53 protein-coding genes and 1 other annotated feature (1 of these 54 only partly in view) are annotated in these 57671 nt (G+C 47.4%); of the genes, 12 read left to right on the top strand and 41 right to left on the bottom strand.

Features of this window, described 5'->3' with window-relative positions; genetic code table 11:
* The 8 genes from FAY32_RS05530 to FAY32_RS05495 form a co-directional block, all read right to left on the bottom strand.
* A protein-coding gene (locus FAY32_RS05530; RefSeq protein ID WP_143462463.1) for a DUF1129 domain-containing protein crosses the window boundary here: on the bottom strand, positions 1-286 show its 5' portion. Its footprint begins 542 nt before the window's first position; the window shows 286 of its 828 coding nt (coding positions 1-286); it begins with the start codon at positions 284-286; its stop codon lies beyond the left edge, outside the window.
* Between the two features lie 69 nt (positions 287-355).
* A complete protein-coding gene (crcB, locus tag FAY32_RS05525) occupies positions 356-724 on the bottom strand; it encodes a fluoride efflux transporter CrcB (protein ID WP_225428291.1) in 369 nt (122 codons plus the stop codon).
* Positions 721-1113: a fluoride efflux transporter FluC gene (locus FAY32_RS05520; RefSeq protein ID WP_143462462.1), complete on the bottom strand. Its 393-nt coding sequence runs from the start codon at positions 1111-1113 to the stop codon at positions 721-723. The genes crcB and FAY32_RS05520 overlap by 4 nt, the downstream gene beginning before the upstream one ends.
* Before the next feature lie 74 nt (positions 1114-1187).
* Positions 1188-1451, bottom strand: a complete 264-nt coding sequence (locus tag FAY32_RS05515) for a metal-sensitive transcriptional regulator (RefSeq protein WP_143462461.1) — start codon at positions 1449-1451, stop codon at positions 1188-1190.
* Positions 1451-1777: a thioredoxin gene (gene trxA / locus FAY32_RS05510; RefSeq protein WP_048734622.1), complete on the bottom strand. Its 327-nt coding sequence runs from the start codon at positions 1775-1777 to the stop codon at positions 1451-1453. The genes FAY32_RS05515 and trxA overlap by 1 nt, the downstream gene beginning before the upstream one ends.
* Before the next feature lie 232 nt (positions 1778-2009).
* Positions 2010-3410 (bottom strand): FAD-dependent oxidoreductase, encoded by a 1401-nt coding sequence (locus FAY32_RS05505; protein WP_143462460.1) that lies wholly within the window; start codon positions 3408-3410, stop codon positions 2010-2012.
* Positions 3411-4234: 824 nt separating this feature from the next.
* Positions 4235-4870, bottom strand: a complete 636-nt coding sequence (locus tag FAY32_RS05500; protein ID WP_143462459.1) for a VTT domain-containing protein — start codon at positions 4868-4870, stop codon at positions 4235-4237.
* Positions 4871-5726: 856 nt separating this feature from the next.
* Positions 5727-6581 (bottom strand): DegV family protein, encoded by an 855-nt coding sequence (locus tag FAY32_RS05495; RefSeq protein ID WP_143462458.1) that lies wholly within the window; start codon positions 6579-6581, stop codon positions 5727-5729.
* 680 nt (positions 6582-7261) lie between these two features.
* On the opposite strand from FAY32_RS05495, the gene FAY32_RS05490 reads away from it, so the two are divergent.
* Together FAY32_RS05490 and FAY32_RS05485 are read left to right on the top strand one after the other, a co-directional pair.
* On the top strand, positions 7262-8638 hold the full coding sequence (locus FAY32_RS05490) for an Nramp family divalent metal transporter (RefSeq protein ID WP_143462457.1): 1377 nt from the start codon (positions 7262-7264) through the stop codon (positions 8636-8638).
* Between the two features lie 91 nt (positions 8639-8729).
* Complete coding sequence (locus tag FAY32_RS05485) at positions 8730-9245, top strand: GNAT family N-acetyltransferase (RefSeq protein ID WP_158727546.1); 516 nt, start codon at positions 8730-8732, stop codon at positions 9243-9245.
* Positions 9246-9323: 78 nt separating this feature from the next.
* On the opposite strand, the gene FAY32_RS05480 is transcribed toward FAY32_RS05485, so the two are convergent.
* The 6 genes from FAY32_RS05480 to kduI form a co-directional block, all read right to left on the bottom strand.
* Positions 9324-10073 (bottom strand): glucose 1-dehydrogenase, encoded by a 750-nt coding sequence (locus FAY32_RS05480; RefSeq protein WP_143462455.1) that lies wholly within the window; start codon positions 10071-10073, stop codon positions 9324-9326.
* Positions 10074-10228: 155 nt separating this feature from the next.
* Complete coding sequence (locus FAY32_RS05475) at positions 10229-10882, bottom strand: bifunctional 2-keto-4-hydroxyglutarate aldolase/2-keto-3-deoxy-6-phosphogluconate aldolase (protein WP_143462454.1); 654 nt, start codon at positions 10880-10882, stop codon at positions 10229-10231.
* Between the two features lie 23 nt (positions 10883-10905).
* Complete coding sequence (locus FAY32_RS05470) at positions 10906-11868, bottom strand: sugar kinase (RefSeq protein ID WP_143462453.1); 963 nt, start codon at positions 11866-11868, stop codon at positions 10906-10908.
* 62 nt (positions 11869-11930) lie between these two features.
* On the bottom strand, positions 11931-12950 hold the full coding sequence (locus FAY32_RS05465) for a 2-keto-3-deoxygluconate permease (protein WP_143462452.1): 1020 nt from the start codon (positions 12948-12950) through the stop codon (positions 11931-11933).
* Between the two features lie 96 nt (positions 12951-13046).
* On the bottom strand, positions 13047-13862 hold the full coding sequence (gene kduD / locus FAY32_RS05460; RefSeq protein WP_143462451.1) for a 2-dehydro-3-deoxy-D-gluconate 5-dehydrogenase KduD: 816 nt from the start codon (positions 13860-13862) through the stop codon (positions 13047-13049).
* 29 nt (positions 13863-13891) lie between these two features.
* On the bottom strand, positions 13892-14737 hold the full coding sequence (gene kduI, locus FAY32_RS05455; protein ID WP_143462450.1) for a 5-dehydro-4-deoxy-D-glucuronate isomerase: 846 nt from the start codon (positions 14735-14737) through the stop codon (positions 13892-13894).
* Positions 14738-15149: 412 nt separating this feature from the next.
* Here kduI and FAY32_RS05450 point away from each other — a divergent pair, with 412 nt between their 5' ends.
* The 3 genes from FAY32_RS05450 (at position 15150) to FAY32_RS05440 (ending at position 17265) form a co-directional block, all read left to right on the top strand.
* On the top strand, positions 15150-15425 hold the full coding sequence (locus FAY32_RS05450) for a hypothetical protein (protein WP_048734590.1): 276 nt from the start codon (positions 15150-15152) through the stop codon (positions 15423-15425).
* 141 nt (positions 15426-15566) lie between these two features.
* Positions 15567-16310, top strand: a complete 744-nt coding sequence (locus FAY32_RS05445; protein WP_143462449.1) for a sugar phosphate isomerase/epimerase family protein — start codon at positions 15567-15569, stop codon at positions 16308-16310.
* Between the two features lie 196 nt (positions 16311-16506).
* The gene (locus FAY32_RS05440) at positions 16507-17265 is read left to right on the top strand and encodes an IclR family transcriptional regulator (protein ID WP_143462448.1); all 759 of its coding nucleotides are present in this window, start codon (positions 16507-16509) and stop codon (positions 17263-17265) included.
* Between the two features lie 78 nt (positions 17266-17343).
* Here FAY32_RS05440 and FAY32_RS05435 read toward each other — a convergent pair whose 3' ends face one another.
* The 4 genes from FAY32_RS05435 to FAY32_RS05420 form a co-directional block, all read right to left on the bottom strand.
* Complete coding sequence (locus FAY32_RS05435) at positions 17344-18759, bottom strand: NAD-dependent succinate-semialdehyde dehydrogenase (RefSeq protein WP_143462447.1); 1416 nt, start codon at positions 18757-18759, stop codon at positions 17344-17346.
* 339 nt (positions 18760-19098) lie between these two features.
* Positions 19099-19665 (bottom strand): TetR/AcrR family transcriptional regulator, encoded by a 567-nt coding sequence (locus tag FAY32_RS05430; RefSeq protein WP_143462446.1) that lies wholly within the window; start codon positions 19663-19665, stop codon positions 19099-19101.
* Positions 19666-19960: 295 nt separating this feature from the next.
* Positions 19961-20485 (bottom strand): methylated-DNA--[protein]-cysteine S-methyltransferase, encoded by a 525-nt coding sequence (locus FAY32_RS05425; protein ID WP_143462445.1) that lies wholly within the window; start codon positions 20483-20485, stop codon positions 19961-19963.
* Between the two features lie 396 nt (positions 20486-20881).
* Positions 20882-22084, bottom strand: coding sequence for an NAD(P)/FAD-dependent oxidoreductase (locus FAY32_RS05420; protein ID WP_143462444.1), 1203 nt, complete (start codon positions 22082-22084; stop codon positions 20882-20884).
* Positions 22085-22402: 318 nt separating this feature from the next.
* On the opposite strand from FAY32_RS05420, the gene FAY32_RS05415 reads away from it, so the two are divergent.
* Positions 22403-23050, top strand: coding sequence for an SDR family oxidoreductase (locus tag FAY32_RS05415; protein WP_143462443.1), 648 nt, complete (start codon positions 22403-22405; stop codon positions 23048-23050).
* A gap of 431 nt (positions 23051-23481) precedes the next feature.
* On the opposite strand, the gene FAY32_RS05410 is transcribed toward FAY32_RS05415, so the two are convergent.
* Positions 23482-23781, bottom strand: coding sequence for a hypothetical protein (locus FAY32_RS05410; RefSeq protein ID WP_143462442.1), 300 nt, complete (start codon positions 23779-23781; stop codon positions 23482-23484).
* A 261-nt stretch (positions 23782-24042) separates the two neighbouring features.
* On the opposite strand from FAY32_RS05410, the gene FAY32_RS05405 reads away from it, so the two are divergent.
* From FAY32_RS05405 to FAY32_RS05395, 3 genes are all read left to right on the top strand, one after another.
* Positions 24043-24744, top strand: coding sequence for a response regulator transcription factor (locus FAY32_RS05405; protein ID WP_143462441.1), 702 nt, complete (start codon positions 24043-24045; stop codon positions 24742-24744).
* Positions 24734-26128 carry a sensor histidine kinase gene (locus FAY32_RS05400; RefSeq protein ID WP_143462440.1) on the top strand — a complete coding sequence of 465 codons (1395 nt, stop codon included), beginning with the start codon at positions 24734-24736 and terminating at the stop codon, positions 26126-26128. The genes FAY32_RS05405 and FAY32_RS05400 overlap by 11 nt, the downstream gene beginning before the upstream one ends.
* A gap of 373 nt (positions 26129-26501) precedes the next feature.
* The gene (locus FAY32_RS05395; protein ID WP_143462439.1) at positions 26502-26753 is read left to right on the top strand and encodes a hypothetical protein; all 252 of its coding nucleotides are present in this window, start codon (positions 26502-26504) and stop codon (positions 26751-26753) included.
* 334 nt (positions 26754-27087) lie between these two features.
* Here FAY32_RS05395 and FAY32_RS05390 read toward each other — a convergent pair whose 3' ends face one another.
* From FAY32_RS05390 to FAY32_RS05335, 12 genes are all read right to left on the bottom strand, one after another.
* Positions 27088-27510: a hypothetical protein gene (locus FAY32_RS05390; protein ID WP_143462572.1), complete on the bottom strand. Its 423-nt coding sequence runs from the start codon at positions 27508-27510 to the stop codon at positions 27088-27090.
* A 211-nt stretch (positions 27511-27721) separates the two neighbouring features.
* Positions 27722-29116: an MFS transporter gene (locus FAY32_RS05385; protein WP_143462438.1), complete on the bottom strand. Its 1395-nt coding sequence runs from the start codon at positions 29114-29116 to the stop codon at positions 27722-27724.
* Positions 29117-29119: 3 nt separating this feature from the next.
* Positions 29120-29551, bottom strand: a complete 432-nt coding sequence (locus FAY32_RS05380) for a MarR family winged helix-turn-helix transcriptional regulator (RefSeq protein ID WP_143462437.1) — start codon at positions 29549-29551, stop codon at positions 29120-29122.
* A gap of 369 nt (positions 29552-29920) precedes the next feature.
* The gene (gene spxB, locus FAY32_RS05375; RefSeq protein WP_143462436.1) at positions 29921-31681 is read right to left on the bottom strand and encodes a pyruvate oxidase; all 1761 of its coding nucleotides are present in this window, start codon (positions 31679-31681) and stop codon (positions 29921-29923) included.
* Between the two features lie 313 nt (positions 31682-31994).
* Positions 31995-32912 (bottom strand): magnesium transporter CorA family protein, encoded by a 918-nt coding sequence (locus FAY32_RS05370; RefSeq protein ID WP_143462435.1) that lies wholly within the window; start codon positions 32910-32912, stop codon positions 31995-31997.
* A gap of 442 nt (positions 32913-33354) precedes the next feature.
* On the bottom strand, positions 33355-33825 hold the full coding sequence (locus tag FAY32_RS05365; protein ID WP_225428290.1) for a MarR family winged helix-turn-helix transcriptional regulator: 471 nt from the start codon (positions 33823-33825) through the stop codon (positions 33355-33357).
* Between the two features lie 216 nt (positions 33826-34041).
* On the bottom strand, positions 34042-35679 hold the full coding sequence (locus tag FAY32_RS05360) for a glycoside hydrolase family 13 protein (RefSeq protein WP_143462434.1): 1638 nt from the start codon (positions 35677-35679) through the stop codon (positions 34042-34044).
* Between the two features lie 696 nt (positions 35680-36375).
* Entirely contained in the window at positions 36376-37770 is a 1395-nt protein-coding gene (locus FAY32_RS05355) for an FAD-binding oxidoreductase (protein ID WP_143462433.1), read from the bottom strand.
* Between the two features lie 919 nt (positions 37771-38689).
* The gene (locus FAY32_RS05350; protein ID WP_143462432.1) at positions 38690-39349 is read right to left on the bottom strand and encodes an ABC transporter ATP-binding protein; all 660 of its coding nucleotides are present in this window, start codon (positions 39347-39349) and stop codon (positions 38690-38692) included.
* 13 nt (positions 39350-39362) lie between these two features.
* On the bottom strand, positions 39363-40820 hold the full coding sequence (locus FAY32_RS05345; protein ID WP_143462431.1) for an ABC transporter permease: 1458 nt from the start codon (positions 40818-40820) through the stop codon (positions 39363-39365).
* A gap of 181 nt (positions 40821-41001) precedes the next feature.
* Positions 41002-42171: an AI-2E family transporter gene (locus FAY32_RS05340; protein ID WP_143462430.1), complete on the bottom strand. Its 1170-nt coding sequence runs from the start codon at positions 42169-42171 to the stop codon at positions 41002-41004.
* A gap of 1059 nt (positions 42172-43230) precedes the next feature.
* Entirely contained in the window at positions 43231-43950 is a 720-nt protein-coding gene (locus tag FAY32_RS05335; RefSeq protein ID WP_143462429.1) for a VIT1/CCC1 transporter family protein, read from the bottom strand.
* Between the two features lie 143 nt (positions 43951-44093).
* On the opposite strand from FAY32_RS05335, the gene FAY32_RS05330 reads away from it, so the two are divergent.
* Positions 44094-44702: a response regulator transcription factor gene (locus FAY32_RS05330; protein ID WP_143462428.1), complete on the top strand. Its 609-nt coding sequence runs from the start codon at positions 44094-44096 to the stop codon at positions 44700-44702.
* A 212-nt stretch (positions 44703-44914) separates the two neighbouring features.
* On the opposite strand, the gene FAY32_RS05325 is transcribed toward FAY32_RS05330, so the two are convergent.
* Together FAY32_RS05325 and FAY32_RS05320 are read right to left on the bottom strand one after the other, a co-directional pair.
* Positions 44915-45235 (bottom strand): metal-sulfur cluster assembly factor, encoded by a 321-nt coding sequence (locus tag FAY32_RS05325; RefSeq protein ID WP_143462427.1) that lies wholly within the window; start codon positions 45233-45235, stop codon positions 44915-44917.
* A 329-nt stretch (positions 45236-45564) separates the two neighbouring features.
* A complete protein-coding gene (locus FAY32_RS05320) occupies positions 45565-45759 on the bottom strand; it encodes a hypothetical protein (RefSeq protein ID WP_143462426.1) in 195 nt (64 codons plus the stop codon).
* Between the two features lie 377 nt (positions 45760-46136).
* Between FAY32_RS05320 and FAY32_RS05315 the strand changes: the two genes are divergently transcribed.
* On the top strand, positions 46137-46463 hold the full coding sequence (locus tag FAY32_RS05315) for a hypothetical protein (protein WP_143462425.1): 327 nt from the start codon (positions 46137-46139) through the stop codon (positions 46461-46463).
* A gap of 237 nt (positions 46464-46700) precedes the next feature.
* On the opposite strand, the gene FAY32_RS05310 is transcribed toward FAY32_RS05315, so the two are convergent.
* The 7 genes from FAY32_RS05310 to FAY32_RS05280 form a co-directional block, all read right to left on the bottom strand.
* Positions 46701-47432 carry a helix-turn-helix transcriptional regulator gene (locus FAY32_RS05310; protein ID WP_143462424.1) on the bottom strand — a complete coding sequence of 244 codons (732 nt, stop codon included), beginning with the start codon at positions 47430-47432 and terminating at the stop codon, positions 46701-46703.
* 446 nt (positions 47433-47878) lie between these two features.
* The gene (gene sdaAA, locus FAY32_RS05305) at positions 47879-48769 is read right to left on the bottom strand and encodes an L-serine ammonia-lyase, iron-sulfur-dependent, subunit alpha (protein WP_143462423.1); all 891 of its coding nucleotides are present in this window, start codon (positions 48767-48769) and stop codon (positions 47879-47881) included.
* Positions 48770-48781: 12 nt separating this feature from the next.
* Complete coding sequence (sdaAB, locus tag FAY32_RS05300; RefSeq protein WP_143462422.1) at positions 48782-49435, bottom strand: L-serine ammonia-lyase, iron-sulfur-dependent subunit beta; 654 nt, start codon at positions 49433-49435, stop codon at positions 48782-48784.
* A 56-nt stretch (positions 49436-49491) separates the two neighbouring features.
* The gene (locus tag FAY32_RS05295; RefSeq protein ID WP_143462421.1) at positions 49492-50541 is read right to left on the bottom strand and encodes a PTS sugar transporter subunit IIC; all 1050 of its coding nucleotides are present in this window, start codon (positions 50539-50541) and stop codon (positions 49492-49494) included.
* Between the two features lie 319 nt (positions 50542-50860).
* Positions 50861-52132 carry a serine--tRNA ligase gene (serS, locus tag FAY32_RS05290; protein ID WP_143462420.1) on the bottom strand — a complete coding sequence of 424 codons (1272 nt, stop codon included), beginning with the start codon at positions 52130-52132 and terminating at the stop codon, positions 50861-50863.
* 73 nt (positions 52133-52205) lie between these two features.
* Positions 52206-52412, bottom strand: a binding site (T-box leader).
* A gap of 373 nt (positions 52413-52785) precedes the next feature.
* Entirely contained in the window at positions 52786-53427 is a 642-nt protein-coding gene (locus tag FAY32_RS05285) for a hypothetical protein (protein WP_143462419.1), read from the bottom strand.
* Between the two features lie 23 nt (positions 53428-53450).
* Positions 53451-54803: a GH25 family lysozyme gene (locus FAY32_RS05280; protein WP_143462418.1), complete on the bottom strand. Its 1353-nt coding sequence runs from the start codon at positions 54801-54803 to the stop codon at positions 53451-53453.
* Positions 54804-55274: 471 nt separating this feature from the next.
* Here FAY32_RS05280 and purH point away from each other — a divergent pair, with 471 nt between their 5' ends.
* The gene (gene purH / locus FAY32_RS05275; RefSeq protein WP_143462417.1) at positions 55275-56804 is read left to right on the top strand and encodes a bifunctional phosphoribosylaminoimidazolecarboxamide formyltransferase/IMP cyclohydrolase; all 1530 of its coding nucleotides are present in this window, start codon (positions 55275-55277) and stop codon (positions 56802-56804) included.
* A 76-nt stretch (positions 56805-56880) separates the two neighbouring features.
* Here purH and FAY32_RS05270 read toward each other — a convergent pair whose 3' ends face one another.
* Complete coding sequence (locus FAY32_RS05270; RefSeq protein WP_143462416.1) at positions 56881-57615, bottom strand: glucose 1-dehydrogenase; 735 nt, start codon at positions 57613-57615, stop codon at positions 56881-56883.
* Between the last annotated feature and the right edge of the window lie 56 nt (positions 57616-57671).

Raw genomic sequence — 57671 nt, 5'->3', positions numbered from 1 at the left:
GATCCCAGGTCAGCCAGCTCGGCTTGGCGCGTGCGACCCGCCCCATCTTTACAGCAACCGTTGCGGGATCTGCGCCGTAAAATTGTTGTGCCGTCTGTTGCGCTGATTGGGCAACTAGTAAACTCGGAAGTAACTCCCGTAAATACTTTTGTAGCACCGCCTCGTCAGCGAACTTGGGCTGTTGTCGTAACTTGCTGACCAGCTCGTCCCAGTACGCCTGATTTTGCGGCGATAATTGTTGCCGTAGCGCTGCATTTTGTTCCGTAATCGTTGTGCGTTCCGCCAAAGCCGCCACTCCCTTCGTAATTTCTTATTATTTCTATGATAGGGAACTTAGCCACAAAACACCACTGATTTATCGCCCCGTGCTGAATCTCATCCCTAAATAAACGCCTAGACCAGCCAATACCAGCCCACCAATGACGCTCACCAATAGATAGCTTAACGCCATTCCCCACCGTCGCTGGTCGGTTAACATAACGACTTCGTGGCTAAAGGTCGAATAAGTGGTAAACCCACCCAGAACGCCCGTCCCCAATAAGACCATCATCGCATGCGCTACCTGCCAACCAGTCAGCATGCCCAATAACAGGGATCCTAGCCAGTTTATCAGTAACGTGGCTACCGGCCAGCGCGTTCCCAGCAGTTTTGTTACAAGCTGACTGCTTACATATCGTCCCAGGGCACCCAGCGCTGCACCAACACCCGCTAGTCCCGCCATCATTTCTCAATCACCGGGAAGGTCGCCCATTTCCGCGCGCTCCAGACACCCAAGGCACTACACAGGATGCCACCGATCAGGGTCACGGCTAAATAACTACCAACCGCCCCCCACTGCTGTTGCGTCATCATCCGTACTGTCTCCACACTAAAGGTCGAAAATGTCGTGAATGCTCCAATGCCACCTATTCCCATCCCCACGGTTACCGCACTAGGCCAATGAGCCGTGAGCCGTTTGGCATGCGACAGCCAGGCTAACGCAAAACACCCGAGCAGGTTCACGATGACCGTTGCCCAGGGAAATCCCATCGTTGCTGGCAGGGATTGGCCGATCCAGTACCGACCGCTTCCACCGATAAATGCGAAAATCAAAATTGATAGCTTATTTGCCACAACCAAGTCCTCCTCGAAAAGCATCTTCTCATTATAGCAAAAAAAGACTGCCACTAGGACAGTCCCCCTGCTAATCAATGTGTTTTCACGACGAGATCCAAAGCAGCCTGCAGCTCAGCCTGCTGGTCATCACTCAATTGATCTTGTGCCACGCACTGCTTGACGTTTTCCGCAACCACCACGCCCATCATGCGCTCAACACCTGAACGAACGGCTGCTAGCTGCGTTAAGATATCCTGGCAGTCACGCCCTTCATCGACCATTTTTAAGATACCTTGCAGTTGCCCGTCAGCCCGTCGCAGCCGGTTCTTTAATTGACTGGCTGTCGTTTGTACCATTAGGCAGTCACCTCACCCAACTTCTCATCGAGATACTTCTTGAGAGCGGCCTTAGGATGGAAGCCCACGACTTTTTCCGTTGGCATACCGTTCTTGAACACCACCATGGATGGAATACTCATAATTCCCAAAGACTGGGCTAACTCTTGATTCTGGTCGACGTCGAGAGAAGCAAACTTCACTTGATCACCATATTCCTGGTCTAAAGCCTCCAGTACTGGCGTTTGCATCTTACAAGGACCACACCAGTCCGCCCAAAAATCAACCACTGTGACGGCGGTGTCATCGCCAATATGTTCAAATTCCTTACTCGTAATTGCCTGCATGTTAAAATTCCTCCTACGTCATTGTCGTAACGCTAATAGCAGCTCTAATTTCATCGGGACTTAGTCTTGATTATTGCTGGTAGTCCTAATGCACTAATTAGTATACCCCCAGGGGCATCTTTTGGCTAGGTTTTTGCTTACGCCACCTTTTTGAACCACCTTTCCCCAGTGCGTACCAAAAAAACGGCCGCTTCCCGACTTGGGTAAACGACCGCCATGACTACAGTTAGATTTAGTTGGCTTTCTGTTCTGGTTTCATTCCAGCAGTTAACCGTGGTTTATCATTTCCCCGCTTAACTTCCTTTTCAACGGCCATCTGTGCGACCAAGTTCAGGTAGTTAAAGGGATCATCGAAGTTCGGATTGAAGAGCATGTCCACGAAGGCTAAGTCATCAATGGTATTGCGGTTTTGAATCGCAATCGAGATGGCATTTGCAGATTGGGCAACCTCATGTTTGCTTAACAATTGGGCACCTAAGATCCGCCGGTCACTCCGATCATAAACTAAGTTGATGACCAAGTGATCCGTGGTTGGCATATATTCTGGACGCCAAGTGCCTTCAAAGGTGACCATATCAGCATCCAGGCCTGAATGCAACGCATGATCGATGGTCAATCCGGTTGACGCCAAGGTGTGACCAAAGATCTGCATGGCAGAGGTCGCTTGTGTCCCCATGTAACGTTGAATGTTCCCAAAGATATTGATACCGGCTAACATCCCTTGACGCACCGCGTTTGTCGCCAATGGGGTGTAGGCTGGTTTGCCGGTTGGGTTGAAATTAACCACACTGGCATCCCCGCAAGCATAAATATCTGGATTGGATGTTTGCACGTAATCGTTAATGATGATTGCGCCGTGCCGGTCCATTTCAACTTGGCCCCGTAAGAGCTCGGTGTTCGGAACAAATCCGGTACAAACAATGGCCAAGTCGGCTGTGAAGTCGCCATCCGTCGTTTCGATGACCAGTTCACCGTCTTCATTCCCTGTGAAGGACGTGACCCGCCGCTTCAATTGAACGTCGACTCCATTGTCGCTCAATAACTTCACAATTCGATCAGACAACCCCTGGTCAACGTAGTGGTTCAAAATGATGTCACGTGATTGGAACAATTGAACGTCGTGACCCGTCCGGGCATAGCTTTCGGCTAGTTCCGTGCCAATGTACCCTGCCCCCACGATAGCAATTCGTTTATTTCCTTGAGCTGCTTTATCGATGGCCTTGGCTTGGTCATAGTTCTTGCACAACATCACTTTATCTTCATCGATACCAAAGATAGGTGGTACCGTCACAGTCGAGCCCGTTGCCATGATTAATTTGTCATAGGTATCTGTGGTCATTTTACCCGTATCCATGTCCACGATATCGACCGTCTTATTTTCTGAGTCAATCTTCAAGACATTGTGTCGAGTCTTAATCTTGGCCCCCATATCGGTCAGTTGTTCTGGCGAAGAATAAAACATGTCTTCGAGATGCTTAACTTGACCGTCCAAGGACAAAGAAATTCCACAGGACAAGAAAGAAACATTGGTGTGGCGTTCATAAATAGTCACATCTGTATCCGGATGATCCCGTAAAATTTGAATAGCTGCATTTGTCCCAGCATGTGTACTACCAACAATGATGACTTTCATGTTTACCCTCCTACATGAAAAACGATTCTAAAGGTAGTCTACTAGAAAGTTAGCGAAAGATAAATGACTTCGCCTCGAAAAAGGGAGGAAAGCGGGACAAATCCTCACACTTTTAGAGAAATGACGGGTTAATGTGCAAACTGCACGTTTTATAATAATTTTAATATATAATATTTAATTTTATTTATCGTGACATAAGTAGCGCTATTATGGTGGATGAAACGCTACCATTGCAAGGGATTCGCCGACTTGATTTATTCAATCGTCCTGCTAATATCATACCGTAACCCGTATACCCCGATTGTAATTTAGCCTTTTTTGTACCGTTTTCATTAAACTTCCAGCAATAAATCACCGAAATGGCTTGGTAGTTCACAGGTCATTCAGTCTCATTTATAAGGTTTGAACCTAACCATTCAAGGGGTGTTTCCTTTTTTCTACCCAATGTTTTTAAAGAGTCACAGTTTGCTTGCGAACGACCTGTTGAGCCGCTATGATAACCATAGTTAGTTCGTGATACGTTCTGACCTTAAGCACTGTGATAGATGATAGGAATCACTGTCTATAGATGCACTCCCCCCAAAACAAGTGATTTATTTACAGATTCCTAAATAAGGCCTCGAGTAATCCGCATGTTACTCGAGGCCCTTTCTTTAGACACAAAACCGCTAATCCCCATCTTCACGGGAAAATTAGCGGCTCTTTTTCTTTTAAAAAACGAAAATTGACCTACCTGCCTCATCCCAGGATTGATCTGCATTCGCGCTGTTCCAACCCAGATCTGCCGACCAGTTTCACCAAGCTGCCTAGTTTAAGTCCCACGTCTAACCGCGCCGCTGAATCGCATGGCGTACCTGGCCAAACAAGAATGGAACGGCCAAGAGAACTAAGAATAACCAGGTGAAATTGCTACGGATAAAGGGGGTATTTCCAAAGAAATAGCCTACGGCACAGCAACTGCTAACCCAGATCAAGCTACCCAGAAAATTATAGTAGCGAAACTGTCGCCAATTCATGTCGGTCGTCCCCGCAATAATCGGTAAGAAAAGCCCCACAAATGGGATAAACCGGCCAATCAACAGGGTTTGGTCTTGATTTCGGTTAAACACTGCCGTCGCCTTAGCAACTTTGTCATCCGGCAGTTTTCGAATCAAGCGCTCTTGATGCTTTCCCCACCGCAACGTGGTCAGGTACTTGACCGCTGAACCCACAGTAGCCGCCAACGTAAACATCAAAACGAGTAGCCAGATGTTCAGCTGTGAGTGCGGGTTCGCCGCAATTGATCCCACCATAAATAGCAGCGATTGCCCCGGGATAAAGGAGAAGATCAGCATCCCCGATTCCAGGAAAATCAAGGCAAAAAGGAGCGGATAGATGCCTGTCCCCAATTGATTCGTCAGCGGTACTAATACTGCTAACGGGTGCCAAATAATATTCCAAATCATTACGAATAAAGTCACACTAATTATTCCTCCACGGTATTTTTTTCTAAATTTGAATTGGCATTACGCCTGAAATTTGATGAGAATACGATAATTTCCCACTTCATTTCACTTAATTCATGACGGCAAATCGCCCATGATGACTAGCTTTTATAGTGGAATCAGTATGAATAATTAACGGGTAATCACACTAGTTTTTGACGATTAATCAGCGGCCTTTAATCCCAATTTTAATCATCACCCACCATCGTTTTAGGTAACTCTGCTATTTTTCACCGACCATCAGTTCACCACCAAAGTCTACTTTCGTGAGATATTCGGTCGCAAACTTGCTCAGCCATTACCCCAAAAGTATCGGCATTACGCTCACCGCCCGTCATTATCCAGAAAGTGTCGTCAATAGCCGTCCCTACACTGTTTCTCCTTCTATTATACGATTTAAAAATGAGTTGTCAGTCATTTTGTTCAACTAAAAAGACGCCACCGTATCCCCTACAGTGACGTCAAATCGTATTCTATCACGCTTTTAACGACTTACAGAGTTGGCGAATTTTAAAGCTTACCTGACTGGTAGCCGATTACTTTTAGTTCGTAAAATGAGTTAATTTAGTAGACTATCAAGGGGTTTCGCCGTTATTAGTAAATTTATGAAACCAATCAATTGCACCTAATCGCATCAGGCGTTACACTACAATCAAGTTAGTAACCAGAGACGTTGCTAACCCGGTTGTACCAAATTCTTATTACTCTTTCTACGAGCAGAACTTAGCACTCCCCCAAAGTATCTATTCCTGCTCGTATCCCCCCTCAAGCCGCGATGTGAATCGTGGCTTTTTGTTTTCCTTCATGTCTGAGCTGGCCAATCACTCGGCCTTTAGTCCAGCACCTGCACCCCAACCCCAATCAGTCCTGGTCCGGTGTGGACACCTAAAGCAGGTGAAACATCGCCAGCATACCAATTTTCAACCTGTGGGTGAGTTGCTTTTAACTGTTCGAGCACGTGTTCCCGCAACTCCGGTGCCACGCCGTCACAGACCGCCACATTGACATGTTTAGCATCTCCAATGGCATCATTAACGAGTGCTAACAACTTATGAATCGTCCGTTTTTCGCCGCGAACCTTCGCAATCGGGTAGTAGATACCTTCAGGATCACAAGAAATAATTGGCTTAACGTTCAGTAAAGTCCCAGCCATGCCGGCCACTTTACCGATTCGACCGCCCGCTTGAAGGTACTTTAATGAAGGGACGTAGAAAAAAACCTTGGTCTGCGCAGTCACCCGTTCAACTTCACTAACAATATCTGCGAAGGACTTCCCTGCTGCCCGCAGTGAGGCCGCATAAATGGCCGCAAAACCACTGCCAATTCCCACACTGCAAGTGTTGACCACGTGGACCGTCAACGGCGTGTCAGCGGCTAATAATTGGGTTTCTTGGTAGGTGCCAGAAAGGGCCGCCGAAATACAGATAGCAATGACGTGGGTGTACCCGGAAGCCTGGATTCGCTCCAACGCTTCAACGATTCGTTTCCCCGTTGGGCTAGCTGTGGTAGCTTTTTCAGTGGCTTGGCGACGATAAAACTCAGTCGGCGTAATCGTGACGCGGTCTTCGTAGACCCGATCACGAAAGATGACGTTCATTGGCATTAAAGCCATGTCAGCCGCCTCAAGCACGGCTGCCGGGACATCCGAACAGGAGTCCACTAAGATGGCAATTTTTTCTGATTGCATGGCGGTTACCTCGTTTCTCCTAGTATCTGTTATTGACGATAAGAATCATTATAACGCAATCATCTAGTTTTTAAAACTAGGTTATCTACTGTTTGCCATGGATAATGACTAATCATCTAAAAGATTCCGTCCGTAATATGCCCTTCAAACTCGCCAAATTTAAAGGAATTGCACCCAACATATCCACATTTTCTATCCAAAGCGGACACTCATTTTTTCCGGCTTAGCCGTATCGCTGTTCGCAATTACAATTGAAAAAATATTTTGACCACCCTTAGATTAAGTCCAAACTAATCTAGACATTAGGTAACAACATCAGTAAGTTAGTTGCCCTAACCGCCCACTTATTTTGTACGAAGGTTCACACGAGCACTCCTACCCGGAATGAAAACGGCACCACGAAGTGAAACGGTTGACCAGCGTCTCCCGGTGATAAATTAAAATTTATCGCTTCCACTATATAAAAAACTTTTTTGGCCCACCAAAAATTAGCCGTAACACGGTTGACATTACGGCAAAATGGCCTATACTTACGTTTGGAATTGAAGCGCGTCATTAGAGTTAGTTTGATAAGTTTTGCCATTATTCGCACCATTCGCTGACGCTGACTCGCGTTTACCAGGAAAGGCAGAAGTCAATCGACTACCTGAATTTCTAAGCCAATAGAAAAGAGGGATTTTATGAATAATCATGAAACCGACGAGAAAAAGCACCATATGATTCAGTCAACCGGGAGTAACCAAAAGAGTCTGGATGAGGTCAATGGGACGGTGGAAGTGCCGCAAAATGCGGGCTTCTGGCGGACACTGATGGCTTATACAGGACCTGGTGCACTGATTGCTGTGGGGTATATGGACCCCGGAAACTGGATCACGTCAATCGCCGGTGGTGCCCAGTACAAGTACACGTTACTCACCGTGGTCTTACTTTCCAGTTTGGTCGCCATGCTACTTCAAGCCATGTCGGCACGGCTCGGAATTGTCACGGGAAAAGATTTAGCTCAGTTGACTCGCGAGCATACCGGTAAACGAACCGGATTCGTCCTATGGATTATTACTGAATTAGCCATTATGGCGACCGATATCGCTGAAATTATTGGATCAGCGATTGCCTTGAAGCTGTTATTTGGTTTCCCACTGTTGGTCGGTATCATCATTACCGCAATGGACGTCTTGGTTTTGCTGGTCTTGATGAAGTTAGGGTTTAGAAAGATTGAAGCCATCGTTGCAACGTTGGTGGCCGTCATCTTATTCGTCTTCCTATATGAAGTTATCTTGGCCCAACCACACATGAATGAAGTCCTCGAAGGTTACTTGCCTTCCAGTACGGTCATCACGAATCACGGGATGCTCTACTTGTCCTTAGGAATCGTTGGGGCGACCGTGATGCCCCATGACTTGTACTTGGGGTCATCAATTTCACAGACGCGAAGTTTTGACCGCAAGGACCGCAAGAGTGTGGCCCAAGCCATTAAATTTACAACCATTGATTCTAATATCCAATTAACGTTGGCGTTCGTTGTCAACAGTCTCCTCTTGATTTTGGGTGCCGCCTTATTCTTCGGAACAAACAGTGATCTGGGTCGGTTCGTTGACCTGTTCAATGCTTTGAGCGATAGCCAAATCGTTGGCGCCATTGCCAGTCCAATTCTGAGTATGCTGTTTGCTTTAGCCCTCTTATCATCTGGGCAGAGTTCAACCATTACTGGGACCCTGGCTGGACAGATCATCATGGAAGGATTTATCAACTTAAAGATGCCACTTTGGGCACAACGGTTGATTACCCGGCTACTCTCCGTGACGCCAGTGATCATCTTCGCCATTATCTATCATGGTAATGAAGCGAAAATCGAAAACCTCCTGACGTTCTCACAAGTCTTCCTGAGTATCGCGTTACCATTCGCCATGATTCCACTGGTCATCTTTACCAGTAGTAAGAAGCTGATGGGTGAATTCGCCAACCGGACTTGGAGTCGTGTATTGGGCTGGGTCATCGCGGTAATTCTGATTATCCTGAATGTCTACTTGATTTTAAATACCTTACAAATCGTTAAATAGTTCAAAAAACGTCTGGTCAATTGACCGGACGTTTTTTTGACGAAATTTCCCATTTGTTGTATAACTGGGGAATAATAATGGGGTGAGTACTGTGACAGATTTTCTTCAACTAAAAGAGCCAGCGGTGACCGATGCCACCGCCCTATATAATTTAATCGAACAGGATCGTGCGTACCTTGAGCAGTGGCTTCCTTGGGCTGACAGTATGCAATCGGCAGCCGACGAAGCCGCCTTTCTTCAATACAGTCAGCAACGTAACGCCGACCGCAAGCTATGGCTACGCATCATCTGGGTCGCCGACCAACCAGCCGGCATGATCGATATTCACGAGATGAAAGACGGTCACGGCGAAATCGGCTATTGGCTAGGCCGCGATTTCAGGAAACGTGGTGTGGTCAGTCACTGCCTGGCATTGACTGAGCAAGCGGCCTTCACCGCCCTGCACCTCAATAAACTAATCATCTTGGCAGCCACGGCAAACACCGCGAGCCGCCATGTGGCCGAGCGGAACCACTACCACCTCGATGGTATTTTACGGCAACACATTCCGTCGGGAAATGATTATCACGATGCGGCAATTTACTCAAAATTAAAAACAGAACAGTAGATACCTGCAAGGGTATTAAAAACGGTAGTCTCTCGAAGTGAGCGGCCACCGTTTTTTTCAATCATATTTAAAATTTGACTAAGCGCGTTGGCCACCATCGACCGTGAACTCAGCCCCGTTGGCGAACTCAGATTCGTCACTCCCCAAGTAGACACAGACTTCGCCAATATCCTTTGGCTTGCCCAGGTGACCTACTGGAATCGTCTTAATAATTTGTTCCCGTGCAGCGTCAGGAATAATGGCCGTGTCAATCCAGCCAGGATGAACAGAGTTGACCCGGATGTCGATGCCCCGTTGTGCCAGGTTCAAGGCTGTGGCGTGCGTCAATAGGCGACTACCACCTTTGCTGGCAGAGTAAGCTGGTGCCATTGGCAAACCAACTAAGCCGGCAACGGAGGAAACGTTGACGATGGATCCCTTAGCGTTGTTGGTCTTCTTCATGGCGTTAATGGCTGCCTTTTCACCTAAGAAATTAGCGGTCAAATTAATGTCAATTACGGATTGCCAATCAGCTAAATCAAGATCTTCGATGGCAGCGTTCACGCCACCAACCCCAGCATTGTTGACCAAGATATCTAGCTTACCAAATTTTTCAATCGTGGCATCAATAACTTTTTGCCAATCAGCTTCACTAGCAACGTCTTGTTGAACGAACAAGCTCACATCGTCACCAAATTTGGCAACGGCGGCATGACCACCATCAACATTATGGTTAGCGGTCATAACGACCTTAGCACCTTCACGAACGTAACATTCAGCGATACCAAGCCCGATACCAGCGACTCCCCCGGTAATGATGGCAACTTTTCCCTTTAAACGATCTGACATCATAAATCACCCTTTCACTTTTTCTACTGTTCAGCGTATCACAATAGTCTCAATAAATGAAATTATTTTATACCCATACATAGTTTTTGAACAAAATTTATCATCCATTAAAAAAAGTCCATCGAAATTGATCGACAGACTTTTTCAAGTTAAACTTAAACGAGTTCTGCATTCTTGATGCGGTTGTATTCGTCCATATATTCCTTGGCATTACGCGTAACACCAGCGAAGTCATCATCTGCTGCTGGGGCGGTCAAACCACCACCGGCACCGACAACTACGGCACCCGCTGCAAACCAATCACTCATATTTTGAACATTAACACCACCAGATGGCATGACGTTCAAGTATGGGAATGGCCCATGGTATTCCTTGATGGCAACAGTTCCGGCCATCGCACCTGGGAACAACTTAACAACTTCAGAACCGTACTTCAAAGCAGTTTGGGCTTCAGTAACGGTAAAGGTACCAGGAACGTAAGGTACTTGATACAAGTTGCACATTAAAGCAACGTCTTTGTCGAAAGTTGGGCTAACAATAAATTGGGCACCCGCGATAATGGCTAACCGTGCGGAAGTTGCGTCCAAGACAGTACCAGCACCGACAACAACATCAGTATCAGCATATTTACCAACTAATTCACTAATAACCGTATCAGCATGCGGTACACTGTAAGTTAATTCCAAACCAGTAACGCCACCGGCGATAACAGCATCGGCGACTTTAACCGCTTTTTCTGGAGTTTCTGCACGGATAACGGCAATAACCCCAGTGTTGATCATTTTGGTTAATAATTCTGCTCTCTTCATAGTCAATTGACCCCTTATTTAATCTAGCTTAATGCTGCTTGTTGCTTGTAAAAATCTGCTAATTGCGTTGGCGTTGGATAGCCATCGTTGTCACCAGGTGACATAACGGCCAAGGCTCCAATCGCGCACCCCCGCTTAACGGATTCCCGCAACGTTTTTCCTTCAAGTAATCCGGAGATGAAGCCGACAGCAAAGCCATCACCAGCTCCAACAGTATCTACAACATGGTCAACTCGGAAACCTGAAACGACCTCTTGGGAACCATCCTTCTGCTTAATCAAAGCGCCATCCGGTCCTAATTTAACGATAACCGTCTGTGTTAATTCACTCTGCTGTAAGTAGAAGTCCGCAATCTTTTCGGGATCACGTGATCCCATTAAGATTTCACCTTCATTAATACCAGGCATGACCACATTCGCTTGTTTAGCTAATTCATTGGTTACAGCAACCATTCGTTCCTGACTGGACCAGAGTGCTGGCCGCAGGTTCGGATCAAAAGTTACCGTGACATTGTGTTGAATCAGCCGTTGATTTAAGTCTTTTAAGACTGCTAAATCATTATCGGACAATGCGGCGAATATCCCTGATAAATGGGCAATCTTCAAGCCATCAAAATCAATCTTATCGAGACTACTACTGTCAAAGTTAGCAGCCGCTGAATTCTTACGGAAATAGTAAGTCTGCGGATCGCCATGGCTCACGCGTTGCTTTAGATAAAATCCCGTCCAAAAGTCAGGGTTACTATCCAGGTATTGGGTGCCAACACCAGCATCAGAAACAGCCTTAATGATGTACTTGCCAAAGGGATCTGTCCCAACAGATGAGACATACTCCGTTGAATGCCCTAATCGTGAAATCCCAATTGCGACATTTAATTCTGCTCCAGCCAGATACTTCTGGAAATTTGCGGCATCAACTAAGGTAGCATCAACGTTTTCCGCTGCAAATACCGCCATAGGTTCACCGATTGTTAAAAATTCAGCCACTGTTCATCACTTTCCTAACCACTCAAGAAATTCTTGTACAAAAATCTTTTTCTTCTATATTATTAAGCTTGTTTTGTCGTTGCTTTTGTTTCAACGTTCTTGTCAGCATCTTCAACTGGCGCAATCTTACCCTTTTTAACCAAACGACGGTAATACCACATCGTCACGATTGGAGTTAAGATAGCGGAAACCAGTACACTAGTAGCAACAATGGCAGTTGCTGAACCAGCGGTTGACTTAAATGCTGGGTTCATTTGTGCAATAACGATTGGCACAGAAACGGCAGCACCGGCAGTTGATGAAGCAGCCCAACCGGCTAAACCATCGGAACGAACCAAGTAACGGTCGAGTAAGTATAAGAAGTAACCAGATACAAAGACAACCAAGACACCAACTAAGATACCAACCAAACCGGATTGTAAGATCATGTCCAAGTTCAAGCTGTAACCAATGGTAAAGGCGAAGAATGGCACTAATCCACCTTGTAATGGTGTAAACATGTCACGCATTTCGTGGTCTAAGCCACCAATGATCATCCCTAAGATGAATGGTACTAAAGTTGAAACCAGTGCTGGCCATGGAAAGGCGCCAATACCGGCAAGACCCAAAGTAATCATCGTAAAGAATGGCCCGGATTGAATACTGAAGAATGGATAGGCAGCGACATCGACATCCCGATTAGGAATCGTCGTCATCAAGTCAACGTACAACCCACCGTTAGATGCGTTGAATGCAGCCAAAACCGCCAGAACAGATAATCCAGTGAAGACCCCGGTCGTAACCCCTTCTTTAGGAAGGAACATGTTCAGGATGACAGCAATAATAGCCGCGAGAATAACTTTACCTAATAATAGACTTAACCCTTTAGCAGCAATCTTACCTGAAGACTTCAAATTGATGTTGGTCCCAACGGCAAAGAAGAAGATGAACAAGATAACTGAAGTCCCAACCATGTAAGACCCAGTAACCCCTGTCAACGCAACGTCAAGTTTCGGCCAGATAGTATGAATAACGGCACCCAAGACTAGGGGTACAACCATCATGCCACCAGGTATTTTTTCAATATTTTTTTTGATTTTCATAATATCTACCTGCGCATTTCGTTTTTTTGAAATATTTTCACAATTTTTCCAAAAAATAAATACAGAGAATAAACTCTGTATCCATTTTTTGTATGATTAACGAACTAAGTAGCCACCATCAACTGGGATGATTGCACCGTTAATATAGTTAGCGGCATTACTTGCCAAGTAAACTGAGATACCCATCAGTTCATAAGGTTCACCCCAGTGTCCAGCAGGAATTCGGCCGAGGATTTCATCATTCCGTGACTTGTCAGCACGAATAGGTGCCGTATTAGCCGTCTTGATGTATCCTGGTGCGATCGCGTTAACCTGAACATTGTAAGCAGCCATTTCACTAGCAAAGGCCTTGGTTAAACCGGCAACACCATGCTTTGCAGCGGTGTAAGATGGAATAAACTTTCCACCTTGGAAGGACAACATTGAACCAATGTTGATGATCTTCCCTGACTTTTGCTTAGCAAATTCCTTAGAAGCAGCTAAGGACATGTGATAAACAGCGGACAAGTTGATTGCGATGACTTGATCCCAATCCTTATCCTTAGATTCAAGGATAGGGTTCCGCTTGATCATCCCAGCGTTGTTAACCACGATATCAATGTGCCCAAAGGTTTCTACAGCCTTAGCAACAACTTTTTCAGCGATGCCTTGTTCAGTTAAATCCACATCCATGAATTCAACCTTACGGCCACGTTTTTCAATCAATGCGCGGGTGTCGTCCCAACCTTCAGTCCCAAATGTTGGGATGAAGATGTCGGCACCGGCTTCTGCCATGGCTACAGCGTAACCTTGACCAAGTCCAGTGTTACCACCGGAAATGATTGCAACTTTACCAGCCAAGCTAAACCAGTTCATCTTGAATTGGTTCAATGAATCTTGGTTGTGCTCAATCTCTTCTCTGGATTGTGCCATATTAATATTACCTCCGAAAAATTAAGTGATTACCGTAATTGATGCATTTCAACAGCGTCCATGTCATCGTAGGTTTGGTTTTCACCACACATAGCCCAGATGAATGAGTAGTTGGTTGTCCCAACACCACAGTGGATGGAGTAACTTGGGTTAACAACAGCTTGGTCAGGTTCCAACCAGATGTGCTTCGTGTTTTCAGGAGTTCCCATGAAGTGAGCAACACGGGTGTCCTTTGAACCGAATTCAGTGTAAAGGTAAGTTTCCATCCGACGTGCATGGGTGTGAGCTGGCATCGTGTTCCATGAGTTACCTGGTTCAAGAACGGTGTAACCCATTTGTAATTGACAAGTATCCATAATAGAAGCATCAATGTACTTGTGGATAGTCCGCTTGTTCATGTGTTCTTGGTCACCCATAGGCATTGCAATAGCATCCTTGTAAGACAACTTCTTAGTTGGGTATGCCCGGTGAGCAGGCGTAGAAACAACGTAGAACTTAGCTGGCTTCTTTGGGTCAACAGATTCGAACTGAACATCTTTAGTTCCCATGCTGATGTAGTAACCATCATGAGGTGCAATCTTGTCTTCCTTGCCATCGATCGTAACTTTACCTTCACCACCAATGTTGATGAAACCAAGTTCACGACGTTGTAAGAAGTATTCAACACCCAATTCCTTACTCAAAGCAATTGAAAGTGGCTTGTCAACTGGCGTAACACCACCGAAGATCATTCGGTCGTTGTATGTATAAGTCAACAAAACGTCGCCTGGGTTAAAAATCTTTTCCATTAAGAACTGGTCACGTAACTCATCAGTGTTGTAGTGGTCAATATCCTTAGGACTATGTGCGTACTTCGTTACCATGCTAAATGCCATGTTTGTTTCCTCCAATTTTCTTATTTGGAAATTGCATTTCCTTTTTGACAAACACAGCATATCTCCGATTCAGATAAAAAGCAAGTGTTATTTTGAGCATGCAGACGTGATAAAGACGAAAACGCTTTCAAGAAGCTTGGCGTGGCGGGATTGAACACGAATCGTTTTTTTTAAACTTTTTTTCCCCGATTCTTTTTTCCTATACTGCTCTAGCTATGATTTCCAAATTGGAAACGCTTTTTCTGAAAGTTCAGCCATTTTCAATCAAAAAAAGTTTTACTCCTCATGTAAAAGCAAATCGCGATAGACCGGTACCCCTCAGCAGTATCTGAATTGTGCATAAACTGTCAATGTTGACCTGACATTTTAAAGCTGTAACATGAGTCGTGTTAACTGATTAGGAGGCTATCACATGAGCACAAAACAAATTCATATTGATCCCAAGGAATTCGCCTATCACTTCGTCGATTCCATTTCTAAGACTGACGTTGCTAAAGCAAATATGCAGGATAAGGCCAAGGAACAGCTCTTTGCCTACTTAACCGCATACGTTTTGATTGAACAATTCAACTCTTCCGAGGCCAGCGAATTCTTGGAAGATACCACTAAGAAGATCGAAGATTTATCTATGCCTGAATTTTTACGATTAGTTTCGCAAAAAGCAGATTTCAGCGCCGTTCAAAAATAAATTTTCAACCCACAAAAAATACCGATGTAATCAGGATTCTTAATGAATTTTGATTATTAATCGGTATTTTTTTAGTTGACAGAGTTATTTGTAAGCGATTACTATAAGCGTGCTTTTAATAATAAATTTGGAGGCTCAATCATGGATAAACAAAACATCGTACTCAACACGTTAGTTTTTGACCAACAACACAACGATGGCGAAGCTCAACTTAGCATGCTACAACGCGTCGTTGACTTTGGCATCAAACAAGCTGAAGTTCGACGGGAATTCTTTACTGACCCCGCTGCAGAAGCTGCCGACATCAAGGACTTCGTCGAGAAGCACCAATTAAAGCTGTTCTACAGTGTTCCAGAAAAGATTTTCACCGACGATGGTGCATTGAATCCTGAACTCCCTACATACTTCGCCGAAGCCAAGGCTATGGGCGTCACTTCACTGAAGATGAATATTGGTAACTTTGCCGCCTTCAATGGCGATCTGGTTTCCGCCCTTTCCCTCTATGTTGATTCTGGCATTGAATTCAACGTTGAAAATGACCAATCAACTGCCAATGGTAGTTCTGCTAACATCTTGAAATTCTTGGAAGCCGTTAAAGCCGTAAACGTTGATATCAAGTTCGTCTTTGACTTAGGTAACTGGCGCTTCGTTAACGAAAACGAATTGGACGTTGCTAAGAAGCTCAGCGACTTCACCCGTTACATTCACGTCAAGAACGATGTCTTAGGCGGCGCAAAGCCTAACGTTGTTGCTCTTGATAAAGGGGTTATTGACTGGAAGGCTGCCCTGAAGATTTTGCCAAAGGGCTTGCCAGTTGCTTTGGAATACCCTGCTACTGACGACGAAATTCGTCACGGCATTGACCTGTTGGTTAACAACAACTAGTTAATTATTAATAATAGCTAAACTGTGATAATTCTCAAAAAAGCCAAAAAGACAACCGTTTTTGGCTTTTTTGTTGTGCCATTAATCAACGATTATTGGATTAGTAAACCCTCTCCATTTACTTTTAACGGAAAGTTGAGTAAGATTAATGAAACGGTAAATTTCTCATTCGGAAATAGATAATGGAGTGAACGATATGGCAGAAGCTAAATTATATGGAACCGTCCTGGTGCGGGCAAAACAAATCATGGATTACATTGCCCAACAGGAAGCGGCCCCGACATTAAAGGAAATCAGTGACGGCATTGATATGACCCGTTCGACGGTGTTGAAGATTCTAACAACACTTGACGTTCTGGGCTTAGTGACTCGCACGACTGATGGGAAAAGCTATCAGTTAGGCATGGAATTATTTCGTTACGGCCAACGAGTAGCTGAAAACTTCGATATTCGTGATATCACCCACGCAGCTCTAGCAAATCTTCGTGATGAGACCTCTGAGACCATTAACCTCGGTATCATTGCACATGATGAGGTTACGCTAGTCGAAAAATATGAAAGCCAACGGAGTGTCAATTTAAAATCCCATATCGGTGGTAGTATGCACCTTTATTCTTCCTCAATGGGGAAAGCCATGCTCGCTACCTTCAGTGATGACGAAATTGAAGACTATCTCGAAAGGGTTGGTACCCTGCAACACATTGCGCCTAATACGATCACTGATCCCCAGGCACTCCGCGATGATATCGCGCTAATTCGCCAACGCGGATATTCCATCGATAACGAAGAAAACGAACCCGACGTTTACTGCGTTGGCTTTGCGCTAACTAAAGCTAACCATCTCTATGGTGCCTTCTCCATTACAACTCCTAAGTACCGAATGTCTATTGACCGTCAAGAAACTTTTATTAAATTTGCTAATGTTGCTAAAGACAAGATTCTAGAAACCCTTTAACAGTCCCCAAAAAGGCCATCACGCTCAATCATTAACCGAAAAATGATTGGGCGTGATGGCCTTTTATATCGCTAAAATTTAGAATTTGTGAGGTAAGATCAGGCCACCGTTTTCATCGTCATTCGGGTGATCCCGCTTAACGACAAGCTCTTGGTTAACGAAACTGAAGATCCCACTTTGGCCGAGTTCTCGACCGAAACCAGATTTCTTGACACCACCAAATTCGAGTTCGGGTAAGGAACTGAAGAAGGTATTAACAAAGACCATGCCCGTTTCAATCCGGGAGGCAATGGCCGCACCAGATTCGGCACTCCCGGCAAAGACGATTCCCCCCAGACCGTAGTCAGAGTCATTAGCCAAAGCAATGGCCTCTTCGTCGTTCGCAACCTTGTAGACCTGAGCAACGGGGCCAAACATTTCCTTGCCATATGCCGGATTATCCTTGGTGATATCCGTCAAAATCGTTGGCAGGAAGAATTGGCCGTCGCTGTCGACTGCGTCATGTACAAAGTAAGCCGTGGCACCACCTGCCAACGCTGCGTCCACTTGCTTCTGCAATTTTTCCTTAGCCTTTTTGGAGTTCATTGGGGCCAACGTCGTTTCTGGATCCATTGGATCGCCCAACTTAACTGAGGCAAAAGCCGCCTTCAGCGATTCTAGGAACTCATCGTAGTGGTTCGCCGTCACGATGAACCGCTTGGATGATGTGCAGACCTGCCCTGCATTATAGAGTCGTGCCCGCGGTGCAATGGCATTAACGTCAGCCATATCAGCATCCTCTGCCACAATAAAGGCATCCGTTCCACCTAATTCCATCGTCGTCTTCTTTAAGTATTTACCAGCAACTTCGTTTACAGCAACCCCGCCCCGTTCGGAACCGGTCAGAGCGACTCCTTGGATTCGCTTGTCGGCAATGATATCGGAGACTTGATCGTAAGAAACAAACAAGTTGGTCAGTGCGCCATCTGGTGCTCCGGCCCGGCGAACGGCGTCTTCAAAGACGACCGCTGACGTTGGCGTAATCGCGGCATGTTTGAACACGATTGGGTTACCCACCGCATAGTTCGGGGCGAAGATCCGCATCATTTGGTAGTATGGGAAGTTCCAAGGTTCAACCGCCATCAGAACCCCCAGTGGATGATTCTCCAGTTGGGCGTCACCGGCAATGCTGTCGATGGCTCGTGGTGCTAAGAACTCTTCAGCATGGTCGGCGTAATATTCGGCAATTTCCGCGCAGAGAATAACTTCCCCCTGAGCTTCGGCGAACAGCTTGCCCATGTCCGTGGTCAACACTTCAGCTAAACTATCAGTTTCATCACGGAAAATTTTAGCCAGCTTGCGTAGAACCGGAATTCGACTCGCAACTGGATCGTTCCGCCATTTCTTGTAAAGGGCTTGTCCTTTTGCTAAACTTTCTTCAACGTATTCGGGTGTTGCGTTTTCGTAGGTCTTGACGACTTCATTGGTATAGGGATTTGTAGTTTGGTATGCCATGGTAATATCCTCCTTGTGGGGTTCGTCCAGATTCACAATGTAACCCCTTACGCTCTGTACTATACCCCCTACAATCCCATAATGCTAGTACTTCGTTTGTGATTAAATAATCAATTTATTAGTGAAATTACCGGTAATCCTCATTTTCAACCGGTTGCAAATAAATAATTGGTATACCAACGTCGCATACATATTAAGCGCTTTCATTTGTAAATCGTCGCTTTCAAGGATACAGTTTGTCCCCCACTTCATAATGTCCATTCCCCACACCTTAATGCATAACTCGTGTTGCCCACAAAAAAAGTTGCCGGCACACAGCCAACAACTTTTCTAATAAGACTAGCTTAACTTCCAACGGTCCAAAACCCCGTTGAACAAACGGTTAGCCGTTGTGATTTGATCTAAGACGGTTCGCGGACTTGCCGTGAAATCGTCATCCGCCCATTTGTTAATGATGCCTAAAGCACCGGCGGCAATAAATTCAGCCGACGTATCAATCACGTCTTCTTTTAAGTAACGGTACTCGGGCATTGCGTGAAGCAAAATTGACAGTCGTGAGGCCACAAATTCATTCGCAGATTGTCGCCAAACCCCATCATCATAGGGATAAGCGTTTAGAAAAATTTTTGAATTATCAGCGATCCGTTCTAGTAACTGAATTACAGCGGGACGCCAGTTCTCTAAGGTTAAAGTCAAAGGTTGCTCGCGACGTGGCGCTTCAACAATGAAGTGCTCATAAACAAACGCTAGCAGTTCGTACTTGTCCGCGAAATAGTAGTAGAAAGTCTTCCGGTGAACTTCCGCTTCATCCGCAATCTCCCGGACGGTAATCTTATCAAACGTATTGTGGTTCAACAACGAAGCCAAGGCCTCCGCAATTCGCTCCTTAGTTTCTGATGCAGCCATCGTGATACCTCCAATCATTCACACACCATTTTGATTTACGTATTAATCATTGTCAGTATCCCCCCAGAAACTGACAACTTTCATGTCTATTCTAACCTGTCTAAAATTATACGCGTCTTCTAGTGAGAAGAAACCCATTTCGTAAAAAAGATTAGACGGTTTCTAACTAGTTATTGATATTAACAATAACATGGTTCATTTTTTGAACATTATTGATTATAGCATAGGTTTTAACTGATTGTACTATTGTTTTGTACACAATTAGTAATAAACACGTAAAATTAAGGGATAACCCTCAATTTTTTTCGAGTATGACTTGTTCTTGGTCTCCTTGTAGGCAACCCTCCAGTTGTAGCAACGACTTTTTCCGTTTTAAGCCCCCAGCGTAACCGGTCAACTCACCCGTTCCACTGACGACCCGGTGACACGGAATCACCAGACTAACCGGATTGTGACCGACGGCACCACCAATTGCTCTGGCACCGACGTCATGACCGACCTGTTGACTAACCACCGCCGCAATTTCACCATATGTCCGCACTTCACCGTACGGAATCTGTTGCAGGACTGTCCAGACCGTCTGGCGAAATGACGTTCCGCTTGGTCGCACAGAAAAATCAACGACCGGGCGTTCACCCGCAAAATACGCCGTCAACCAATCCGCTACCCGACCGAACACGGGCGCATCCCCCACTAAACTTAACTTGGGCAAAGTACTCCCATAGTACTTTTGGTCTGCAAACCACAACCCGGTCAGGTTCAAGCCATCTGACATGACAGTGACCGTCCCTAGTGGGGTTGCCAACTTCTTCTGGAGCATCCTCATCACCCTTTTTGCCTTATTTTACCATTAAAGAAGCGAGTGAGCTAATCTGTCACCCGCTTTTTCTGTTCTGTAACCAAAAAGTATTAGTTGCGGACTAGGTTAGCTAGTCACTATATTTTAGATAGTCGCCAGCCAGCCTGAACATATCGACTGACACCCCATCATAAGTCCCGTTCTGATGCCGTTTTAGCGTGCTTATCTCCCAAGTAAATGCCTACCGAGCGATCATTCTCCGAACTAGCCACCTAACCAGCAGTGTCCAAGCAGAATATTCGGCGTGGTATACGGTTCTTTGCCATTATTTTTTGCAGTCTATCCACCGCATACCCGGCTATAGCCATCAAAAAAAGCCGTGACATTTTCGCCACGGCTTTTCAATCACATTTTATTTTAATGATAGAGGTCGAACCGACCCTTGCTTAACGTTGTGCTCAGGTGGGCACTTTCCATTAAGGAACGGTCCGTAATAATCTTCTTCAGTGCCGAAGCCATGTAGCCGCGAACCTTCTTTTTACTGCTAAAGATCTCACCGATCCCATCGCGATCACTCAGGGAAGCCACGGTTCCGCTAGACTTGTAAACGAAGGGCCGGGTCTCATGACCACGTAACGCCAAGCCAATATTCTTAGCTGCGTGGGAGGCACAAGCTAGCGCAATTTGCGCAGTCGTTGGATATGGCCGCTTGCTAGCTGGGTCCATGACGGCGGAAACATCCCCGATGATGTAAACTTCGGGATGGTCTTCCAGTGTCAGGTCATCTTTAACAACGACCCGGTTCCGGCGTTGACTGAAACCGGAGTCCGCAATGACATGGGAGCCACTGACCCCAACAGTCCAGATAATATTGTTGGCCGCAAATTCATGCTCCTGCTCATCGCTGTCCTTGTAAACCACGGCGCCATCCTTGATTTCGGTAATTGCCGCCCCCAGGTTCATTTCGACATCGTGCTTTGCCAGGAAGTTCAAGGCGTAGTCACCGAGTGACTTGTCAAACATTGGCAGAATCGTCTTCCCCATTTCAAAGCAGGCAATCTTGATTTCCGGTGTGTTGTACCGTGTCTGGAGCTTTGGCATTGACTGGGTCAACTCACCTAAGAGTTCGATTCCCGTAAAACCAGCCCCACAAACGGCAATTCGCAAGTCGTTCGGGTCCTGAGTCTTCGCGTAATCCTTGATATTATTTTCAATGTGTTGGTAAATGGCCTCGGCCGTTTCCAAATCTTCCAGTGGCAACGCATTTTCCGCTGCCCCCTTCAGGCCAAACGTTTCAGATTGGAAGCCCAGCGCAATGAGCACGTAGTCGTAGGTCAGTGGGTCATGATTCTCCAGTGTGACCTGCTTCTGGTCGATATCGATATTCGTCACGGTATCCCGGATGAATTTGACCCGGCTACCAATCACATCGTTGATCTCGTACGTAATGCGATCCGGTGCAATGGTCCCGGCCGCAACTTCGTGTAAGTTCGTCTTCTCAACGTGAGTTCCGGACTTATCAACTAAAATAATCTGGTCCTCGCTTGGAACTTCCCGCTGTAAAAATTTAACGGCCCGCATGCCGCCATATCCGCCACCTAGAACTAAAATCGTTGCCATTGTTAAACGACCCCTTTTCTGTAATGTTCTCCCCCCACACAGCAAGCTAATCAGTAAGTCATTAGTTAAAACGGTTACATTTTCACTGTCCAACAAACTGTTAAGGATGATTTAACTCTATTATACGGCTTATCGACTGAAAAACCAGTTGAAAGGAATCGTAATCTATTTCACAAAACGGTTTTGGACAACTTAATCCCCGCAAGCTTAGGTCCCACAACGATTTCAAACCAATTTCCGAGTCACTTTAGCTGAATTTTGACACGAAAACCCTTATGGTTAAAGATAGTAAGCTCACTTACAAATGGAGGTTTTCTTATGACAACATTAATTATCGGTGCACACGGCCAAGTTGGTCAACACATTGTCGCCCAACTCGCCGCAACTGGCGAAACGGTTTATGGTGGCATTCGCAATGCTGAACAGGCTGCCGTCATTGAAAAACTCGGCGGCCAGCCACGGATGGTCAACCTCATGGGCACCGCCGATGGCCTAGTTCCCGCAATGAACGACGTAGACACCGTTATTTTCTCCGCTGGTTCTGGTGGTAGCACTGGCGATGACATGACGCTCAATATCGATCTCGATGGCGCCGTTAAGTCCATGATTGCTACTGAAAAGGCTGGTATCAAACGGTTCATCATCGTAAGTGCTATGGGCACTGATGACCGCACCTTCTGGGAAAAATCCGGAATTCGGCCCTACTACGTTGCCAAATACTACGCTGACCAATGGCTCCAACACCGCACCAATCTGGACTACACCATCGTTCGGCCTGGTATCCTGACCAACGATGCCCCTACCGGCAAAATCACCTTAGACACGGCCACTGCCGCCACAACTAAGATTTCCCGGGCAGATGTCGCGGCAACCGTTGTTGCAGTCGTCAAACATCCCCTACCTAAGCAGATCATTACAATCGTTAATGGTGATGTTCCGGTGACTGACGCGGTGCTGAACGCCTAACTTTACCCACTCATAAGTCAGCATTCACAACTACTCGCTGGAGTTAGTCGTGATGCTGACTTTTTCTTTGCCACAGCAGGCGGAACCCCTGGCAGCCGAAGTGCGCCCAATTTAGTCTAATTTAACGGTGCAACTGCTTATCCCCACTGAGATGAGGCCTGAATTTTATCTTTCAACCGTTAGTAAAATAACACAAAAAATAGCAACGGTCTCGCCATCACTACTTTTAGTCACTTTCTATTCTGCTGGCTGAATCGCTGTTAAGGGGGCGATTCGGTTTTCAGACCTATCAGTTGGAGAAACCACTTTACTTGCAGGTATCTGTTTGGGGGAAGTTTGTGCAAGGGGTTGTACCTGGCATTTTAAGGGGAAAATGATTTCATTTGGTGTCAGCTCCGCCTCACTGGACGGAAGCTGACGGCCAGTCTCCGTTACTTCAACTGACTATCTTGGTGTTTCTGGTCTAAGTTGAGGGCACTTGCATCCACGGCTGTTTGGACCTGACTTGAAATCTGCTTGGTTGTGACCCGCTTATTAAGCTTGATTTTCGTCACGTGCACTTCTGTCGCCGGTTGTGCGTTAAACGTAATCGTGGTCCGTTCGATTTCTGGGGCAGCTGCCCCCGTGGTCGGCCGAGTTGCAGCGGAAGCCCCCGCGGATGTTGCCATCAAAGTCGTCACGGTCATGGCACCCAGCATTACTTTAGTCATCATTGATTTAATTTTAGTCATCTTAACCACTCCTCAGTTAGTTGTTCTGGCTTATCGCTTTCGATGTATTAGTTATACCATCGCCACACCACTTCTATCCTGAATCTAGATTAAGGTTAATATATGAATTTCTTAATCAAGGATTATGATTCTATGGTATCATGCCGTTAAGCCCGTCAAATCAGCATTTACTCGTCCCATCTCGTTAACCGACGGTGCCTAAAATTTACCGTTAAAAATGATAATTACATCTTATCCGCTGTAAAAGGAGTGTCGTTACTAATGAAAAACACAATTCTACTGGTTGAAGACGAAGCGGGTCTTGCCAGTTACGTTGCCAAAGAACTCACCTTTGAGGACTTTGACGTTTTGACCGCCACCGACGGGGAAGCCGCCTGGGAAACTTACCAACGGGAAAAAGATCACCTTCTATTGGTCCTGCTCGATTGGATGCTCCCAAAGATGGACGGCATGGAAGTCCTCCGCCGCATCCGTAAACACGATGACTTGCCCGTCATTATGATGACAGCTCGCGACTACTTGGGAGACAAAGTCACCGGGCTCGACAACGGAGCTGACGACTACATCACCAAGCCCTTTGAAATCGAGGAGCTACTCGCCCGCATCCGAGTCATTCAACGACGGACTGCCCATCAGAGCGGCTTAGACCAGACCTACCACCTCGCCGACCTCACCCTCATTACCAAGACCCGTCAGGTCGACCGCGGCGGTGAGACGCTACAACTGACCCAACGTGAATACGACCTGCTGCTATTTCTCATGCAACATCCCGGTCAAGTCTTCACCCGCGACGAGCTTCTTGACAACGTCTGGGGCGTCGACTTTCTCGGCCAACAAAACGTCGTCGATGTCTACATCGGTTACCTCCGTAACAAAATTGATAAAAATGACGTGCCCCACCTTTTCCACACGATTCGTGGTGTCGGCTACACGTTAAAGGAAGATGATGTCAATGAACACTAACCACCCGCCACGGACCTATGCGGATATCATTCGTCACTCGTTTACCCGGCTCCTGCTGGTCATTGGCCTAGTCATCGTGCTCACGGTGAGCGTCGCATTGAGCGTCGACCAGCTATTCCGTGCGCAAGATCAAGCCGCCCAGTTAAGCGCCAGCCTCAAAACCACTCAGGTCAGCAATTTCAAAGATTGGCTGACGGTCAACCGGACCAGTGGCCTCAATTCTCACAACACCTTTGTGCTCATTAAAAATGCTGACGGCACCACCACGTCTCTCTTGCCCCGCACTACCAGCCTCGCCAAGGCCAACACGTGGTCGGTTCCCTTTACCCATCTGGTCTACATTAAACATTGGGGCCTCTATTTCTCGGAAACGTTAAAAACCGGGGGACGCACGTACTCCCTCTTCATCGGGATGCACGTGTTGGTCGGTAACCTACACGTGTTGATTGCCGTCATCATCATTGCCATCGGGTTGAGCCTCCTAATTGGTCTGTTCTTCGTCCGTCGGCTAGCCAACCGGATCAGCGCGCCAACCATTGCATTGGCCCAGGCCGCTCAAGCCGCCGCAGCCAACCCCGAAGCGACCCAGCCGAAACTGCCGCGGCCCACGGAACCTGTTGAAGTCTCTCAATTGGCGCAAGACTTCAACCAACTTCTGGCCGCCCAGAACGGCCGGTTAGAACGCGAGCGACAGTTCATTTCGGACGCCTCGCACGAGTTGCGAACGCCAATTGCGACGATTCGTGGGAACGTCAAACTGATTGAACGCCGTGGCGACAAGCATCCAGAGGTCATCCCCGAATCCCTGGGGTTCATCGATCAGGAATCCCTGCGCATGCAACATTTGATTGAAAACTTACTCCACCTATCCCGTGCCGATCGGGCTGCCGTCACCCTACACCCCCTCGATCTCACGATACTGGCTCAGGGCGTCGTCGATCATTACCAACCGTTAGTCGGTCAGCATGTCACCTTCCAGGGCACCGATCATCCCACAATGGTTCTTGGCGACACGGACATGCTCCATCAAATTCTCATCGCCTTATTGGACAATGCGCATAAATACTCACCGGAAGACCAGCAGATCAACGTGACAATTGCCGAACAGCCGACGACTGTCACCCTAACTGTTGCCGACTTTGGCCCCGGTATCGCCGTTGCCGACCGGGAACACATCTTTGAGCGTTTTTACCGGGTCGACGCCTCTCGCTCCAGCAAAATTGAAGGCAGCGGTCTCGGCCTGGCTATCGTGTCGCAGCTGGTCCAGCTCAATCAGGGGGCCATCACGGTCACGGACAATGCTCCCCATGGGAGTTGCTTTGCGGTAACCTTGAAAAAAGCTGACGCGTCACAGGCGTCAACCTCATCGCCAATTACGACCTAACTAAAGGTTGAAAGCTCCAAAGTACTGTTCATGCCTGTTCTACCAACAATAGTAGCCCTAAAATTAGGCAACTTGGTGGTCTAGTCGCCTTACCGCACGGCCGACTTTGGCGGTACGTGATTTTCGTGGCCTCAAATCGCGCGAGAAGACTGATATTCTGCCAGTCTGAAGCGGCCCCACAGCAGGCGGAATACCTGGCAACCGGAGCGCAATTTAACGGCACGAATGCTTGCCAATACCGGGTTGAAGTCTGAGTTTCAGCTTTCAACCTTTACAACCTAAGAAATTCTCAGTAAATCCTTAATCAAAGATGATAGTTTCCTTTACTTTTTATCGCTATACTGAGTTTATAAATTGAAAGGAAGCGTTCGATATGCTGATTGATGACAACCCAAAAATTCATACGATTACTCCCGCCCAAATTACCAAGGTGTTCTACCCGTACGTGATTGCGAAAACGGAAGCCGGAAGTTATGTCAACATTAACCTTAGTGACCAGGAGCGAAAGGACCCGTTATTCTGGGAATCCATTGCTAGCATCGCCAAAGCCAAATTGTGGGTTCCAATTGGAGAACGATTCCATCAGTTACTCTCCTATGATTGGACCTACACCGCCGCTTATTAAAATGCCTGTTTTAAGCACAACATTTGAACGCCAACTAGGCAACATAGCGGTTAAATTGTCTTACCAGATATGGACTGGCTTGACGCGACTGCTTACCACTACGAAGAAGCAGTCTGGATTTCACCTTTAAACTTAACTATTAACTAATTTGTCTCATCGTTTATTTCTGCGATGAGATTTTTTTAGGCTACCAACAAAGTGGCCATTTCCCTACGTACCAGCTACAGGTAGCCCTTACAACTGTCTAAGTCGCATTTACCAGACCGCAAGAAAGGCCTGAGACCTCAGCCCCAGACCTTTAAGTCTTATATTCTGCTATGTTGCGCTCACCTAATTATAACCGCGACGAATTCTGTAAGATCTCCGCTTTTTTCCGCAGGTCACCGCGGGTCTGCCAAACTAGAATCGTGGTTGGTCGTGCTAAGTAGCCGTCCATCGTCCCACCAATGCTAGCGAGCCAGAAGCTCATGAATCCCCAAACGCTTGCCGACCACTCTTGTTTGAATGCCAAGCAAAACGCCGCGATGATCACGAACAGGCCCAAGTTGATCAGGGCCGTGATTCCCTGCCGCCCTAGCCGATTAAAGTAAGGGTATTGCCACGTCCACAAGCCATCTACGACGAGAAAGCCAAAGATAACCCCCAGTGCAATTCGAACGCCATGGAAGTTATCAACGGCCGTCGTTAAGCTCAACAGCACCATTAACATCATGAAAAACCAGAAAGAATGAAACGCATATCGCCAGTCAAATTTCATGCAAGTCGCCTCACTTTCATCAGCCATTTCGGCTTTATTGAAGATGAATTTTAGCACGACCTTATTTAAAAGAACATAAGCAGCGCTCCCATGGTTAAGATAGTAGCGCTACCAACAGACAGTTGCTGCAAGCGATTACTTCACCAATCAAAAAACGATGGTTGCCCTTTCAGCACCCATCGTTTCACTTGAAAAATTAAATTTTTACCAATTACGACTTTACCCGGTTCACATGTAGTGCCACGACCATTGCCAACCAAGACATGAGGCTGACCACCACCAGGAGCAAGAGTGCCCACTGTGTTCCACTGTCCGTCTTGCTGGCGGTACTGCCGACTGCTCCCGCCTGACTGGCCGCAATAATGGCCGCACAGATAGCGGTTCCCATCGCTCCTGCAAACTGTTGCATGGCATTCATCAGGGCATTCCCGTCCGCCTTCAAGTCTGCCGACAACTGTTTCAAGCCATCCGTCATGATATTGCCAAATCCAGAGCCAATGCCCACCATGTAGCCGACATACAGGCCCAGAATGGCCCACGCACTCAGGTTTTGGGCAAATAGCGTCATGCAACCCAAGGTCACGACGACTAGCCCTAATCCCAACAAGATAGGCCGTTTAGCCCCAAACCGGTCCAGGAGATGGCCCCCAACTGGTGCAAAGATCGCCCCAATTACGGCGCCCGGCAAGACCACTAATCCAGCAATAAAGGCCGATTGGTGGTCAACTAGTTGTAAATAATTAGGTAAGACAAACGACAGTCCCAGCGCCGTGATCTGGATCAAGAAAAAGGCCAACAAGTGCCAGGCAAACGCTGGATTCGCAACCGCTTTGAGCTGAATCAGCGGCTGGGCACTGTGCCAAGAGCGGTGTGCGAAATAGACAAAGCCGACAATTCCCAGTAACAGACTGCCCCCGACCTGCCAGCTGAGAAACGACTGTGTACTGAGCGAACTAAACCCAAAGATCAAGCCACTAAAAGTCACGATGACTCCCAGCATACTCAGAAAATCAAAGCGTTCCGGTGCCGTTTCACTGACCTGCCGAATCGTTTTAAGACCGACAAAAAATGAAACTACCAGGAAGGGCAATAGGATCCAAAAAATATAGCGCCAGTTGAGGTGCGTCACCAGTAAACCACCGTATGTCGGCCCAATCGCCGGCCCAATCGCGGTCACCAGCGTGCCCACCCCGGTCATCATCCCAATACGACTCAGTGGGACCTGTTCCAAAATAATATTGAACATCAGCGGTAACGCAATCCCCGTCCCAAAGCCTTGGATTGCCCGGCCCACCAGTAACATGGGAAATGTGACCGCACAGGCATCGATCAGGAGTCCGGCAATAAATAACAGGTTGGCAACCACGAAGAGTTGTTTCAATCGAAAACGCCGTTTCAGGTAAGATGAAATCGGGACGATGCAAGCCACAATCAGCAGGTACAGCGTTGTCATCCACTGAACCGTGCCAGTCGTGACGCCAAACTGCTTCATCAGCGTTGGAAATGTAATATTCATGGCCGTTTCGACAATGACCCCACTCAATGACATCAAGCCCGTTGCCAAGACGGCACCGACCACCCGTGGTTCAATTTTTTCTTTTTCCATCAGTTACTTCCTTTCGCTATTCCAATGACTGATCTGAGTTAAGGCTCGTTGAAACGCAACGGCCTCTGACTGAGACAAACCCGCAACCATTTTGGCATCCTGCTCAACTAAGTGTTGCTGAACCACCGGTACCAACCGTTGACCCTTAACCGTTAACCGAAGTTGTCGTTTGCGACTATCGCTCACGGCAACCATGCGGGTCACTAAATCACGTTCCACCATGCGCTTCACCAACAGAGACGCTGTCGAGCGTTGCACGTGAAATTCACGTTCCAGATCCACTTGAAACACATCTTGTTCGCCGTGACGAGACATAAAATCGATCATCGATAACTGCATCCCCGTGAGTCCATACGGCCGGGCAAAGGTATTCATTTCCAAATTCATCTGGTGCTCAGCATCTCGTAGCCAAGCACCTAACCGACGTTCTACCAAGTCTAATCGCTCCCTTTTTGTTAGTCAGCTAACAATTTTAACCGGACTTCTCCTAAATTTCAAGGGTTAATTAACCACCCAACACAAAAACCGCCGTAACCGCTTGGCAAAAGTGCCTGCGATGTTACGACGGTTCATTTAACTAAAGGCTGCAAGTTTAAAAATATCTGCCTGTCGTGATAGTACTGAATCCAATTGCTGAAATATAGGCAACAAGGTGTTAAACTACCGCCTTACCGTTCGCCAAATTTTGCTCACTCACGGCTACGCAACTGGTAGACCAAAACTATGATTAAATACTGTCATACCACCGATTGATTACATCGGTATCAGGGTAATCAGCTTAGACTACTTTTGGGTCTACTAGCCTTACAAGTTATCCCCCTGTGCACGGAGCAATTCACCCAAGGCTGGTTGTTGCTTGACGTCAATGTTGTTCTCCTTAGCGTAGGCGTCTACCGCTTCTTGACCGTACAATTGTGGGTCGAGTGGCATGAAGGCCGTACCAATCGGGTCGTCGTTCTTGATGACGGCATTGACCACAATTGGCTTCTTGTTGCCAGCCGCCTGCAAGTCTTTGATCTGATCAAAGACCTGGTTGACTTCAGCATTGTTCGTGACCGTAAAGCCAATGGCCCCGAACCCTTCGGCGACCTTCGCCCAGTCAGCGTCGGTCAAGTCTACGCCGTACAAGTGTTGTTTCGTGTCCACTTGTTCGCGGTAGATGAAACCGAAACGCCGGTTGCTGAAGATCACGTTGATGACGGGCAGCCCATAACGAACTTCCGTGATCAAATCAGGAGCAACCATGGCAAATCCACCGTCACCGGACAGTGACCAAGCCTGAGCATCCGGCACACTCAAGGCACCAGCCATACCAGCAGGTAACCCATAGCCCATCGTGGCAAATAACCCCGACAATGCGAAACGCTGTTGCTGGTCCATTGGTAAGCCCCGAACGGCCCATTCTGAAACGTTCCCAGTGTCGACCCCATACGTATCCTTAGGGCCCACCATGGACGCAATCTTCTTGGTCACCGCTTCTGGTGCCAAGCCATGGCTATCATCGCTAGCTAATTGGTCTAGCCAAGTGTTCCAGTTTTGCTTGTTCTGCCGGTTGGCTTTGATCCAGGCCGTTTCCGGTAACGTTTCACCCGTTGCGATCATGGCCTGCAAGTAACTCTTGGCATCACTGATGACGGCATAATCAATTGGCACCATCTTACCGATATCAAACGCATTGTCGTTGACCTGAATGATCTTAATGTTCTTTGGCCAGAACTGGGCGAATGGGAACTCGGAACCTAAGAACAGAATCAAATCAGTGTGTTGTAAGGCTTCAAACCCGGATTTCGACCCCAACCGGCCAAACGTTCCGATTGCATTCGGATGGTTCGTTGGCATCACACCGGTCGCTGGAACGGTATTGATAACTGGGACGTTGAATTGTTCACTGAACTTGACCAGTTCGTCTCTGGCCCCCAGTAACCCACGGCCAGCGTAAATCAACGGATGCTTGGCGTTCTTCAACAGTTCCAGGGTAGCTGAAACTGCGGCCGGATCGATGGTCTGCGTGAAGGTGTTCGATACCGTGTTCGGCGTCTTGACGGGTTCGTAGTCAATTTCCGTTGCGGACAAATCCTCAGGGATAATTACCACGGCTGGCCCCTTTTGCTGATAGGCTTCTCGAATGGCTTGATTGACCACATAAGGCAGTTGTTCTGCAGTTGTTGCGGTCCGGTTATAAACGGCAACGTCACTGAACATCGGTGTTTCGTCCATTTCTTGGAAATAGTTGGTGTTCATTGTGGCCTGTGGAACCTGACCAACCAACGCTAACATCGGAACGTGATCCATCTTGGCATCGTAGAGGCCGTTGAACAAATGCGTTGCACCAGGGCCTGCAGAACCAAAGGCCACCCCAATCTTACCCGTAAACTTCGCGTCAGCAGCAGCGGCTAATGCCCCCACTTCCTCGTGGCGAACCTGGATATAATCGATCTTGTCCTTTTCGAGGTACAACCCTTCTACCGTATGATTAATCGAACCACCAGGAATCCCATAAATGTGATCGACACCCCAAGCTTCCAAAACCTTTACCAATGCTTGTCCAGCAATCATCTTTGACATGAAAATCGCGCTCCTTTTTCGGTTAGGATGTCTGCCTAGATACTTGGTTGTGCACCCCGAAATCATTGATTAGTCACATCATAATCCCCATTCACCTAGAAAGCCAGTAATTCTACTTATTTTTTGTAAGTGATTAAATGAACATGTTAGCGGTTACTTGATGACCACTATCTGAACGTACAAAAACGGATCTGAGACCAACGCCTCAGACCCGCTTTTACATCCTAAACCGTGTCACAAGAGGGCCAATCCAATGCACCTGGACTAGCCCCCCCCTTGTCGCACCCGCCTATCACTTGAAATAAGTTTCGTTTCACCAAAAATGTCGGTGCCGGAGCATCAACGCGACCAGTCCCATGATGCCGACCATCAGTGCCACCGTGAAGACCCATGAGATTGTATCGTTCGCGAACGGCAGCTTGACGTTCATGCCATAGAATCCCGTCACAATTGTCGGAATCGTCAGCACCAGCGACCAGATGGTCAAGAATTTCATCGTGCCGTTCAGGTTATTATTCAGCACGTTATTGAACGTATTCGAAATGCGGTCAACGACATCGGCCTCGATCGCCGTCATTTCGGACGTCTGTCGAGCTTCAATCACAGCGTCGGCCAAGTGTTCATTGTTCTTATCCGAGAGCTGTCTGCCAAATGGCGTGCTACTCAGGCCCACCACCATCATGGCATTGTTCCGCGTTGCACTGACGAAATAAGCCAGACTCTGCTGCAAGTTAGACAATGCGATGAGATCCTTGTTATCCGGTGCCTGATTGAGCTGCTTATCCAGGCGATTCTGTTCCGCATTGATTTTCCGAATTGGCGGAATGAACTGGTCAAACAGAATAAACAGGCCAATCAGCATGAACTCATTGGTATCTGAAATTTGTTCCAATTTCATCCGTTCCGCAAGTAGCTGATTGACCCACTGCGTTCGCTTGGTGGTAATTGAAAAGATCTGATTACCCTTTAGCAAAAAAGTCACAGGCCGCGTCACGTAGCGTTGCGAAATCTGGTCAATCACGACTGGGACGTGGAACACGAACAACTGCGTGTTCAAATACTCATCGCGGTCATAATGGGACCGTTCGTTTTCATCAGTCACGTAAGTTAAGATCTCATCGGTCAACCCGTATGTGACTTGTAGGTCCTGCTTATCGGCATCGTTTTCGACCATGGTCATCACCCATACCAGGTCCTGCTCCCCGTTCCCAATCTTTCTCTCGACAATCATGGACTTCCCTCTTCTCTTGAAAATGTTGGTTTAAGTGTACCACGTCCCTGGAATAGATGACCTCACCCGTGAAAAATTTCCCTGATTTTCATCTGGTTTTCACCGATTTTACCCGTGTTTCACACGCCCCCCTTAATATTTCAGTTTAAAAACGGCAAACGGGGCTGGTTATCACCTGGTAATGAACGTCCAATGAGTATTTCAGCCGTTATCAATCAGATTAGGTAATGCCAGCTCAGCAAGAGGTTGCTTGCTTTTCACAGTTTAAAATCGACCAAAAGTTACTGATTGGCTAGTCTCAGTTGAACTGATACCGCTACAATTCACCAAAAGAGCAAGAAAAACCAGTCTCACACATTTACAATTATGTGGTGAAATAGTTCAAAAAGGCGAAATTAGTCGCTTACGACTAATTTCGCCTATAATGTATAAAATCGTTTTACTATTTATCTGTTGCTTCAGTATCTTCTTTACCAGTCACCGCAGACAACATCTTGGTCAATTCTCCGATAGTCACCAGACTACCACTCCCATCTAAGTCCACCTTACTCATGGTCTTAGCAGCAGTCTGCAACGTCTCGTAGCAAGCAGTTTCCAGCTGCTCACCCGTTGCTGTTAACGATAATGGCCGGACGCGTCGATCAGAGCTTTGGTAACTCTGCACAACGTAACCCCGCCGAATCAATTGCGAAATCCCCCGTGAAACCGCAGCCCGTGAAATGCCTCGACTATCCGCAACAGTCGCGGATGTCAGCTTTCCTGGGTTCTCCAAAATATGGTGTAAAATCGCATATTGATCCACTGAAATCCCCATTGTTCGTTGGAAGCGAGTAGCCGATTTCTCTAGCTCGCGCTTCAACTCCATGTAGGCTTCAAAGAAGCTCTCCGCATGAACGACCTTACTTTTTGCCATAGTATTCATCATATCCTTATCTTCACTCACTAACCGCTTAGATAATTAACACGATTAGCAATACGCAAAATGGTTGACCCCATAGAAATATCTATATAATTAATAATAAAGAACAATTAAGTAAAAAGCAATAGTAACCGTTCTTTTTGTGAAAAAGTTTACCGAATGGAAAAAAAAGAAGCCGTTTTATTTACCCCCGGCTTCAACGTCTACTGACTATTCTAATTTTCGTAAATGGTACAACCGTGCTTCCCATGGTTGAATCTGCGGATCATCCGAATCGGAATCTACCGGCAGATTCGTAAAAATCATTTCACTCGTATTTAAATCAAATTCTTGTGTTGTCGCGACCTGATTGCTCATGTTGACCACAATCAGCCAGTTATCCCCGTTTAAAGTTCGGCGATACACATACAGTTGGTCATCTTGCGTGTCAATCAGCTCATAACGCCCCTGTTCCAATGCTGGAACGGACTTCTTTAGCCGTACAAGCTGCTGATAAAACGTCAAGACCGAGTGGGGATCGTGACTTTCACGCTCCACGTTGACCTGCTCAAACCCTGGCGTCATCTTGATCCAGGGTTGAACATCGGAGAACCCGCCAAACTGTTGATGGGTCCATGGCATTGGTGTCCGCGCATTATCCCGACTCTTCGCTGCCAACTTCCGCAAGACCACCTTTTCCGGGATGCCCGCAGCACGTTGTTGCTGGTAATATAATCGACTGTCAAGATCTCGGTAATCGGCAATTTTGTCGAAATCCGCATTGGGGAGGCCGAGTTCTTGTCCCTGATAAATGAAAGGGGTACCCTTCATCAACAGGTACCACAGCCCCAAGGCTTTCGCAGAGCGACGCCGATAGTCGACGTCATTGCCATAGTACGAAACGGCGCGTGGCAAGTCGTGATTTTCAATGAACAGGGAGTTCCATCCCCGGCCTTCCAAGTTAAACTGCCACTTCGACAACGTCTTCCGCAGGGCCGCCACCGGTAATTTTGAATCAGCGGTCTCCCAGAAGTGAACGTGGTCAAATTCCAACAGTAAATCAAAGAATCCCGTGGTTGGTGCTAACCAGCGTTGCGCGGTGGCCATATCGATGCCGCCAGCTTCGCCGATAGCGAGCAATTGGTTGCGTTGTAAGACCGGCTTCAAGGCCGCCAAAAAGGTGTCGACCCCCGCAACGTCTTGGTAGTAGTCCGTCTTGGGGTTCGCAACGTTCGCGAAGTCCTGCCGCTTCTTCAGATGGGTCACGCCATCCAATCGAAACCCATCTACACCGCGGTCGGCCCACCATTGAATGGTTGCCGCCATTTCATCACGAACTGCCGGGTTTTCCCAGTTGAGATCAGGTTGTTCCTCCGCAAAAGAGTGGAGGTAGGCCGCATGAGCCGTCGCCTCGTAGGTCCAAGCTGAGCCGCCAAACACGGACTCCCAGTTGTTCGGGAGCTGATCTGGTTGAGCCGGACGCCAGATGTAGTAGTCTCGATATGGACTGGTTGGGTCGTTAAGTGCTGCTTGAAACCACGGGTGTTGCGTCGACGTATGATTCAAGGCCAGGTCAATCACCACTTTGATGTTGGCTGCGTGAAGTGCGGCAACCAAACGAGTAAAGTCGTTCAAAGACCCGTACTGTTCATCAACGTCCCGGTAATTGGTGACGTCATACCCGTTGTCCACTTGGCCTGATGGATAAAATGATGCTAACCAGACAAAGTCCACCCCTAAGGATTGGAGATAGTCGATCTTCGTCTCTACGCCGGCTAAATCCCCGACGCCATCATGATTACTATCGAGAAAACTCTGCGGGTAAATTTGGTACCCCACGGCGTGTCGCCACCACTGTGTGTCGCCCATTACGGTCTTCCTTTCACAACTGAAAATTGCAACCGGTTGCGGTTACTTTACCGCCGGCTTGCATTCGCTTCCAATTGTAACAATAATTATCGCGTTTGTCGGCTGATTTCGCAACTTTATTGCTCACGAAATAGTTCGACCCGTGTTAAATGTTGTCAGCCAGACTAATGACGGGTGGAAAGATAACCGGGTAACGTGACAACGTACACCTAGTATACGGGCATGTTTAGTTACCTTTTTTAACTATCTAGTTCCCAAATTTAGTTACTTTGGTAACTTAACTAGGGTAATGACAATCCGACCCTAGTTTGCTGCTGAACCGAAAAGTCCCAGCAAATCCGCAACCAGAAAAACTGGTGCGGACTTACTGGGACTGCTGATATTTACTAAAGGAGTTGAAAGTTCCAGAGTACCGGCTGTGCCTGTTCTAATCACAACAATGACCCTAATACTAGGCAACATGGTGCTTAAGTCGCCTTACCGGCCGAAGTGCGCCAGATTTAGACTAATCTAATGACGCGACTGCTTACCAATACTGGGTTGCAGCCTGAATTTCATCTTTCAATCTTTAGTTATATTTAAAAATAGACTGGTGATATCTACGGTTGCCTCTGCAAGGCGCCGTACTTTTTGCCAAATGGTCAGGCAACAACTTAGTCGCTGTTGCCACCTTCACCACTTCGTTTTGTCGACTTACTAATCGATCTTCCGCTTGGGGTTCAACAGATTCATCGGATCGAATAACGTCTTGATCTGATGCTGTAATTGGTCGACAGTTTCGCCGAGTTCGGGGTTGTTCCACTGGTTCTTCAGCATCCCCACAGCGTGTTCGCCAGAGATCGTACCGCCCAGTTCCAGCGTCTTCCAGAACGTTTGCCGTAACGCTTCAATGATGACCTCTGGGACGTCATCCTCATCCGCGGACCAGGTGAAGGTCGGGTGCACGTTCCCATCGCCAGCGTGACCGGCCGTGTAGATCTTAATTCCCAGCTGCTTACCGAGGGCTTGAAGGTAATCCATCATCGGTGCCAGTTGTGACAGTGGCATCGCCATGTCTTCCATCAGATGGTTGTTGCCGGCGAAGACAGCTGGTAACATGTCCTGCCGCAACTTTTCCAATGCCTTTTGCGCATCAGGATCAGTCGTGACCTGAACATTTTGCCCGTGGTACTTCGCTAGCAGGTCATTCAGCACACCCACGGTCTCATCACTGCTACCATCTAATCGAAAGATCAACATGGAACCACTGTTGTCGGCGTAGTGCGTCTTTTCATAACGATCCAAAGCAACCACCGTGTTGCCATCCAAGGCTTCCAGCATAGTCGGATAAACGCCCGACATGCGAATCGCGGTCACGGCCTTGGCTAAGGCACCCATGTCGTCGAAGAAAGCGACCCCCATAACAGATTTACCCAGTGGAATTGGCATCAATTTCACAGTGACTTCAAAGATGATCCCCAGGGTCCCTTCAGAACCCACAAAGAGCTGCGTCAAGTCGTAGCCAAACGCCTGCTTCAACGTTCGACCGCCCAACTTGACCACGCGGCCATCGGCTAAAACTGCTTTCAAGCCCAAGACATTGTCCTTAGTCGCGCCAAAACGCACGGTACTCATTCCGCCAGCGTTGGTTGAGACATTTCCCCCGATGGACGAGAATGGCTTAGAGCCAGGATCTGGGGCGTAGAACAACCCTTGCTTACGGGCCGCTTGATCCAAATCACCATTGACCACACCAGGTTGCACGACGGCCACGGAATCTTCCTTACTGATTTCTAAAATTTGATTCATCTTGCGCATTGAAATAATAATCGCACCGTCGATACCATCGGACCCGATCACCGTGCTACTAAAGGTCGTCTGTGGAATCACCGCAATGTGAAACTTCCGGGCAGCTCGCAGAACCCCCTGAATATCTTCGACACTCGCTACCTCGACGAAGGCCCTGGCTAACCCAGACTCACCGCCGGAAGCGTTCGTGTTGAAGGATTGTTTCTTTAACGTTGCCGCATCCGTTTTTACCGTTCCATCTTTGACCTGTTCTTGTAGGTAGGTCAAAATATCTTCATCCGAATAGGCACTAAAAACTGTCATACTGAAGACCCTCTTCAATTAGTTTTAAACGCGCTTGGCATTGTCCCCATCACCGTAGCGGTCAGCTGAGCCATCCGCTTCAAAGAAGTCGACTGCCAAGTCTATCGGTGATTATTTTAACACGTAATTCTTAAAAGTACAGGTTTAATCATCGATTGATAACATCTTCTAGCCCACCCTGAGCTGCCACTTAGTTTGATAATCTTTTCTAAATTAACGAGGCTGAAAAATTAAACTCAGGCCTCATTCCACAGTACTAGTAAAGAGTCATGCCGTTAAATTGGGCGCACTACGGCTGCCAGGGATTCCGCCTGCTGTGGGGACGCTTCAGCCTGGAAGACCACCAGTCTTCTCGCTCGATTTGAAGCCACGAAAATCACGTGTCTCCAAAGTCGCCCGTGCTGTAAGCTGGCTGAAAAATCGCCAGCTAACACCACTTTCACGGCTGGCTCCATCCCTGACCTCCTCCGGCGCTGATTGTGCTTTATCACAACAATTGTAGACCCCAGCTACCCAGTATCTTTGGGTCAAAATAATAACGACCATTACAATTATCCCCAGCGTCGTCTAAGCACACTGTGTAAGCCGAGAGGTCGGCAGATATGGGCTCAGGCGCGTCGTTCTACTTAGTCAGTAAGCGAACTTCTTACTGGCTTAGTAGAAAACCAAGCTTGTAGACTCGGCTCTTTCGAGGCTTCAAGTTGTGTTCGCACCGATCCAGCCCATATCTGCCGGCCGGTAAGGCGACTCAACCCCCACGTTGCCTAGTTTTTGTCCCATTGTCGTTACTAGAATAGGCATAGTTGAAACTTTCAACTTTTAGTTGGCATCGCGATGACCAGCCAAAAAGTGCGTCACGCTTCGATGCCCTTAATGGCAAAGCGTGACGCACACACAAACGCTAGACCTAAACCACCCTCTAGGACAGCTTAGTGAACTGCTTATTTTCAAGGCGATATTGGTGGTCACATTGAGCGGCCACATCCGGTTCATGCGTCACGATAATCACGCATTTCTGCCGGTCGTGTGCGATTCGCTGGAATTGTTCGATCACCGCTTGGGTGTTATCTTCGTCCAGGTTTCCCGTCGGTTCGTCGGCAACGACCAGTTGGGCATCACCTGCCATCGTCCGCGCAATGGCAACCCGTTGTTGCTGTCCCCCAGAGAGGTGTTGCACGTTTCTGGTGGCGAGGTCGGCGCCAATTCCCAGATCATTTAACGTTTTCAGGGCAAACGCCTTGTCGCCCGCATGTTCTGTCCCCGTAATGGCCATGGCCGTTAACAAATTATTCAGTGGAGACATATAGGTAAACAGGTTGTAGGCCTGAAAAACGATGGACACCTCGTGGCGGCGATAGTTAGTCAGACCAATCTGGTTCAGTGACCGGTCATCCAACAGAATATCGCCCGCTTTGGGCTTATCCAACCCAGCAATCAACGACAGAAACGTGGTCTTCCCCGTCCCAGAATGGCCCAGGATCGCATAGGATTGGCCAACGTCAAATTCGAGATTGATATCTTGGAACAACGGTTGCGCTTTATCTTGATACCAGTAGCCCAGACCTTGTGTTTTCAGCAATTGGCATTCCTCCTTAGGAAATCAGTACTTTCTTCGGTTCCAGTCGTAGAATCCCGCCGGAAGCAATCATGATCGACAAGAACGTGATGGCTAAACCAAAGCCGCCGAGTTCCGCCAGATTAACCGCACTAACGGAAACGTCGAGATCAGTCTTAGCCGTTTTACTGCCGGCATTTTGACCCAAGTTACTGGGACCGCCATTTCCGCCCTTCATGCCACCACCAGGCGTCCCACTGCCACCATGTTGCCCGGTCACGCTAGTCGTCTGTGTCGTGGTTGTACTCTGGGAGACCAGTTGTGACCCCAGCTGATTGCCGACAAATTGACCGCCGGCACCCGCAATTGCCACGGCTACCACAATCACCATTAGCATTTCTGTAAAGAACTGGGCCACGATTTTCCACCGCGCTTCCCCTAATGAGAGGAGCACCCCAATCTCAAACCGTCGTTCACGAATCATCAAAATAACGATTAAAGCTAAGATAATCGTCCCCGCAATCGCAACCAGCCAAACGATCTTGTTGGCAAAACTTGCCACGTTGCTCATGGCGGCCTTGACCGTTTGATAGCTGGAATCGTCCGTGCTCAACGCATACTTGCTGGTATTGATCAGTTTCTTTCCGGCCGCCTTTACACTGCTTATTTTGGCCGGATTGCTGACGTTAAACGTCACGGAATCTGCCGTGCCCGCATACTTGCTTCCCTTAAAGGTGTTGGCCAGGGTGTACGAGGTGTACATCGTGTTCGCCGGATCCGTGCTCATGGGACCGGCCGAGCTGGAACTCGTTGCGCTGGCCTTGTAGATCCCAACGATTTTCAACTTGACCTTATCCTTACTCCCCGCGGTTTCCTTGACTGTGATCGTGTCGCCGACCGTCAACTTATTTTGACTCGCCAGATCCTTTTCAATCACCACGTGGTTCGTATTTTTATCGGCCGTAGTAATGCCGCGACCCTTAGTGATCTTACTCTGTTTGCTACTGAAGGCCGTGGCCAGACTGGTACTTGTAACCCCGTCAATCTGGGTGTCCCCGGTACTCGTCGATGACTTCATGCCACCGGGACCACCGCTACCACCACCGCTTAAGCCCGAACTGGTTGCGACCGTGTCGTAGGACTTGGCGTTGACCGATGTGGAGCTGGTCACGTTGTAACTGCTAATATTGTCCAGACTAGCGATTTTCGCGGCATCGCTCAGCTTGACCGGTGTCAGCGTCATCTTCGGCCGACTGGACTTGCTACTGGAACTGCTGCTGTTCTGCATCTGCTTAAATGCCGCCTGGCGGTTCGCCGACAACGTCACCGTGGCTCCGACATCCGCCTTCGCTTGGGCAGTTGCCTTGACCGCCGCACTTCTAATCAATAAACCAGCCAAAACAAACATGAGAATGGCGGATGAGACCAGGATCAGTAAAACTGACCGGCCCTTCTTCGCCCACACGTTTAACCAGGCCCGTTTGAAAAAATTCATTCGAGTCGCCTCCATTTCATAACATGAGACGATTATGGCAAACGGGACTTGTCGGAAACTTAAAGTTGGTGGGGCGACCCGCCCAACTCACCACCACCCCAGCCACTCAAAAACGGCGGTAACCGTCATGGCACCGCCGTTTCTGTGTGTATTCAAGTTATCGCATGGTGTTAATAAACGCTTAAGGTTCGAGCTCGTCCGGCGGTAAAACATCCGGGTAGAGCGCCGAGTATTCCTGGTACCACTGAAAACCCGTGGTGGCCAGCACCTTGAGGACGGCAAAGCCGGGCACCCCGAAGATGACGCCGACCAGGCCAAACATTTTGCCCCCCGCCAACAGGACAAAGACGATGGTGATGGGATGCATGGCGAGACTGTTTCCCATGATCAGTGGTGACAGGACCTGTGTTTCCAAGACCCATTCAATCAAGTAGACAATGACCACGCCCAGCAGCATTGAGGGACTAGTCACGACCCCAATGATCAGTGCGGGTACCAGTGCGATGGCCGACCCAAAGTAGGGAATCAAATTGAGCGGCCCCGCCAGTAACCCAATCAAAATGGCATAACGCAAGCCAATGATTGAATAACCGGTGGTGAAAATAATCAAGACGCACAGCGCAACCGTCAGCTGACCACGCACGTAGGAGCTGACCTTCACGTTCATCTGGTCAAGCATGACGACGAAACGATCCCGATAAGCGGTCGGCACGACCTGACTGACGTAATGGGGAAATCGTGAACCGTCCTTGAGCATGAAGAACAGAACCAACGGCGCGGTGATCAACGTGATGATCCAATCGCTCACGGTCGTTACCACGTTTCCCAGCGAACTCAGCGTTCCGGTCAAAAGGTTCAGTCCCCGCTTAGAGAAGTAGGTGGTGACGCGCTGGTTGATGTCATTTAAATTGGCGTTCGACAACCAATGGTGTTGCTGATTCAACCGATTCAGATTACGCAGCACATCGTTAGAAAATTGTGGAAGTGCCGAAATGGCCCCGGTCGTTTGCCGCGTTAGAAATGGAATCAGATTGAGAAAAATCAGCACAATAATCGTCACCGTGAGCAGCATTGCAATCGTAATCGCTAATCCGGTCCGCAGATGTAATCGTCGCTCCATTAAGTGAACGAACGGGTCCAGCACGTAGAACAGAATCCCCGCGACCACGATGGCCGGCATGGCGATTCCAATGAATTTCCAGATAGGCGTCAACAGCCACGCATTTTGCATCAATTCATTGAGTACCAATAATAGCAAAAAAATATTTAATAATAGAATCGTAATGTGATTATTTAAAAATCGTTGGTAAAACCAGGAAAATCCTGACTCTGGTTGGTGCAAATTTTTCACAACGACTCCTCCTCGTTTGTCATGTCTTCTTCCGTTGACCCAGCTTCATGTGACAGTCGGCTGGTAAACGGTCTTAGCATTAGGCACAAGTAAGCCCGCTATAGCAACAATTTAGTTGGTTTCAGCCGACACTTCCCGTGCTGAGCGTAACTTTAGTGTAAGTCTGCTAAGTGCTCGTGACTAGCTTTTTTTGAAAATTACGCGGACTTTTCACACTCAGGGACTAAGTGACTTACTAACTTGATAATTGACCGGTTCCCGATACGTTCCGAGTGGCTTCTTAACTAAGTTCCAAAATACTAGTCATGTCCGCTCTAACCACATTAAGCTCTAAGCTAGGCAACATGGTGATTGAGTCACCTTACCGGCCGGCAGATATGAGCTGGATCGGTGCGAACACAACTTGAAGCCTCGCAAACCCCGAGTCTACAAGCTTGGTTTTCTACTAAGCCAGTAAGCAGACCACTTACTGACTAAGTAGAACGACGCGCCTGAGCTCATATCTGCCGACCTCTCGGCTTACATTGTGTTCTCAGAAAGCTCTGAAGATAACCGTAACGGTCGTTATCAGTCGAATCCAAAAATGCCAGGTAGCTGTGATCTACAGCCGTTGTCTTGATAAAACACTGTCAGTGTCGGAGGAGGCCAGGGATGGAGCCGGCCGTGAAGGTGATGTCAGCTGGTGTTTCTCAGCCAGCTTACTTCACGGGCGACTTTGGAGACGCGTGGTTTTCGCGGCTTCAAATCGAGCGAGAAGACTGATGTTCTTCCAGGCTGAAGCGTCCCCACAGCAGGCGGAATCCCTGGCAGCCGGAGTACACACAAGTTAACCTAATTTAATGGCGAGAACACTTACTAAGCCTGAGATAAAACCTGAGATAAAACCTGAGATAAAACCTGAATGCTGTCTTTCAATCTTTAGCTTTTAACCACTAGCGGACGCAAAAAAAGTCGATATGCAGCTATCGACCGTTTTCATTTTCTATTGGATGACTGGACCTGATTCAAAGGTTGCGACTATCACTATCAGCTAGGAGCTAACAGCAATTTCGCCGGGGGTTACTGCCACAATGACCCGATGAAGTAGCTGACGCCCATGGTCAGTAAACCGACCACGGCGTTCCGTAACATCCCCACTTTAGCATTGGCATGGCCCAAACGCGCAGCCACATAACCCGTGATGAGCAGTGCTAGCACAACGCCGATCATGGTCCCACCAATCTTATACGGTTCAGGGAGCCAGACAATGCAGCTCAGCGGCAAGGCCGCGCCAAGAGTAAATGCTAAGCCGTCGGTCACGGCAGCCTGTAGCGGGCTCGTATAGCGCTTGTACGTGATTCCATAGAGCAAGTAGAGAATCACATTGATATTTTCATTCTCAATTAACCGGCGGGATAAATTAACGGCCTCAAGTACCTCAAAACCATAACTCTGCAGCTTTACCTTTAGGCGTTGGAGAATCATATCCTGTTCCGTCACCAACTCAGCCTTGACCTGTTGGGCTAACGCCTTTTGCATATCACGTTGGGAAGAGACCGATGAATATTCACCACCGGCCATGGAAAGTGCCCCTGCCAGTACGGTAAATAGACCGGCAAGTAGGGCCGCCATTACGGAATGATTGGCCTGTGTGACACCAATCACTAATCCGGCCGTCGAGACGATGCCATCATTGGAGCCCAAGACGAGGGCGCGTACACGATTAAGCTTATTAAAAATCCCTGCAGCGGCTGCAGACATCTTTTTTTCTCTAGCTGATACGACTGGATTCCCTTGCATAACCACAACATCCTTTTCTTTCTATACTATTTGCTCAAAAATACGCAAGTAACCTTTGAAACCGTTATCAAATCATGTTACACTGATAATAGATTTTTATCAGTCTGCAAAAACACAATCATTCAATCTGGAGGTCCTCTGTTATGTCTCACATTGGTCTGTTAAGTCAATCATCTTCGCTTAAAAATCGGATTACTTTCTTAGTCAATCAACAGCCGGACCTCACTGTTGAGGCTCAGCTCACGACCCCTTATGAAACTACACTTTCCAACTTAGACTTGTTACTGATCATTCCCGATCAGCTCACAGACTACGACTGGATCGCTGATATTCATCGCGACTGTCCTTTATTAAAACTCGTTGTCCTTGGCCAACGTTTGGAACGGTATCAAGTCGAACATCTCCTGGATGCCGGTGCAACCGCCTACCTATTACAAGATGCACCGAACCACGAAATCATTTTTGCCGTCAAGCAAGCCTTGGCCGATCAACGTTACGTTGATGCTCGCCTCAATCCCTGCCCCACGCGGCTCAATCTCATCTCTCACAGTTATACCTGTCTTTCCAAACGCGAGGTGGAGGTCTTCCCGTACATGGTCCTAGGCTATTCCAATAAGGAAATCGCGGCCGACCTGTTCATTTCGCCTAAGACCGTTGAGGCTCACAAGTCCAACGTCATGCGGAAACTACACATGCATTCGCGACCAGAACTGGTCCGCTATGCCTTGCAAAATAATCTTATTACGGCTTAAATCACATACTATTTTTGACGGGTCTGGGACAAAACTCTCAGACTCTTTTGTGCTCCGAACGTCTATGGTTGAAACGTGGAACCAAAGGCAGTCAACTCCGCTTAACCCCGATAGACAAACAATCCAAGCCCAGGATTATTCGTCTATCGACGTTAATGCTCATTGACTAACCGCCTTTTGTCCCACTCTTTTTTACGCGTCGAATTTAAATGTTAACCGTGAACACCCAGGGCGACCTTCGCATAACGACTCATCATATCGATGTTCCAAGCTGGCTCCCAGACGAGGCTCAAATCACAGGTCTCGACAACGGGAACGGACATGACCGCCTGGCTGATCTGGCTTGCCAAGACGTTTCCGATTGGGCAACCCATTGTGGTCAACGTCATGGTCACATCACAGTGCTTGTCCGTCACAGTCACATCGTAGATCAAGCCAAGATTGACCAAATCAACACCAAGTTCTGGGTCGATCACCTTTTCCAAGGCCGCCACCACTTGTAACTCTTCAGCTGATAACTTTTTTTCATCCATTGTAGTCGTCCCCGTTCGTTTGAAATTCCTAGTACATCTTCAACTGTATTTAAGTCTACTATTGAAATACTTACTTACAAGATTCATTATAAAGGCTTCCTGCGTCCTAGTGAATTAGGAACTTCCCCCATCTTTGCCCTTAGAATAATGAGCGAGTGAGAAAAGTATTCACCCAGCTGGCGGTTGTCCCAACTGAAACATCCTCACTAAAAAAGGCCATCAAAAAAGTGCTAACGTTGGGTTGATTTAACCAACATTAGCACTTTCTAGACTGGATTGAACCTGATGGAATATCGGCATCCATGATTCATTCACCTCACTTATTTTATTTAGGCGTTAACGGCTAGGAGCTGCTGCATAGCTTGAGGTTCCATGCCTAACTCGTGGAGCGTTAACAATGTATCCTTCAAATTCTCGTATTCCGCTTCGGTATATAACCGATTATCAATGGTTATATCATAGTCATCGGTAATCGTATAGAGATCGCGCCGAAGTTTATGTTTAATATCGGTCGGTGTCATCATTGTCCTCACCTCCTTTTAATTTAGGTATAATCTTACCACAAAATTCAAGCCACGTTAGTTGTTGGTCACATTTGATAATTCCATTAATCACCCGTTAAGGCCAATTAAGCCAATGTTGACAAGCCATCAGCCACTTCACTCCAATTTTAAATTGTAATCATTTTATCAGTATAATAATGGTTTGATAAGTTTATTTGCCTTATTATGCAACCGTTTATCTAATAATCTTTAATTAGTCATAGAATGTTTTCTCATCAAAGTGCCATAAACGGCGCTATACCGCGATTCTTCAAATCACCCCCCATTTACCCCCCATTTTTAGCTGTATAAACTGTGATATACTCTTGATAATCTTAAACACGGAGGTGGGGAAGACGATGTTAGCTAACTACATTGCAACGTCTTGTTTAGTCGCAGCAGTCATTCTGGTCATTTACACGCAATACGCCCTTGGGGTTACGCACCGTTCAGTCCGAACGGCATTGATTTTCCCCATCAGTTACGCATTTTTAGTCCCAATTTTAACCTTCGCGCTGGTTGGCGTCACGGCAGACAGTTCTCTGTTTGCTGGTTCACAATTAATCGTGGCCTACTGGTTGTACTGGGTCTACGATTTCGGGATCAAGCATCCCCAACAAGGCGACAAACCAGCCGCCAACGCCAAGACCGCGAACGCCCTAGCACTACGCACTGAAAAGAAGTAGCGGCACGTAAAAGTCTGGGACATAACTCAAAAATCAGTTTTTTCAGAAGGATTTCCTGAAAAAACTGATTTTATTTTTGCCATTATCGTGTCGAAACGTGCGCCACCAGGCAGTTTGTCGCGCTTAACCCGAGAACAGAAATTATGCCAAGAGCAGGCATAATCCCTGTTCTCACGTTAATGCTCGCAAACTAACCGCTTGATGGCCCACTCTCTTTTTTCATAATCAAAACACAAATTAATCCTGTAATTCTTCGTCCTTAACAATCTGGAGATACCGATAAACACTAGGGTCCGAAACCTTAATGACCTTGGCAACCTCACTGACAGAATCTTTCAGCAAGAAGTAACCTTGATGGTAGAGATTACGAACGATTTCCAACTTATCATCGCGTTTCAAGTAGTCAACCGAAATCCCGTACCGGGCACAAACGCTCTGTGTGACTTCTTTGGCTAAATCACCAATCGAGGTCGTTAGGTGTTCTGACTCGATACTGTTAGCGCTAACAGTTTCGCGTTTATCAGTTGTCGGCACCTTGGTCTTGTAGATTGTTGGCGAATCAAGATGTTTATAATTGGTCAGTACCTTGATGACCTGTTGCTGTAAGTTATCCAGAACACTGTCATCCGTATTGATACAAATCATGCCGACCACTTCGCCGTGTTGCCGTAAGAAAAACGTTGAGGACCGTAACGTGTTATCCCCATGGGAAACGCCCTTATAATTCGCGAGGTATTCCCGTTTTTCGGCGTCCCCCGCTTTCATGGTCCGTAAGGCTAAATCGGTTGCCGGATCGCCAACTTTTCGGTGAGAAATGTGCGAATTTCGGATGGCCACAACAGAGTGGTTTAAATCCAAGAGATCATTCAAAACAACCTCACTGTTTGGACCCAAAATGTCGGCTAAAAAGTCAACGAACGGAATAAACTCACGAACGTATTCTTGATCTGCAGTTAATTTCTGTTGCATATTAAAACCACCCTCTAATTCTTAGAAACGAGTTATCACTAGTCACCTGATAATAATATTTTATCATAATAAGAATGCCTTTGGAAGTAATTTGTTCATACCATCATCAAATTTCATCGTTTTTGATTGCACACGTGCAACTAGCCGTTCTCATAGGAATCGTAAGTTTTTTGATTAGTCGATTGTTGTCGCCATTTTGCGACCTAAATCACGCGCTAGAGCGATCACGCCATGCGCCCAATCATGATTATTTACGATTTTTTATTACGCTCACCGGCCCTAATCGTAGCCCTTTCTTGTTCGTTAATTCACTTGCAATTCTACACAGGGCCCACTTTGATCCGTGCACAGTGGCCCACTGTTAAACGTAACGTAGCATCAGCAATTACCCTAAATTTACGTAAACAAAAAGTGGCCTGCAGGTTACGCGGCCACTTTCATTTCAATTAAGCTTTGACGCTTGCTTTACCAAAGATCTTTTCCTTCATCCGGATACCAGTTGGTGTTGCGGCCAAACCACCCAAACCAGTTTCCCGTAAGGCTTTAGGCAGTCCCTTACCGACTTTATCCATTGCAGCAATAACTTCGTCTGCTGGAATCTTGTTGGTTAAGCCAGCCAAGGCCATATCAGCGGCAATCATGGCGTTGCCGACCCCAATGGCGTTCCGCTTAACACATGGTAATTCAACTAAACCAGCAACAGGGTCACAAACTAATCCCATTAAGTTACTGATGGCCATGGCCAACGCTTCAGAACATTGGTCTGGGGTCCCGCCAGCAATTTCTACTGCGGCGGCAGCCCCCATGGCTGAGGCACTTCCAACTTCGGCTTGGCAACCACCAGTAGCACCGGCGATCCCAGCGTTGTTGGCAATGACCATCCCAAAAGCACCGGCCGTGAATAAGAAGTTGACCATTTGTTCACGGGTCAAGTTCAACCGATCACGCAACGTGAAAATCACACCGGGTAAAGTCCCAGTTGAGCCGGCAGTTGGTGTGGCACACACAACCCCCATGGAAGAGTTGACTTCGTTCGTTGAAATCGCATTTTGAACGGCTTGCATCATGATATCGCCGGAAAGTGTCTTACCAGTCTTCCGGTAATCTCTGAGTTTGACCGCTTCACCACCAGTTAAGCCAGTGGTTGAGAAGACCCCGTCTCCTTCAGCACCCTTCTTAACGGCAGCCTCCATGACATCCAGGTTCCGCCCCATCGTCTTGATGATTTCTTCACGACTGTTCTTTGAGGTTTCCATTTCCTGTTCGATCATTAATTCATAGATTGGCTTTTTAGTGGTTTTCGCTGCATCGACTAATTCCGCTACACTCATATACATGATTGCTACCCCCTATAAGTAAACTAACTTGTTGTTGTTCTTGACCAGTTCATCAATCTCGTGGGCCTTTAGGCGACGATCCAGATCGTATTCGTAAAGGTTACCCTTTCCAGATTGATATTCCTTTTGATCGTTGACCTTCGTCAAGTTAGCCAGTTGATCGGTGACGTTCTGATGGTCGTCTTCTCCACCCTGAACGAGAAGAATAGGAAGGGGGCCTTTAGGCTTGATGTCAAACCCATCCATCTTGATCTCACGAATTTCAATGGTCCCCCCACCGATGGAGCAACCAGCGACCGTAATCTGCTTGGAATCGTTCTTCAAGTCAATGATGGCCGTGTTGGGGTGATTGATTGGACTATCTCCCGGCTCTTCAATAAAGGTAATGTTAATGCCTTGCTTCTGTGCCAGGCCAATCGCATAAGGGACCCGACTGTCATCGGGTTCGAAGCCTAAGATCCCACTAATAATCGCGTAGTCGGTCCCATGGCCCTTGTGCGTTTGGGCAAATGATTCGTAGTAGTGAATGACAATGTCGGTTGGTTTATCCTTGAAGATACTGTTAGCCGCACGACCAATTGCGCAGGCACCAGCAGTATGTGAACTAGATGGCCCAATCATGATGGGGCCGATAATATCAAAGACACTCTTATAGTTGACAGTCATTTTAAAGTCCTCCCATTTCAAATGCAAATCCATAATCACTAATTATAAATTACCAATTAAGCTTCAGCAGTTTTGCCTTCTTCAAGCGCATCGTCTTTCCGAATTTCGGAGACGGTGTGAATCTTGAAGTTTCTGAAGACCCAGGCCCCGATGTAAGCCCAAATCGTACTGTTGATAAAGATCAATACAACTGCAATTAACACTTTGACAACTGGGTTCATCCCAAAGACAACGATTAAACCAGCCCATGGGGTCGCCATCCCGGTAACGTTAACGACTAAACCAAATGCCGTAACGATAATCCCGTTGATGGCACCGGCAATCGCGTTCGTTACAAATATTGGAACGGGATTGGCAGCAATAATATCAATTTGAGTTAAAGGTTCGATGGTAACAGCAACGGTCGTTGAATTGCCCCCAAACTTCATCTTTCTAAAGAAGCTTAAGTTTAAGAACGAATTCCCGGTACATCCTAACGCACCAATCGCCATTGGCACACCAGTCAAACCAATCAAACTGGTCAGAACCATTGATGATAGTGGCGTCATCCCAACTAGTGGAATGATTGCACCGAGCACGGCACCCATCACGTATGGATTCCCTTGCGTTGCAGTCACTATCGTATCACCAATCGTATGTAAAATCATGAGGACAACCGGTGAAATTAAGCCAGCGATTAAATTAACCAAGATTGGTCCAACTAAAACGACAACGATCAAATCGAGGCCATCCGTCACCCGCTTTTGAATTTCTTTAATAAGGAAGGAAACCAGATATGCCGCGATAAATGCTGGCAGCAGTTTAACTTTTAATAATGAAACACCAAGTAAAATAGCAAATACTGGGCTGATTCCGAAAGCTAATGGAACTAACGAACCGGCCGCAAGACCACCCAATGACCCCATGACATCCCCGATTTGTTTAACGAAATCAATGTGGAAAACACCACCAATTGCGTAGCTAAGAAACGCTTGAGGTAAGAAGGTTGCACAAGCCGCACCAGACAACGCGCTAACGGCCTTTTGACCCTTTGGTGCTTTAAAGGTAAATAGTGTCATAACGGCAATCACTGCTAGTAATACCAAGACACCCAATATGATATCCATGATTGATCCTCCTACTGATACGTAATCCGGTGTGGTCGGCTTCCACGAGTTCCGGAATTGCTCGTGATATCACATTCTCGCATCTGGAAGCCCTTTCACCTTACGAGAAAAGATTATCATCATTACAAAATTTATGCATTGGAATAAAATGTGATAATTTTCTATCATGATAATTAGATTAGAATAAAAAAGTGTACGATTAGAATTATAATCTAATCGTACACTTTAGAGCTATTATGAATCCCATCACCACGGGGATAATCGTTACTTTGTTCACGATCGATTATCTGACTGATAATAGATTATTCTCATAATAATTTTATTTTATTACTTGTTGACCATGCATGTACTTCTGCAAAACCTCTGGAATCTTCACGGTGCCATCGGCTTGTTGATAATTTTCCAAGATTGCAGCAACCGTCCGGCCAACAGCTAAGCCAGAACCGTTCAACGTGTGAACGTAGGCAACGGTGCCATCGGCCTTCCGGTAACGAATCATGGCCCGCCGTGCTTGGAAGTCCAGGCAGTTAGAGCAAGAACTGATTTCCCGGTAAATGCCTTGTTCTGGCATCCAAACTTCAACGTCATAGGTCTTAGCGGATGAGAAGCCCGTGTCCCCAGTGGACAACGTGATGACATGGTATGGTAAGTTCAGTTCACGCAAGACTTCTTCAGCATTGTCCGTCAACTTTTCCAATTCGTCGTAAGAGTCTTCTGGCTTGCAGTACTTCACCATTTCAACCTTGTGGAATTGGTGCATCCGAATCAAGCCCCGAGTATCACGCCCAGCACTCCCAGCTTCGGAACGGAAGCAAGGGGTCATCGCCGTAAAGTACGTTGGCAGTTGGTCTTCATCTAAAATTTCATTGGCATAGTAGTTGGTCAATGGCACTTCGGCCGTTGGAATCAACGTCATCCCGGTAGATTCAACCGTGTAGACATCTTCCTTGAACTTAGGGAATTGACCAGTCCCAAACATGGTCTTACCAGTAACCAAGTATGGTGGAATGATTTCGTGGTAACCTTGCTTTTGGGTATGTAGGTCCAACATGAAGCAGTAAACGGCACGTTCGAGCTGGGCACCAGCATCCTTGTAGTAAACGAACCGGGCACCAGAAACCTTAGCGGCACGGTCAAAATCAAGGATGCCGAGGTTTTCACCAATTTCCCAGTGTGCTTTAGGTTCGAAATCAAACGTTGGGATTTTGCCCCACTTGCGCATTTCAACGTTGCTGTTTTCATCTGGACCAACTGGAACATCATCGGCAGGCAAGTTCGGGAAACGAACTGCCAAGTAGTGTAGCCGTTCTGCGACTTCTTCTTGGGCCGTTTCCGTACTCTTAATGTCGCCGTTGATTTTCTTAACGTCGTTGATCAGCTTTTGGCCGGCCTCAGACTTAGGATCACTCTGGCTGATTTCTTGCGTCAATTGGTTTTTACGTGCTTTGATTTTTTCAACTTTAGTTAAGGCATCCCGATTTTGTTGATCGAGTTGGAGGTATTCATCCACTTCTGCTGGATCTACTTTCCGTGTCTTCAGCTTTTCTTTGACTAATTCTTGATTATTCCGAACAAATTTTGGATCTAACATATGAAAATCCCCTTTGCTAAATAGAATAGACTGAGAAAAAAATAAAAACGCCTCATAACCCGGTTAATCCAGGTTATGGGACGTTAGTTTATTAACGTGGTACCACCCAACTTGACACAAAAATGATTGTGTCCTCTGCGAGTATAACGTCTCACCGTGTCTCCTTCGAACGGAAACAAACGCTAAGTGGCGGATTCACTGGCAACTCCCACTAACTTCCACCGACCGTTAGCTCTCTAGGATGAAGCAACCAGTTACTATTCACTATGACTGCGCTTTCATATTACAGTCTTAAGGTACTTCTTTTCGGCAAACTTGTCAATAACTTTTTATCATTCTAGTAATCATTTCTCAACCATTTCAACTCGTGAAGTCCGCGCGGCGACGGGGCTCACTGCCGATTTAAAATCGAGCAAAAAAACTATGAAAAATGATGATTGCCGCAAAAAATCCGCCTTTGAATCGGCAATTCTCGGTTCAAAACCAGCTGCGATTTGCTTCTCCAGTTTTGAGTATCCTCTTCACCGAAGTCACAAGGCCAACATCGCCACTAGCCCCCCAGCATTTACGCCGGACAGACAGGCTGCCTGTTACCTGTAGCATCAACAAAAAACGCATTGAGAATAAATTCTCAACCCGCTTTTTCGCCACACTTAATTTGTGTTCTGCGCGACTTTCACTGTCGTATCAGCTGTGGTCCCACTGACCTTATAGACTTGCTTGCCCTGTTGCCAAGTGACCGAATTGGCTTCATCATCGTCAGTTTGACTATACACGGTAATTGCCCCGGTATCCGCATGCTGTGGCAAGCCCGACTTAGTGAGTTGCTGGTTGACCTGCTTGGCAAATTGTTTCGGCGTTCCGGCTGCATCGGCATTGCTGGTAACGGCCGTCACTGACCAGTCGCCTTTATTCCAATGAACATAGGTATGCCCCATGGTCCCTTGCACGACCGCCGTCGTATTTTTATTCAATTTAACCGTTGCCCCATCCGTATTGCTGCCAACGTAATCAACTTGTTTTTCCGCCGTCGCATTGGTCCCGTAAGTCTTCTTCTGGAGGGTGGCTGACTGATTCTGGTTGCCATCATACTTAACCGTATAATTCTGCTTAGTTCCGTTTGTGCTGGCAGCCGTGAGCTTGGTGCCATCCGTACTGGCTGACTTGGGAGCTACGGTTTGACCGACTGCGCTCACATCGTTAGCCGCGTGCATCTGAACCACCGTGCCAGAGCCTAACGTGAGAACGGTCAGAACGGCCGTGACCGCCGTCACCATCTTTGTTTTTCGTTGCATATTTATCCAACCTCTCTCCATTATTATTCAGTGACGTAAGCCATTTGAGCGGTGACATATTTACCGTTACTTAACACGAAGTAGCGCGAACCGGTCGATCGTTTCTTGATGCCAGTTACCGTAAGTGTCTTCCCTTTGGCGACCTTGGTTGTCCGGTTGGCCTTCTTAAAGGAGCTACTGGTATACTCGTAGACCGGTTTTTTGGTCGTAATGGTCCGGTTAGCCCCCAACGACTCATAGTAGGCGTGGTCGGAAAATTTCGTATTGGCTGACAGGTAGCCCAGTTTCGTTTTAATCCGATATGACTTGCCACTCGGGGCTTTGACGACCCGTCCAGCGACCGTATCACCTGCAACGTAGTAGCTCCCCGTCTTCTTGCTCAAACTCGAATTCGAATAGACGTACAACTTCTTTTTCAGGTTAAAGGACCCGTGTTGGCCGACCCAATACCCGGTAGCGTCCTCAGACAGAACCCACTTGTTCAAGCCAGCCAGATAGAGCGCCTGCTGGGACTTCGACTGTGTGACCGATTTCACCTGAGAAACCTTGTAAAACTTCTGTCGATCAGCCGCCGCAATGGCATTACCATCTGCGTCCTTCGTTGCCCCCGTATGTAGATAGACGTGTTGGCCCTTTTTATAACTGCTATAAGCATAAGTGGTCGTGGTGTGTGTCAAGGCCGTCGTGACCCCATCCGTCCACCAAGAAACCGGATGAACCGACGTGACCGCCTGACTGTTGTCGGTATATTCACCCAACGCTGCTAAGTAATTGTGATCCGTGTACTGCCACAAGGCATGCGCAATCGTTGGCGTATAAGAATAGTTTGCGATCCATTGGGCGTCGAATTTCTGCCGGGCCGTATTCGCATAACTAGTCGCAAACGACTGGTAGGAATAGAAGACTAACTTCTTGTTGGTCAATGCACTCATTTCATCGTACCAAGCTTGAACGGCGGCATTAGTCGTTCCCGATGTGACGTCATTTTCCTCAAAGTCTAGGGCGTAAAACTGCGCGCTCTTATTCGACCGATTATAAAAATCCTTGGCTTCCTGTTTGGCACTGGCCACGCTGGTGAATCGGGCGTAGTCGTATTCACCGAACGGAATCCCGTACTTCACGTAAAGTGCGGTGTTGTTAGCCGCATACAGGTCTTGATAAGCCGACCCGTACTGTCGCCGATTGATCACAAATGAAACCCGGCTCTTCAGATTAGACACCTGACTCGCCGTTAACTTTCCCTGCCATTCAGAAATATCTGGAATGGCTAAGGTGCTCGCGTTGGCAACGGTTTGGCCGCCCCACGCGATACCGATAAGAGCACTGGCGGCGACTGCTGTCTGCGCCAACCGCTTGGCCCATAGATGTGTTGACATACTTGGCACTTCCCTCATTAGATTTGGCGAGTTTGTTTAATTTCTGTAAATCATCTTGGAACCTTTCACCACCTCATCTCTCAACCACCATCTACTTTAAGCCACTAAAATGTAGATTACGTGTCAAGGGGATTGCAGTTCAGTTACCAGCTTTTACAATTATATTTATTACAGAAACGCCGTTAAACCAACGACAGTCGTGACAATCCGGCTGGAAAATGGTTGGTAGTTTGAACCGACTAAACGACCAACGACCTGACAACTCGTCCATTCCGTTTAGAAAAAGAAACCGCCCGCATCATTATCGTTCAGAATGTTCAGCTCTCATAATCGTTTAAATAGTTAAGTGACCAATCCATGGCCGACCGCTGTCGTTTATACGAATATTTATATTTTGTTCCCGTTGATTGTTCGGAACAGAACACGTATGATAGACATATCTTAGAAAGACTTAAATTAGGAGGTTCTCTCATGCGCCGTGCATTGCTTAGCGTTTCTGATAAAACTGGTCTGGTCGAATTTGCCCAAAATCTGATTGCTCAAAATTTCGAAATTGTCTCCACGGGGGGGACACAAGCGTTCTTAGCTGCAGCTCATGTTCCCGTTATTCCGATTGAAGACGTCACGCATTTTCCAGAAATGCTGGATGGCCGTGTCAAGACGCTGAACCCGTTGGTCTTCGGCGGCATCCTCGCCAAGCGGGGGAATCTGGTTCACCGACAGACTCTGGTTGAACATAACATCACACCTATCGACTTGGTCTGCGTCAACCTCTATCCTTTTGCACAAACGATTCAAGAACCCAACGTGACTCTCGCCGCAGCCGTTGAGCAGATTGATATCGGTGGTCCTTCTTTGATTCGGGCAGCTGCCAAAAACTACGATGATGTTTTAGTTGTCTGTGATCCCGATGACTACGATCAGGTCAGTCACGCCTTAGCTGAACACACGGATGACACCCGTCTGCGCAAGCATTTAGCCGCTAAGGTCTTTCATCACACTGCCCACTATGATGCCGTCATCGCCAACTACCTGACCGATGATGCCAAACCCGAAACGTTAACGTTGACCTATCAGCGAAAACAGGCCCTGCGCTATGGTGAGAACCCCCAACAAACGGCGACCTTCTACCAAGACTGCCAACCAGCCCCCTTCTCCATTGCGGCGGCTAAGCAGCTCCATGGTAAGCCACTTTCCTTTAATAACATTAAAGACGCTGATGCCGCACTGGGCCTCATTCGAGAATTTGACGACCCCACCGTGGTGGCTTTAAAGCACATGAATCCATGTGGGATTGGCTCAGCTACCACACTAGAAGCTGCTTGGGATAAATGCTATGCGGCCGATTCCATGTCCATCTTTGGCGGCATTATTGTGCTCAACCGCCGGGTCGACTTGGCAACTGCTACCAAGATGCACCAACTCTTCTTAGAGATTATCATCGCCCCTTCCTTCGATGACGATGCCTACGCGGTCCTCGCCAAGAAGAAAAACTTACGTCTACTGACCGTCGACTTCTCCAATGCCAAAGCACCGGAAGATGACGAATTGATCAGTGTCCGTGGTGGCTTACTGCGTCAAGAACGGGATAATATTGTCGATGACCCAGCCGACTTTCAGGTGGTGACGACCGCCCAGCCCACAGCTGAACAGCTGTCCGCCATTACCTTTGGCCTCAAAGCCATCAAATTCATCAAGAGTAACGCCATCGTCATTAACACACCAGACCAAACCTTAGGCGTTGGCCCTGGTCAAATGAACCGGATCGACGCGGTCAAGATTGCCGTGGGTAAGGCCGAGGTCAAAGACCATTACGACCAAGCCGTCTTGGTTTCCGATGCCTTCTTCCCTATGGACGACTGTGTTGAATTTGCTGCTGAACATGGCATCCAAGTCATTGCCGAACCGGGTGGTAGCATCCGCGACAAGGATTCTATCGCTATGGCCGAAAAGCACGGCATCGCGCTCGTCTTCACTGGCAATCGTCATTTCCGCCACTAAACCGACACCACGAAAAGGGCCGTCGCAGAAGAAATTCCGCGACGGTCCTTTTTCTAAACCAACAGGTTCACAATGATTACTGTGCCGAAATACCACCATCCACGACAAACTCGGAACCCGTTGAGTAACTAGAATCATCTGAGGCCAAGTATAAGACCAGTTTGGAGACTTCCTCCGGCTTAGCGATTCGCCGTAGTGGAATGGTCTTGGCAAATTGTTTAACGGCCGCTTCCGTCCCTGGCTGTGAGATCATGGGCGTTTCGATAACTCCCGGATGGACAGAGTTCACCCGAACACCGGCTGGCGCTAACTCCAGTGATGCCGCCTTGGTCATCCCCCGCACCGCAAACTTGGTATCGGTATACCCAACGGCACCCCCAACCAACCCATTGAGTGAGGAAATATTCACGATGGAGCCGAACCCTTGCGCCGTCATGGGCTTGGCCACCGTTTTAACACCGAGGAATGTTCCCAATTGGTTGATCTTAAAGATTTTCACGTAGTCATCCGCACTGATATCCTGCAGGCCCTTAGCAAAGGTAATCCCCGCATTGTTGACCAGAATATCCACCTTGCCAAATGCGGTAATTGTCTGGTCTAAGACCGCTTGCCAATCACTTTCACTAGCCACATCATGTTTAACAAATATGGCGTTAGCGCCCAAACTAGTCGCTAATTGTTGCCCTACCTCCGCTTTAATATCGGTAATAACGACCTTGGCACCTTCCTTAATGAACAGCTGGGCATGGGCCGCTCCCATTCCTTGCGCCGCACCCGTGATGATGGCGACTTTACCCTCTAATTTTCCCATTAGAACAACCTCCGTTTTAGGATTATTTTTTCTACTAAAGGACAATCACCTGTAAA

Origin of the sequence: Levilactobacillus enshiensis, from assembly GCF_007115095.1 — a bacterium.
Classification (GTDB): domain Bacteria; phylum Bacillota; class Bacilli; order Lactobacillales; family Lactobacillaceae; genus Levilactobacillus; species Levilactobacillus enshiensis.
Note: the sequence above shows the minus strand (reverse complement) of the source record. Positions and strands in the feature narration are given on the sequence as shown.

Excerpts from the sequence above, each read along its gene's own strand:
- FAY32_RS05515 (WP_143462461.1), bottom strand. The coding sequence starts at position 1,451 with ATGGTACAAACGACAGCCAGTCAATTAAAGAACCGGCTGCGACGGGCT.
- FAY32_RS05325 (WP_143462427.1), bottom strand. The coding sequence starts at position 45,235 with ATGGATGAAAAAAAGTTATCAGCTGAAGAGTTACAAGTGGTGGCGGCC.
- FAY32_RS05390 (WP_143462572.1), bottom strand. The coding sequence starts at position 27,510 with ATGAAATTTGACTGGCGATATGCGTTTCATTCTTTCTGGTTTTTCATG.
- FAY32_RS05320 (WP_143462426.1), bottom strand. The coding sequence starts at position 45,759 with ATGATGACACCGACCGATATTAAACATAAACTTCGGCGCGATCTCTAT.
- FAY32_RS05285 (WP_143462419.1), bottom strand. The coding sequence starts at position 53,427 with ATGCAACGAAAAACAAAGATGGTGACGGCGGTCACGGCCGTTCTGACC.
- FAY32_RS05385 (WP_143462438.1), bottom strand. The coding sequence starts at position 29,116 with ATGGAAAAAGAAAAAATTGAACCACGGGTGGTCGGTGCCGTCTTGGCA.
- FAY32_RS05310 (WP_143462424.1), bottom strand. The coding sequence starts at position 47,432 with ATGCAACAGAAATTAACTGCAGATCAAGAATACGTTCGTGAGTTTATT.
- FAY32_RS05480 (WP_143462455.1), bottom strand. The coding sequence starts at position 10,073 with ATGTCAGATCGTTTAAAGGGAAAAGTTGCCATCATTACCGGGGGAGTC.
- FAY32_RS05435 (WP_143462447.1), bottom strand. The coding sequence starts at position 18,759 with ATGGCATACCAAACTACAAATCCCTATACCAATGAAGTCGTCAAGACC.
- spxB (WP_143462436.1), bottom strand. The coding sequence starts at position 31,681 with ATGTCAAAGATGATTGCTGGACAAGCATTGGTAAAGGTTTTGGAAGCT.
- FAY32_RS05270 (WP_143462416.1), bottom strand. The coding sequence starts at position 57,615 with ATGGGAAAATTAGAGGGTAAAGTCGCCATCATCACGGGTGCGGCGCAA.
- serS (WP_143462420.1), bottom strand. The coding sequence starts at position 52,132 with ATGTTAGATCCAAAATTTGTTCGGAATAATCAAGAATTAGTCAAAGAA.
- FAY32_RS05330 (WP_143462428.1), top strand. The coding sequence starts at position 44,094 with ATGTCTCACATTGGTCTGTTAAGTCAATCATCTTCGCTTAAAAATCGG.
- FAY32_RS05400 (WP_143462440.1), top strand. The coding sequence starts at position 24,734 with ATGAACACTAACCACCCGCCACGGACCTATGCGGATATCATTCGTCAC.
- FAY32_RS05315 (WP_143462425.1), top strand. The coding sequence starts at position 46,137 with ATGTTAGCTAACTACATTGCAACGTCTTGTTTAGTCGCAGCAGTCATT.
- FAY32_RS05420 (WP_143462444.1), bottom strand. The coding sequence starts at position 22,084 with ATGGCAACGATTTTAGTTCTAGGTGGCGGATATGGCGGCATGCGGGCC.
- FAY32_RS05395 (WP_143462439.1), top strand. The coding sequence starts at position 26,502 with ATGCTGATTGATGACAACCCAAAAATTCATACGATTACTCCCGCCCAA.
- sdaAB (WP_143462422.1), bottom strand. The coding sequence starts at position 49,435 with ATGACTGTCAACTATAAGAGTGTCTTTGATATTATCGGCCCCATCATG.
- FAY32_RS05405 (WP_143462441.1), top strand. The coding sequence starts at position 24,043 with ATGAAAAACACAATTCTACTGGTTGAAGACGAAGCGGGTCTTGCCAGT.
- purH (WP_143462417.1), top strand. The coding sequence starts at position 55,275 with ATGCGCCGTGCATTGCTTAGCGTTTCTGATAAAACTGGTCTGGTCGAA.
- FAY32_RS05495 (WP_143462458.1), bottom strand. The coding sequence starts at position 6,581 with ATGCAATCAGAAAAAATTGCCATCTTAGTGGACTCCTGTTCGGATGTC.
- trxA (WP_048734622.1), bottom strand. The coding sequence starts at position 1,777 with ATGCAGGCAATTACGAGTAAGGAATTTGAACATATTGGCGATGACACC.
- FAY32_RS05445 (WP_143462449.1), top strand. The coding sequence starts at position 15,567 with ATGGATAAACAAAACATCGTACTCAACACGTTAGTTTTTGACCAACAA.
- FAY32_RS05335 (WP_143462429.1), bottom strand. The coding sequence starts at position 43,950 with ATGCAAGGGAATCCAGTCGTATCAGCTAGAGAAAAAAAGATGTCTGCA.
- FAY32_RS05365 (WP_225428290.1), bottom strand. The coding sequence starts at position 33,825 with ATGGCAAAAAGTAAGGTCGTTCATGCGGAGAGCTTCTTTGAAGCCTAC.
- FAY32_RS05430 (WP_143462446.1), bottom strand. The coding sequence starts at position 19,665 with ATGGCTGCATCAGAAACTAAGGAGCGAATTGCGGAGGCCTTGGCTTCG.
- FAY32_RS05280 (WP_143462418.1), bottom strand. The coding sequence starts at position 54,803 with ATGTCAACACATCTATGGGCCAAGCGGTTGGCGCAGACAGCAGTCGCC.
- FAY32_RS05475 (WP_143462454.1), bottom strand. The coding sequence starts at position 10,882 with ATGAAGAGAGCAGAATTATTAACCAAAATGATCAACACTGGGGTTATT.
- FAY32_RS05415 (WP_143462443.1), top strand. The coding sequence starts at position 22,403 with ATGACAACATTAATTATCGGTGCACACGGCCAAGTTGGTCAACACATT.
- FAY32_RS05450 (WP_048734590.1), top strand. The coding sequence starts at position 15,150 with ATGAGCACAAAACAAATTCATATTGATCCCAAGGAATTCGCCTATCAC.
- FAY32_RS05345 (WP_143462431.1), bottom strand. The coding sequence starts at position 40,820 with ATGAATTTTTTCAAACGGGCCTGGTTAAACGTGTGGGCGAAGAAGGGC.
- FAY32_RS05465 (WP_143462452.1), bottom strand. The coding sequence starts at position 12,950 with ATGAAAATCAAAAAAAATATTGAAAAAATACCTGGTGGCATGATGGTT.
- kduI (WP_143462450.1), bottom strand. The coding sequence starts at position 14,737 with ATGGCATTTAGCATGGTAACGAAGTACGCACATAGTCCTAAGGATATT.
- FAY32_RS05355 (WP_143462433.1), bottom strand. The coding sequence starts at position 37,770 with ATGACAGTTTTTAGTGCCTATTCGGATGAAGATATTTTGACCTACCTA.
- FAY32_RS05490 (WP_143462457.1), top strand. The coding sequence starts at position 7,262 with ATGAATAATCATGAAACCGACGAGAAAAAGCACCATATGATTCAGTCA.
- FAY32_RS05425 (WP_143462445.1), bottom strand. The coding sequence starts at position 20,485 with ATGCTCCAGAAGAAGTTGGCAACCCCACTAGGGACGGTCACTGTCATG.
- crcB (WP_225428291.1), bottom strand. The coding sequence starts at position 724 with ATGATGGCGGGACTAGCGGGTGTTGGTGCAGCGCTGGGTGCCCTGGGA.
- FAY32_RS05370 (WP_143462435.1), bottom strand. The coding sequence starts at position 32,912 with ATGATTGTCGAGAGAAAGATTGGGAACGGGGAGCAGGACCTGGTATGG.
- FAY32_RS05410 (WP_143462442.1), bottom strand. The coding sequence starts at position 23,781 with ATGACTAAAATTAAATCAATGATGACTAAAGTAATGCTGGGTGCCATG.
- FAY32_RS05360 (WP_143462434.1), bottom strand. The coding sequence starts at position 35,679 with ATGGGCGACACACAGTGGTGGCGACACGCCGTGGGGTACCAAATTTAC.
- FAY32_RS05440 (WP_143462448.1), top strand. The coding sequence starts at position 16,507 with ATGGCAGAAGCTAAATTATATGGAACCGTCCTGGTGCGGGCAAAACAA.
- FAY32_RS05295 (WP_143462421.1), bottom strand. The coding sequence starts at position 50,541 with ATGGATATCATATTGGGTGTCTTGGTATTACTAGCAGTGATTGCCGTT.
- FAY32_RS05505 (WP_143462460.1), bottom strand. The coding sequence starts at position 3,410 with ATGAAAGTCATCATTGTTGGTAGTACACATGCTGGGACAAATGCAGCT.
- sdaAA (WP_143462423.1), bottom strand. The coding sequence starts at position 48,769 with ATGTATATGAGTGTAGCGGAATTAGTCGATGCAGCGAAAACCACTAAA.
- kduD (WP_143462451.1), bottom strand. The coding sequence starts at position 13,862 with ATGGCACAATCCAGAGAAGAGATTGAGCACAACCAAGATTCATTGAAC.